General features: G+C 37.5%; 55 protein-coding genes, 10 tRNA genes, 1 pseudogene and 1 other annotated feature. Of the genes and pseudogenes, 22 read left to right on the top strand and 44 right to left on the bottom strand.

Annotated features, from left to right (window positions below; all coding sequences use genetic code 11):
- Positions 1 to 112 precede the first annotated feature (112 nt).
- Entirely contained in the window at positions 113 to 298 is a 186-nt protein-coding gene (locus tag ACIQZA_RS21810; protein ID WP_079563325.1) for a YhzD family protein, read from the top strand.
- 95 nt (positions 299 to 393) lie between these two features.
- On the opposite strand, the gene ACIQZA_RS21805 is transcribed toward ACIQZA_RS21810, so the two are convergent.
- Complete coding sequence (locus ACIQZA_RS21805; RefSeq protein WP_402883788.1) at positions 394 to 1,176, bottom strand: enoyl-CoA hydratase; 783 nt, start codon at positions 1,174 to 1,176, stop codon at positions 394 to 396.
- 333 nt (positions 1,177 to 1,509) lie between these two features.
- Between ACIQZA_RS21805 and ACIQZA_RS21800 the strand changes: the two are divergent.
- The 3 genes and pseudogenes from ACIQZA_RS21800 to trhO all read left to right on the top strand — a co-directional run.
- Positions 1,510 to 1,929: pseudogene (locus tag ACIQZA_RS21800) on the top strand (helix-turn-helix domain-containing protein); the annotation flags it as partial.
- A gap of 8 nt (positions 1,930 to 1,937) precedes the next feature.
- Entirely contained in the window at positions 1,938 to 2,057 is a 120-nt protein-coding gene (locus tag ACIQZA_RS21795; RefSeq protein ID WP_402883790.1) for a zinc ribbon domain-containing protein, read from the top strand.
- A 154-nt stretch (positions 2,058 to 2,211) separates the two neighbouring features.
- Positions 2,212 to 3,183, top strand: coding sequence for an oxygen-dependent tRNA uridine(34) hydroxylase TrhO (gene trhO / locus ACIQZA_RS21790; RefSeq protein ID WP_402883792.1), 972 nt, complete (start codon positions 2,212 to 2,214; stop codon positions 3,181 to 3,183).
- Between the two features lie 151 nt (positions 3,184 to 3,334).
- Here the strand turns inward: trhO and ACIQZA_RS21785 are convergent, their stop codons facing one another.
- On the bottom strand, positions 3,335 to 4,993 hold the full coding sequence (locus ACIQZA_RS21785) for an FAD-binding dehydrogenase (protein WP_402883793.1): 1,659 nt from the start codon (positions 4,991 to 4,993) through the stop codon (positions 3,335 to 3,337).
- 407 nt (positions 4,994 to 5,400) lie between these two features.
- Positions 5,401 to 5,640 (top strand) — a binding site (T-box leader).
- A 163-nt stretch (positions 5,641 to 5,803) separates the two neighbouring features.
- Between ACIQZA_RS21785 and serA the strand changes: the two genes are divergently transcribed.
- The 3 genes from serA (at position 5,804) to ACIQZA_RS21770 (ending at position 9,295) form a co-directional block, all read left to right on the top strand.
- Positions 5,804 to 7,411, top strand: a complete 1,608-nt coding sequence (gene serA, locus ACIQZA_RS21780; protein ID WP_402883794.1) for a phosphoglycerate dehydrogenase — start codon at positions 5,804 to 5,806, stop codon at positions 7,409 to 7,411.
- Between the two features lie 467 nt (positions 7,412 to 7,878).
- A complete protein-coding gene (locus tag ACIQZA_RS21775; protein WP_402883796.1) occupies positions 7,879 to 8,376 on the top strand; it encodes an RNA polymerase sigma factor in 498 nt (165 codons plus the stop codon).
- A complete protein-coding gene (locus ACIQZA_RS21770) occupies positions 8,363 to 9,295 on the top strand; it encodes a hypothetical protein (RefSeq protein ID WP_402883797.1) in 933 nt (310 codons plus the stop codon). The genes ACIQZA_RS21775 and ACIQZA_RS21770 overlap by 14 nt, the downstream gene beginning before the upstream one ends.
- A gap of 229 nt (positions 9,296 to 9,524) precedes the next feature.
- Here the strand turns inward: ACIQZA_RS21770 and ACIQZA_RS21765 are convergent, their stop codons facing one another.
- The 10 genes from ACIQZA_RS21765 to ACIQZA_RS21720 all read right to left on the bottom strand — a co-directional run bounded on the left by ACIQZA_RS21765 (position 9,525) and on the right by ACIQZA_RS21720 (position 20,277).
- On the bottom strand, positions 9,525 to 10,313 hold the full coding sequence (locus ACIQZA_RS21765; protein WP_402883799.1) for an HAD family hydrolase: 789 nt from the start codon (positions 10,311 to 10,313) through the stop codon (positions 9,525 to 9,527).
- A gap of 426 nt (positions 10,314 to 10,739) precedes the next feature.
- Positions 10,740 to 10,988, bottom strand: a complete 249-nt coding sequence (locus ACIQZA_RS21760) for a DUF3006 domain-containing protein (protein WP_402883801.1) — start codon at positions 10,986 to 10,988, stop codon at positions 10,740 to 10,742.
- On the bottom strand, positions 10,975 to 12,183 hold the full coding sequence (locus ACIQZA_RS21755; RefSeq protein WP_400937891.1) for an MBL fold metallo-hydrolase: 1,209 nt from the start codon (positions 12,181 to 12,183) through the stop codon (positions 10,975 to 10,977). The genes ACIQZA_RS21760 and ACIQZA_RS21755 overlap by 14 nt, the downstream gene beginning before the upstream one ends.
- Positions 12,184 to 12,250: 67 nt before the next feature.
- Entirely contained in the window at positions 12,251 to 13,390 is a 1,140-nt protein-coding gene (locus ACIQZA_RS21750) for a glycerate kinase (RefSeq protein ID WP_400937893.1), read from the bottom strand.
- 107 nt (positions 13,391 to 13,497) lie between these two features.
- The gene (locus ACIQZA_RS21745; protein WP_400937896.1) at positions 13,498 to 15,003 is read right to left on the bottom strand and encodes a coproporphyrinogen III oxidase; all 1,506 of its coding nucleotides are present in this window, start codon (positions 15,001 to 15,003) and stop codon (positions 13,498 to 13,500) included.
- 150 nt (positions 15,004 to 15,153) lie between these two features.
- A complete protein-coding gene (locus ACIQZA_RS21740) occupies positions 15,154 to 16,194 on the bottom strand; it encodes an LCP family protein (protein ID WP_400937899.1) in 1,041 nt (346 codons plus the stop codon).
- A 479-nt stretch (positions 16,195 to 16,673) separates the two neighbouring features.
- The gene (locus ACIQZA_RS21735) at positions 16,674 to 17,582 is read right to left on the bottom strand and encodes a stalk domain-containing protein (protein WP_400937901.1); all 909 of its coding nucleotides are present in this window, start codon (positions 17,580 to 17,582) and stop codon (positions 16,674 to 16,676) included.
- Between the two features lie 288 nt (positions 17,583 to 17,870).
- Entirely contained in the window at positions 17,871 to 18,533 is a 663-nt protein-coding gene (locus ACIQZA_RS21730) for a ribonuclease H family protein (protein WP_400937903.1), read from the bottom strand.
- 239 nt (positions 18,534 to 18,772) lie between these two features.
- A complete protein-coding gene (locus ACIQZA_RS21725) occupies positions 18,773 to 19,117 on the bottom strand; it encodes a YlbF family regulator (RefSeq protein ID WP_400937908.1) in 345 nt (114 codons plus the stop codon).
- Positions 19,118 to 19,134: 17 nt separating this feature from the next.
- On the bottom strand, positions 19,135 to 20,277 hold the full coding sequence (locus ACIQZA_RS21720) for a DUF445 domain-containing protein (protein ID WP_402883804.1): 1,143 nt from the start codon (positions 20,275 to 20,277) through the stop codon (positions 19,135 to 19,137).
- A gap of 318 nt (positions 20,278 to 20,595) precedes the next feature.
- Between ACIQZA_RS21720 and ACIQZA_RS21715 the strand changes: the two genes are divergently transcribed.
- On the top strand, positions 20,596 to 20,799 hold the full coding sequence (locus tag ACIQZA_RS21715) for a YheE family protein (protein ID WP_142511084.1): 204 nt from the start codon (positions 20,596 to 20,598) through the stop codon (positions 20,797 to 20,799).
- Between the two features lie 233 nt (positions 20,800 to 21,032).
- A complete protein-coding gene (locus ACIQZA_RS21710) occupies positions 21,033 to 21,452 on the top strand; it encodes a hypothetical protein (protein WP_142511085.1) in 420 nt (139 codons plus the stop codon).
- A 67-nt stretch (positions 21,453 to 21,519) separates the two neighbouring features.
- On the opposite strand, the gene ACIQZA_RS21705 is transcribed toward ACIQZA_RS21710, so the two are convergent.
- A complete protein-coding gene (locus ACIQZA_RS21705) occupies positions 21,520 to 21,672 on the bottom strand; it encodes a hypothetical protein (RefSeq protein WP_400937916.1) in 153 nt (50 codons plus the stop codon).
- Between the two features lie 619 nt (positions 21,673 to 22,291).
- Between ACIQZA_RS21705 and ACIQZA_RS21700 the strand changes: the two genes are divergently transcribed.
- Positions 22,292 to 23,620, top strand: coding sequence for a hemolysin family protein (locus ACIQZA_RS21700; RefSeq protein WP_400937918.1), 1,329 nt, complete (start codon positions 22,292 to 22,294; stop codon positions 23,618 to 23,620).
- Between the two features lie 167 nt (positions 23,621 to 23,787).
- Here ACIQZA_RS21700 and ACIQZA_RS21695 read toward each other — a convergent pair whose 3' ends face one another.
- The 3 genes from ACIQZA_RS21695 to ACIQZA_RS21685 all read right to left on the bottom strand — a co-directional run bounded on the left by ACIQZA_RS21695 (position 23,788) and on the right by ACIQZA_RS21685 (position 26,401).
- Positions 23,788 to 24,066, bottom strand: a complete 279-nt coding sequence (locus tag ACIQZA_RS21695; protein ID WP_402883807.1) for a hypothetical protein — start codon at positions 24,064 to 24,066, stop codon at positions 23,788 to 23,790.
- Positions 24,067 to 24,659: 593 nt separating this feature from the next.
- On the bottom strand, positions 24,660 to 25,400 hold the full coding sequence (locus tag ACIQZA_RS21690; protein ID WP_402883808.1) for an effector binding domain-containing protein: 741 nt from the start codon (positions 25,398 to 25,400) through the stop codon (positions 24,660 to 24,662).
- A gap of 80 nt (positions 25,401 to 25,480) precedes the next feature.
- The gene (locus ACIQZA_RS21685) at positions 25,481 to 26,401 is read right to left on the bottom strand and encodes a helix-turn-helix transcriptional regulator (RefSeq protein ID WP_402883809.1); all 921 of its coding nucleotides are present in this window, start codon (positions 26,399 to 26,401) and stop codon (positions 25,481 to 25,483) included.
- Between the two features lie 623 nt (positions 26,402 to 27,024).
- Here ACIQZA_RS21685 and ACIQZA_RS21680 point away from each other — a divergent pair.
- On the top strand, positions 27,025 to 28,143 hold the full coding sequence (locus ACIQZA_RS21680; RefSeq protein WP_400937930.1) for a response regulator: 1,119 nt from the start codon (positions 27,025 to 27,027) through the stop codon (positions 28,141 to 28,143).
- 78 nt (positions 28,144 to 28,221) lie between these two features.
- Here ACIQZA_RS21680 and ACIQZA_RS21675 read toward each other — a convergent pair whose 3' ends face one another.
- Positions 28,222 to 28,869, bottom strand: a complete 648-nt coding sequence (locus ACIQZA_RS21675) for a response regulator (RefSeq protein ID WP_142510876.1) — start codon at positions 28,867 to 28,869, stop codon at positions 28,222 to 28,224.
- Positions 28,870 to 28,880: 11 nt separating this feature from the next.
- Positions 28,881 to 29,996, bottom strand: a complete 1,116-nt coding sequence (locus ACIQZA_RS21670; protein ID WP_402883811.1) for a GAF domain-containing sensor histidine kinase — start codon at positions 29,994 to 29,996, stop codon at positions 28,881 to 28,883.
- Positions 29,997 to 30,545: 549 nt separating this feature from the next.
- Here ACIQZA_RS21670 and ACIQZA_RS21665 point away from each other — a divergent pair.
- The 3 genes from ACIQZA_RS21665 (at position 30,546) to ACIQZA_RS21655 (ending at position 34,563) form a co-directional block, all read left to right on the top strand.
- Positions 30,546 to 30,971: a disulfide oxidoreductase gene (locus ACIQZA_RS21665; protein WP_370080976.1), complete on the top strand. Its 426-nt coding sequence runs from the start codon at positions 30,546 to 30,548 to the stop codon at positions 30,969 to 30,971.
- Between the two features lie 53 nt (positions 30,972 to 31,024).
- Entirely contained in the window at positions 31,025 to 31,864 is an 840-nt protein-coding gene (locus tag ACIQZA_RS21660) for an RluA family pseudouridine synthase (protein ID WP_142510873.1), read from the top strand.
- Positions 31,865 to 32,388: 524 nt separating this feature from the next.
- Positions 32,389 to 34,563 carry a 5'-nucleotidase C-terminal domain-containing protein gene (locus tag ACIQZA_RS21655; RefSeq protein WP_402883836.1) on the top strand — a complete coding sequence of 725 codons (2,175 nt, stop codon included), beginning with the start codon at positions 32,389 to 32,391 and terminating at the stop codon, positions 34,561 to 34,563.
- A gap of 751 nt (positions 34,564 to 35,314) precedes the next feature.
- Here the strand turns inward: ACIQZA_RS21655 and ACIQZA_RS21650 are convergent.
- Both ACIQZA_RS21650 and ACIQZA_RS21645 read right to left on the bottom strand, forming a co-directional pair.
- Positions 35,315 to 36,145, bottom strand: coding sequence for an aldo/keto reductase (locus ACIQZA_RS21650; protein WP_402883813.1), 831 nt, complete (start codon positions 36,143 to 36,145; stop codon positions 35,315 to 35,317).
- A gap of 84 nt (positions 36,146 to 36,229) precedes the next feature.
- A complete protein-coding gene (locus tag ACIQZA_RS21645) occupies positions 36,230 to 36,406 on the bottom strand; it encodes a hypothetical protein (protein WP_185903579.1) in 177 nt (58 codons plus the stop codon).
- A 532-nt stretch (positions 36,407 to 36,938) separates the two neighbouring features.
- On the opposite strand from ACIQZA_RS21645, the gene ACIQZA_RS21640 reads away from it, so the two are divergent.
- Positions 36,939 to 37,784 (top strand): VOC family protein, encoded by an 846-nt coding sequence (locus ACIQZA_RS21640; protein WP_400937940.1) that lies wholly within the window; start codon positions 36,939 to 36,941, stop codon positions 37,782 to 37,784.
- Positions 37,785 to 37,918: 134 nt separating this feature from the next.
- Here the strand turns inward: ACIQZA_RS21640 and trmL are convergent, their stop codons facing one another.
- Positions 37,919 to 38,392: a tRNA (uridine(34)/cytosine(34)/5-carboxymethylaminomethyluridine(34)-2'-O)-methyltransferase TrmL gene (gene trmL / locus ACIQZA_RS21635; protein WP_400937942.1), complete on the bottom strand. Its 474-nt coding sequence runs from the start codon at positions 38,390 to 38,392 to the stop codon at positions 37,919 to 37,921.
- 14 nt (positions 38,393 to 38,406) lie between these two features.
- On the bottom strand, positions 38,407 to 39,537 hold the full coding sequence (queG, locus tag ACIQZA_RS21630) for a tRNA epoxyqueuosine(34) reductase QueG (RefSeq protein ID WP_142510868.1): 1,131 nt from the start codon (positions 39,535 to 39,537) through the stop codon (positions 38,407 to 38,409).
- A gap of 59 nt (positions 39,538 to 39,596) precedes the next feature.
- On the opposite strand from queG, the gene ACIQZA_RS21625 reads away from it, so the two are divergent.
- Entirely contained in the window at positions 39,597 to 40,286 is a 690-nt protein-coding gene (locus ACIQZA_RS21625) for a B3/B4 domain-containing protein (RefSeq protein WP_400937945.1), read from the top strand.
- Between the two features lie 14 nt (positions 40,287 to 40,300).
- Positions 40,301 to 40,810, top strand: a complete 510-nt coding sequence (locus ACIQZA_RS21620; protein ID WP_400937948.1) for a hypothetical protein — start codon at positions 40,301 to 40,303, stop codon at positions 40,808 to 40,810.
- A gap of 108 nt (positions 40,811 to 40,918) precedes the next feature.
- Here ACIQZA_RS21620 and ACIQZA_RS21615 read toward each other — a convergent pair whose 3' ends face one another.
- The 4 genes from ACIQZA_RS21615 to ACIQZA_RS21600 form a co-directional block, all read right to left on the bottom strand.
- Positions 40,919 to 41,584: a hypothetical protein gene (locus ACIQZA_RS21615; protein ID WP_402883815.1), complete on the bottom strand. Its 666-nt coding sequence runs from the start codon at positions 41,582 to 41,584 to the stop codon at positions 40,919 to 40,921.
- A 387-nt stretch (positions 41,585 to 41,971) separates the two neighbouring features.
- Positions 41,972 to 42,574: a hypothetical protein gene (locus tag ACIQZA_RS21610; RefSeq protein ID WP_400937952.1), complete on the bottom strand. Its 603-nt coding sequence runs from the start codon at positions 42,572 to 42,574 to the stop codon at positions 41,972 to 41,974.
- Between the two features lie 457 nt (positions 42,575 to 43,031).
- Positions 43,032 to 43,445, bottom strand: a complete 414-nt coding sequence (locus tag ACIQZA_RS21605; RefSeq protein WP_400937954.1) for a MerR family transcriptional regulator — start codon at positions 43,443 to 43,445, stop codon at positions 43,032 to 43,034.
- Between the two features lie 17 nt (positions 43,446 to 43,462).
- Positions 43,463 to 44,470: a medium chain dehydrogenase/reductase family protein gene (locus ACIQZA_RS21600; RefSeq protein ID WP_402883816.1), complete on the bottom strand. Its 1,008-nt coding sequence runs from the start codon at positions 44,468 to 44,470 to the stop codon at positions 43,463 to 43,465.
- 584 nt (positions 44,471 to 45,054) lie between these two features.
- Here ACIQZA_RS21600 and ACIQZA_RS21595 point away from each other — a divergent pair.
- A complete protein-coding gene (locus ACIQZA_RS21595) occupies positions 45,055 to 46,641 on the top strand; it encodes a catalase (RefSeq protein ID WP_402883818.1) in 1,587 nt (528 codons plus the stop codon).
- Positions 46,642 to 46,702: 61 nt separating this feature from the next.
- Here the strand turns inward: ACIQZA_RS21595 and ACIQZA_RS21590 are convergent, their stop codons facing one another.
- From ACIQZA_RS21590 to nagB, 3 genes are all read right to left on the bottom strand, one after another.
- Entirely contained in the window at positions 46,703 to 47,605 is a 903-nt protein-coding gene (locus ACIQZA_RS21590) for a S66 peptidase family protein (RefSeq protein ID WP_402883819.1), read from the bottom strand.
- Between the two features lie 167 nt (positions 47,606 to 47,772).
- A complete protein-coding gene (locus tag ACIQZA_RS21585; RefSeq protein WP_402883821.1) occupies positions 47,773 to 47,982 on the bottom strand; it encodes a hypothetical protein in 210 nt (69 codons plus the stop codon).
- Positions 47,983 to 48,430: 448 nt separating this feature from the next.
- Positions 48,431 to 49,144 carry a glucosamine-6-phosphate deaminase gene (gene nagB, locus ACIQZA_RS21580; RefSeq protein WP_402883838.1) on the bottom strand — a complete coding sequence of 238 codons (714 nt, stop codon included), beginning with the start codon at positions 49,142 to 49,144 and terminating at the stop codon, positions 48,431 to 48,433.
- Positions 49,145 to 49,339: 195 nt separating this feature from the next.
- Here nagB and ACIQZA_RS21575 point away from each other — a divergent pair, with 195 nt between their 5' ends.
- The gene (locus ACIQZA_RS21575; RefSeq protein WP_402883823.1) at positions 49,340 to 50,083 is read left to right on the top strand and encodes an arylamine N-acetyltransferase family protein; all 744 of its coding nucleotides are present in this window, start codon (positions 49,340 to 49,342) and stop codon (positions 50,081 to 50,083) included.
- 111 nt (positions 50,084 to 50,194) lie between these two features.
- On the opposite strand, the gene ACIQZA_RS21570 is transcribed toward ACIQZA_RS21575, so the two are convergent.
- Positions 50,195 to 50,545 carry a VOC family protein gene (locus ACIQZA_RS21570; protein ID WP_402883824.1) on the bottom strand — a complete coding sequence of 117 codons (351 nt, stop codon included), beginning with the start codon at positions 50,543 to 50,545 and terminating at the stop codon, positions 50,195 to 50,197.
- A 253-nt stretch (positions 50,546 to 50,798) separates the two neighbouring features.
- On the opposite strand from ACIQZA_RS21570, the gene ACIQZA_RS21565 reads away from it, so the two are divergent.
- From ACIQZA_RS21565 to ACIQZA_RS21555, 3 genes are all read left to right on the top strand, one after another.
- A complete protein-coding gene (locus tag ACIQZA_RS21565) occupies positions 50,799 to 51,386 on the top strand; it encodes a TetR/AcrR family transcriptional regulator (protein WP_400937970.1) in 588 nt (195 codons plus the stop codon).
- 68 nt (positions 51,387 to 51,454) lie between these two features.
- Entirely contained in the window at positions 51,455 to 52,150 is a 696-nt protein-coding gene (locus tag ACIQZA_RS21560) for an SGNH/GDSL hydrolase family protein (protein WP_400937972.1), read from the top strand.
- An 18-nt stretch (positions 52,151 to 52,168) separates the two neighbouring features.
- Entirely contained in the window at positions 52,169 to 52,984 is an 816-nt protein-coding gene (locus ACIQZA_RS21555) for an SDR family NAD(P)-dependent oxidoreductase (protein WP_400937991.1), read from the top strand.
- Between the two features lie 240 nt (positions 52,985 to 53,224).
- Here the strand turns inward: ACIQZA_RS21555 and ACIQZA_RS21550 are convergent, their stop codons facing one another.
- The 14 genes from ACIQZA_RS21550 to ACIQZA_RS21485 all read right to left on the bottom strand — a co-directional run bounded on the left by ACIQZA_RS21550 (position 53,225) and on the right by ACIQZA_RS21485 (position 57,657).
- The gene (locus tag ACIQZA_RS21550; protein WP_402883826.1) at positions 53,225 to 53,509 is read right to left on the bottom strand and encodes a hypothetical protein; all 285 of its coding nucleotides are present in this window, start codon (positions 53,507 to 53,509) and stop codon (positions 53,225 to 53,227) included.
- Positions 53,510 to 53,724: 215 nt separating this feature from the next.
- On the bottom strand, positions 53,725 to 54,411 hold the full coding sequence (locus ACIQZA_RS21545; protein WP_402883828.1) for an ABC transporter ATP-binding protein: 687 nt from the start codon (positions 54,409 to 54,411) through the stop codon (positions 53,725 to 53,727).
- Between the two features lies 1 nt (position 54,412).
- Complete coding sequence (locus ACIQZA_RS21540; protein ID WP_402883829.1) at positions 54,413 to 55,447, bottom strand: ABC transporter permease; 1,035 nt, start codon at positions 55,445 to 55,447, stop codon at positions 54,413 to 54,415.
- A 144-nt stretch (positions 55,448 to 55,591) separates the two neighbouring features.
- Entirely contained in the window at positions 55,592 to 56,152 is a 561-nt protein-coding gene (gene thpR / locus ACIQZA_RS21535) for an RNA 2',3'-cyclic phosphodiesterase (protein ID WP_402883831.1), read from the bottom strand.
- A 581-nt stretch (positions 56,153 to 56,733) separates the two neighbouring features.
- Positions 56,734 to 56,814: transfer RNA gene (locus ACIQZA_RS21530), tRNA-Leu, on the bottom strand.
- 47 nt (positions 56,815 to 56,861) lie between these two features.
- A tRNA-Cys gene (locus ACIQZA_RS21525) sits at positions 56,862 to 56,935 on the bottom strand.
- A gap of 8 nt (positions 56,936 to 56,943) precedes the next feature.
- A tRNA-Gly gene (locus ACIQZA_RS21520) sits at positions 56,944 to 57,018 on the bottom strand.
- Between the two features lie 7 nt (positions 57,019 to 57,025).
- A tRNA-Gln gene (locus tag ACIQZA_RS21515) sits at positions 57,026 to 57,100 on the bottom strand.
- 17 nt (positions 57,101 to 57,117) lie between these two features.
- A tRNA-His gene (locus ACIQZA_RS21510) sits at positions 57,118 to 57,193 on the bottom strand.
- Between the two features lie 34 nt (positions 57,194 to 57,227).
- Positions 57,228 to 57,303: transfer RNA gene (locus ACIQZA_RS21505), tRNA-His, on the bottom strand.
- A 16-nt stretch (positions 57,304 to 57,319) separates the two neighbouring features.
- A tRNA-Trp gene (locus ACIQZA_RS21500) sits at positions 57,320 to 57,393 on the bottom strand.
- Positions 57,394 to 57,403: 10 nt separating this feature from the next.
- Positions 57,404 to 57,487, bottom strand: a tRNA-Tyr gene (locus ACIQZA_RS21495).
- 10 nt (positions 57,488 to 57,497) lie between these two features.
- Positions 57,498 to 57,573: transfer RNA gene (locus tag ACIQZA_RS21490), tRNA-Thr, on the bottom strand.
- Between the two features lie 8 nt (positions 57,574 to 57,581).
- Positions 57,582 to 57,657, bottom strand: a tRNA-Phe gene (locus ACIQZA_RS21485).
- Between the last annotated feature and the right edge of the window lie 14 nt (positions 57,658 to 57,671).

Genomic DNA, 57,671 nt, shown 5'->3' with positions numbered 1-57,671 from the left:
TCAAATTTTCCACAACTTTCATAATTTATCGAAATTTTCGCTAGTTTTACCGTGAAGTTTATAAATCTTCTATGTATAATAGAATATATATTAAATAAAGGGTGGGGTTTGTATGGAGAATTATCGTTTTACAGCTTTTGAAAAAACTGGGGAAACATTATTTGATGAAACATGGACATTCGAAAACGATGAGGCTGCAAAAATCAGCGGTCTACAACAAATCGAAGAAAAAGGTGTTGCCAACAAAACTCATCGCCTTGTGAACTCCTCAGGTAAATTAATTTTATTTCATGTCTAAAAATAGCTATTAAAAGGCGCGTAGAAAAGCTTACTACGCGCCTTTTTACTTCTTTTAGCGGGTGTTTGGACGCCCACTGAAAGAAGTAGTTAAATTTATTTTCCTACAAAGGCAGGTGCTCTTTTCTCTACAAACGCATGGATTCCCTCTAAATGATCAGCCGTTTTACGCATCGCTGCTTGCCCCGCTGCTTCCATTGATAAAATACTCTCTAATTGCGGTAAATTTTGAGCATGAAGAATTTTTTTAGTCGTAATCATCGATGCAATTGGAGAAGCAAGCATTTTTCCGACTAGTTGGTCAGTAATCGCAAAAACAGTCCCATCTGGTGCAACATAGTCAATTAACCCTTCATCATGCGCTTCTGATGCAGTTAATACCTTGCCTTCCCAAATCATTTGTTTAGCTTTAACAGTACCCACACGTTCCTTCATAAAGAAATGACCGCCACCATCTGGGATGAGCCCTATACCTATGAAATTCATAGCGAGCTTACTATTTTCACATGCCACAACTATGTCAGCTCCTAACGCTAGACTAAAGCCTAATCCAGCTGACGCCCCATGAACTGCTGCAATGACGATCATCGGTAGTTGATAATATGCCTTGACAATACGCGTTAAATAAACCATTGCATTATTAATATCAAGTGGCTTATTTGAATCTAGCATCGCTTTAATATCGCCACCTGCGGAAAAGACCTTTCCTTCCCCACGAATAACAAGAATTTGTATTTCTTGTTCTTGCTGTAGTGCTTCGAAGCATTCTGCTAGTTCACGCATCATCACATCGTCCATGGCGTTCATGGCATGTGGTCGATTTAATGTTAATGTTGCACGGCGATCTAATTTTTCTAATGTAATTGTTGAAAATTTCATCCTAACACCCCCAAATATGAATAGTCATTCACTATCTATTATTCGTGTTTTTTTAGAAAACTCCTTCTCTCCTACGCAAAATAGCACTTGATAGGCTATCTTTAATTTCCCTCTGAAAGAAGTCTTCCACTTCTAAATGTGGAGGGGTGACAGCACCAGTGAAAGTGGGAGATGAATTTCGGTTAGGTGTAGACTAAAGAAGTCTCTTATTTTTGTCATGACATGATATAATCAGCTTTAGATAGATGAAAGGTTGTTATGTTATATCCCCGAGATATCAAAATCCATGAATACTTTTATTAGAAAATAAGGTATGAAGTGAGGTGATTTGATATGGCCAAAGCCTATAAGTTTCGTCTATATCCAACGCAAGAACAAGAGGAACTTCTTGCGAAAACGTTCGGTTGTGTTCGATTTGTCTACAACAAAATGCTTTCGGAGCGAAAAGAAATGGTTGAGCAGTTCAAGGACGACAAGGAAGCATTAAAGAGGCAAAAACCCCCGACTCCTGCTAAATATAAAGAGGAGTTTGCATGGCTCTCTGGTCGTGCGGAATTTCCGAAGTTCAAAAATCGGAAGTCAAAGCAATCCTATACAACCAATGTGGTCAACGGAAACATTATGCTGTTGGACGGCGCTATCAAATTACCAAAACTGAAACTTGTAAAAATAGAGCAACATCGGGAAATTCCGTCCCATCATTTCATCAAGTCTTGTACGGTCTCTCGCACTAAAACGGGTCCTGTTGTGGTCAAGTAAAGGTGTCCCTTTCTCTTTCTGAGCGTACGTTCTACTGTGATTGTGGGTTTGTAGCAGACAGAGACTGGAATGCCGCCATCAACATCAAACAAGAAGGATTGCGCCTATTAGCGTTAGTATAACAAAAGAACTTTTGGAACAAGAGGGATAGCTCGGTCAGTTTTCGTTGGCTACTAAAAGCAACGATGAGTCGAGAAGCCCCCACTTCAAAAACTGTTAGGTTTTAAGTGGTGGGTAGTTCACGGACGAATATTGATTTAAAGGTGGTTAATAATTGTGACACAGAAAGACTATCGTGTATTACTTTATTATAAATATATAGCTATTGAAGACCCTGTAGCATTCGCAGAGGAACATTTAGCAGTTTGTCAAGAAATCGGGCTTCTTGGCCGTATTTTAGTTGGATATGAGGGCATTAACGGAACGGTTTCAGGTACAGTCGAGCAAACTGATGCATATATGAATCATATGAAGGCAGACCCTCGTTTTAGCGATATTATGTGGAAAATTGATGAAGCTGAAGGGCATACCTTTAAAAAGATGCATGTACGCCCTCGTCGAGAGATTGTACACCTAGGTTTAAAAGATGATATCAATCCTTTAGAAATAACAGGGGATTATTTATCACCAAAGGAATTTATGGAGCATATGCAGGAGGATAATACAGTAGTTATTGATGCGCGTAATGATTATGAATATGACCTCGGACATTTCCGTGGTGCGGTGCGTCCAGATATTGAAAACTTCCGTGATCTACCAGCTTGGATGGAGGCTCATAAAGAAGATTTTGCTGATAAGAAAATTTTAACTTACTGCACGGGTGGTATTCGCTGTGAAAAATTCTCTGGTTGGTTAAAACGTGAAGGCTATGGGGAAAGTGTAGGTCAGTTACATGGTGGAATTGCCACGTATGCTAAAGACCCTGAGGTAAAAGGTCAACTATGGGATGGACAAATGTTTGTCTTTGATCGACGTCGTAGTGTACCGATTAATCAGGTTGAGCATGTTATTGTCGGCAAGGATTTCTTCACTGGTGAACCGACAGAACGTTTTACAAACTGCGCAAATCCCGAATGCCATAAATTAATGCTTTGCGAGGAAAAGCATGAGGCCTTCTATATGCGTAGCTGTTCAGACGAATGTCGCCGCGCAAAACGCAACTTCTTCGTTGAAGAGAATGGTTGGACAAAAGAGCAGATTGAGGACCAAATAGTTAAAATCGCTGAAGTTCAAAATTCCTCTTTATAAGAAAAAAAGAGCATCATCCATTTGTGGTGATGCTCTTTCATATTTTTTGTTCATCTACCTTGTCTGTAAAGGGTAGTAATTGCACATTTACCCTAAGCAGATATTTTTAGTACCCGAGCGATTTCACACGGTACCTGATCACTTTCTCGTCTTACCCGAGCACCCCTTTAGCTAAGTAACGCCCTACCTGTCGGCCACTAAATAAACAACCACCAACAAATGTCCCTTCTAAAGCACGGTAACCATGTACACCGCCACCGCCAAAACCACTAACTTCCCCAGCTGCAAATAAACCAGGTACAGGCTGATTATTTATTCCTAACACTGCACCATTCAAATTTGTCTGTAAGCCTCCTAATGTTTTACGCGTTAAAATATTTAAACGTACCGCAATAAGGGGCCAATTTTGGGGATCTAATATTTTATGAGGCTTCGCAACGCGCACAAATTTATCACCAACATAGTTTCTTGCGCCATGAATAGCATTAACCTGTAAGTCTTTTGTAAATTTATTGTCCATTTCGCGATCCCTTGCTAAAATTTGCTCTTTAATTTTGATAAAGTCAAGAAGATCATTGCCAGCCAGCTTGTTCATCCCTGCAACTAAATCCTTTAAATCATTAGCAATCACAAAATCCTCACCATGATTTTTAAATGCCTGAATTGGACCTGGCGCTCCTGGCAAAACACGTTTCAGAACATCACGAATACTTTTATTTGTTAAATCAGGATTTTGTTCAGAGCCTGATAATGCAAATTCTTTTTCAATAATTTTTTCAGTTAAAATAAACCAGGAGTAATCATAACCTGTTTTTTGAATTGCCTCTAATGTGCTTAACGTATCAAAACCCGGAAAATTTGGTGCTCCAAATCGATTGCCTTCTGCATCAAACCATAATGAAGAAGGGCCAGGCAAAATTCGAATGCCGTGATTTGGCCAAATAGGGTCCCAATTTTTCAAGCCTTCTGTATAATGCCACATGCGGTCTCGATTAACGATACGTCCTCCCGCATGCTCAGTAATTTCTAACATTCTGCCATCTACATAAGCAGGTACACCACTGACCATATTTTTGGGTGGTGTACCTAGTCGAGCAGGCCAATTTTTTCTGATTAAATCAAAATTTGCCCCTATCCCACCGCTCGCCACAATAACCGCTCCCGCTTCATAAGAAAATTCGCCAATACCTAGCCTAGAGCTTTTTTCACCGCGAATTGCATAGCTTTCAGCCAACACTGTTCCACTAATCCCTGTAATCCTTCCATCTTGTTGAATAAACTCATCTACACGATGTCTTGGTTTAAAATCTATATATCCATCCTTTATGGCCTTTTTCACTTTTTCAGCAAAAGGCTTTACAATGCCTGGCCCAGTTCCCCAAACAACATGAAATCTAGGAACCGAATTTCCGTGGCCGCCTGCTAATGATCCACCACGTTCTGCCCAACCGATGACAGGGAAAAACTTAATACCTATAGACTTTAACCAACTATATTTTTCACCAGCTGCAAATTCAACATAAGCTTTGGCCCATTTATACGCCCACGAATCTTCATCCTCCAAGCGATCAAAGCCAGCGGTTCCTTGCCAATCTTGCCACGCAAGCTCTTTACTATCCTTAATACCAAGCCTTCTTTGCTCGGGTGAATTTACTAAAAATATACCGCCAAAGGACCAGAACGCCTGTCCTCCCATTGAATTTTCAGGTTCTTGATCTACTAAAACAATTTTTTTCTTTGCATCTGCTAACTCACAGGCAGCTACTAATCCTGCCAGTCCTGCACCGACAATTGCTACATCATACATCATTCAATACCCCCTAAAAATCAATCTTTCATTACTTACATTCTTCTCTAAAGGACCGTTTACCTTCTACACATTATAAATTTGACGAAAATGTGACAAGAAAAAACGTTCGCTTTCTTCCACTAAACAAAGAAAGTTTCTATTCACATAATCCATTTAACACCAATATATTTCCGTATAATTTTCGACCTCAAATATTTGTTAAACGCCCATGTAATCAGACTTAGCATCTATCGGCAGCGCTTTCATTGTCCTTTCCGAAAAGACGAATATTAATTAAATGAAAACAATATAACATTCGTCTTTAGTTCCTTTCTAGACTTTCAAAGTCAAGATTTTTAATCTTTTTTAGAAATATTGTTGACAAAGGTGAACAATAAGGATTATGATGTTAACAAATTTAATCACACGAAAATATAACGACGGAGACATGCTAGTCGCAAGAAAATCCAAAGAGAGCTGATGGTTGGTGTAAATCAGCGATTTCTACGATAATAGTTCCACTCCTGAATAGATAAGCCGAACATCTCCAAAGTAAGCTTATCCGTCACATGCACGTTACGCATATTGCTAAGACTGCTAGAAATCTTTCAAGCAGTGATTAAGGGTGGTACCGCGAACCAATGTTTATTCAGCCTTTCGCCCCTTACAACACAATCTTTGTGTTTGTAAGGCGCGGAAGGCTTTTTTATTGTTTTTTATTTTAGAAAGGAGATTGTTTGCATGCTGTAAAATATTTAGTTTTACAAAATTCAGACTGTTTCGTATATAAAGAACACTAAAAAATTTTTAATTAAAAGGAGCTAATTACAAATGACTACTGCAACAAAAACAATTAACGTATTTATCGCTGACCCACTAAGTGAAGATGGTATTTTCCCACTACGACAAGAACAAGATTTAGACTTAAATATCATTGTTGATACTGGTCTTGCACCAGAAGAATTAATCGCAAAAATTGCGGATGTAGATGTTTTGCTAGTACGTTCTCAAACAACGGTAACACGTGAAGTAATTGAAGCGGCTAAAAGCTTAAAACTTATCGGACGTGCTGGAGTGGGTGTAGACAACATCGATCTAACTGCTGCAACTGAACATGGCATTATCGTCGTGAATGCACCAGATGGTAACACTAACTCTGCTGCTGAGCACACTATTGCAATGATGACTTCACTTGCTCGTCACATCCCACAAGCATTCAATACACTTAAAAATGGTAAATGGGATCGTAAATCTTATGTTGGAGTTGAGCTTAAAAATAAAACGCTAGGTGTTGTAGGCTTCGGTCGTATCGGTGTTGAAGTTGCTTATCGTGCAAAAGGTCAACGCATGAACGTTATGGCATACGATCCATTCCTAACAGATGAACGCGCTAAAGAGTTAGGGGTAACAAAATCAACAGTTGAAGAAATTTGTGCAACTGCAGATTTCATTACAGTACACACACCACTTCTTCCTGAAACACGCAACCTTATTAACAAAGAAAAATTCGCTATGATGAAAGATGGTGTGCGTATCATTAACTGTGCACGTGGCGGTATTATCAATGAGGATGATTTATATGATGCAATCGTAGAAGGTAAAGTAGCGGGTGCTGCTCTAGACGTATTCATATCTGAGCCAGCAACAGATCACAAACTACTTACTTTACCACAAGTAATCGCAACACCTCACTTAGGTGCATCTACAATTGAAGCACAAGAGTCTGTAGCTGTAGACGTTTCAAACGACATCATTAAATTTTATAAAACAGGTACTGTAACTAACCCTGTAAACATGCCATCTATTCCAAAAGAATTACTAGCACAAGTCGAGCCTTTCTTTGAATTAGCTGAAAAACTAGGTTCATTCTTATCTCAACTTACAACTGAGCCTGTAAAAGAAATCAACTTATCTTATGCTGGTGAAGTAGCAAATTATGATGTTCGTCCATTAACGTCAAACGCGTTAAAAGGCTTATTAGCTAAAAACCACGGTAATCATGTGAATGACGTAAATGCTCGCTACTTATCTGAACGTATCGGCATGAAAATTAATGAGCATAAAACTACAACTGCTAAAGGCTTCACTAGCTTAATTACGATTGAAATCAAAACAGTAAACGAAACACACACAGTTGCTGGTACATTATTAAATGGTTTAGGTGCACGTATCGTTAAAGTAGAAGACTATGTTGTTGACGTTATTCCACAAGGTCACCTTCTTTACATTAAAAATACGGACAAACCAGGTGCAATAGGACGCGTAGCAACAAAGCTAGCAGAAAAAGATATCAACATCGCAACAATGCAAGTTGGTCGTGCACAAGTTGGTGGTACAGCTGTCATGATGCTAACAATCGACAATGCTGTAACAGAAGAAGATTTAACATTCGTTGCAAAGCTTGAAAATATTGATGAAGTAAAAGCGATTAACTTATAATATATTGATTTATAAGCAGGGAGTACAAATACTCTCTGCTTTTTATTTTTGAAGATTATCATCTTAACGTAGGGTTGATTTCCGTTCCGACTGGGCGCTTTGTAGCTGACGCTTCGCTTTCGCCACAGAAAACATTTGTTGCTGCCGCTACGTTATCACTACGCTTTCGCACAGAGCAAAGCTTCCTAGGGGCGTCCGATGAGCCGCTTCACTCGCGTTGCTCGCTCCAGGGTCTCGGGCCAACACGATGTTGGTCACGAAGGCGTTATCACAGGATGTGATGCTTTTAGCCTTCGTTCCTCTATTGCTGATCCCCAAGGAGTCGCCCAGCCTCCACTCCAATCAACTTATATACATAGTATACGTTTCAACAATGTCATACCTAATTTTTAATGAGAAGCTTTTTTTTTGGTAAAATGATACTTTTCTGAAAGTCACTCGTCTTTAAGAGAAAGGAGGTGCACATTTTGACAATTGAAGAGCTATTTTACTTACATAATCAAACTATTTTTAAATATTTATATTACTTAATCAATGATGAGAAATTAGCGGAGGATTTTACACAGGAGACATTTGCCCGCTATTTAAAATATCAGCAGACAATCAAAGAAGGTGCAGAGCTCGCTTGGCTTAGGAGTACTGCACGTAATCTTGCCTACGATCATTACCGCCGGAAAAAACTTATTCAATTTGTACCGTTTTTAAACGATCATGAAGAGCTTGAGCCAACTTCACCACACCAATGGCTCATCCAGCAAGAAGATGCAAAGACGTTGTATTTTGCAATTAGTAGACTTAAGCTCACCTATCGAGATGTCATTATTTTACGTAAAATCGAGGGTTTATCCATTCAGGAAACTTGTGATGTACTTGGCTGGAATGAAGGAAAGGTAAAAAACACATTAAAACGTGCACTTGTTGCATTAAAAAAGCAGCTTGGAGGTGAATTTGATGAAGAACAATGAGGAATCCTGGCAACATTTACGCGACCTAAAATTAACTAAGCAGCAGCAGGAAAAAATACTGCACAATATTACTACACCTACTACAATAGAAAAACGACCTATTAAAAAGCCTTGGAAAATACCGGCAGTATCTTTGTTGTTTATCACAGTTCTTGGTATTTTAATGTTGTCCTTTACCCAAGGGCCAGCCATCTCTCCACTGACAACAGATACAAACAAAACAATTGCTGAAGTCTATGTACACAGCAATGAAAACAAAGAAACATTTATCGCGAAAGCTTCATGCCTTTATGTACCTCAGCAATGCTATACAAATAAGCAATTTTTAACGCAGCTACAAGAAAAAATGGAACATGCATCTTCAGTTTCAGTAACAGAACCGCAGTGGGTAGCTAATGGTTACTTTACACCTCATGACGTGTTGATTATCTATTCTGATGGAACTCAAGAGAAATGGAAGGTGCTTAATAACGATACTTTCTTTAATGTCGTAACAGAACAAGCAATTCAATTCGACAATGCATCTGATTCACTGGAGTACTACTATGATGATAAACGTTCCATCAAGTTTCTTATTGGCAATATTTTTATATTGCTTACGCATTTCTCACTATGGCTTGCAAAAAAAAGAATGCCTCATATTAAACGACGTTTTGTTGCAGCTACAGTCGAACATGCCATCGCCAATGCCATCATGCTAGTTTTGTTTGCAGGTATTTTATTTGCTATCTATTTACTGATGCATTCCATACACGCTACGATTATATATGGCTTATTTACGCTCTACTCTATTATGCAAATTTATTATCGTAAAAAAGCAGGTGAGCCCCGAGGTTACCTAGTAGCAAGTGTTGTTGTTCAACTATGCATTGCATTAGCTTTTTCATTTCTATATCTTGCATATTATATATACTACTAGCTGTTCAATAAGTTATTGGACAGCTCTTTTTACACAAAAAAAGTATCCCAGAAACATTTCTGAGATGCCATCTCCGAATTAGACCAATACAAGCACTCATGTCCTACGCTGGAGATTGGCGACTTCTACGAGATGAGCTTGCACTAAAAAGCCCCGCAGGAACGTAGTAACTTTTGTCCGACAAGCAAAAAATGTACTGATCATTTGATGAATCAGTACATTTTTTACCTTATAGCTTATTGACAAGTTCTAATAATGCAGTTAAAGAATCAACCTCATATGTTGGAGTAACAACGCCATTTGGTGCATTGTTTTCACGATTGATCCAAACATTGCGCATACCAACACGAGATGAGCCTAAAATATCAGTATTTAAGTTATCTCCAACCATTACCGCATCGTCTGCTATAATACCTGCTTGCTCCATTACATACTCGAAAATAGAGGCATCTGGTTTCCCTTTACCAAAATCTCCAGAAATAATAATATGGTCAAAATATGGCGCGATTTCTGGTGTAATTTCCAGTTTTAAATTTTGTAAACTTGGTGCTCCATTTGTCAGTAATACAAGTTGATATTTTCCTTTTAGTTTATCTAACACATCAAAAGTATCTTCATATAAGAATGGAGACACTTTACGCTCTGCCACAAAGCGCTCTCCTAGTTCCGCTCCTAGCTGTGCATCATCAATGCCAAGAACTGCTAAGCCTTTTGTCCATGCTTCTGTACGATAGCCTGGTACGATATTTTTCATTTTTTGGAAAGAATCTGTTGGATCATCGAATGTGCCCCAAAGTCCTTCGAATGGGTTAATGCCAATTAACACCGTATAATCATATGTTTCATAACCCTCGTAAAGTGCACGTGCTTCTTTACGTACAGCTTCCTCTAGCTCAGCCGGATTTACATTATGTATAGTTGCTGCATATTCACACGTTTTCTCAAATGCTGTTTTGACGGACTTTTTATCCCATAATAGCGTATCATCTAAATCAAAAATAATTGTGTTAATTGACATTGTGTCAGCTCCTAGCTTCCTATTAGTATAATTATTTTAGCATATATTCAAAATATTTAGCATAGCGTTTTAGGCATTTTCGTGCTCGAGTTGGCCAGTAAAATATAGGCTCATCACCATAACGTATTGTTGATTTCCGTTGCGGCTGGGTGCTTTGTTGCTGCCGCTTCGCTTTCGCACAGAGCAGAGCTTCCTGGGGGCGTCCGATGAGCCGCTTCACTCGCGTTGCTCGCTCCAGGGTCTCGGGCCAACACGATGTTGGTCACGAAGGCGTTATCACAGGATGGGATGCTTTTAGCCTTCGTTCCTCTATTGCTGATCCCCGAGGAGTCACCTAGCCTCCACTCTAATCAACCTATATATGGCATACACTGTAACAAATTCAATCTCCATCTTCTAGTGATGAGCATCTTCTTCATTCTAAAACTATTGATTTTTCTTACGCAATCTATCCATTAAGCTTTGTATTTCTGCCTTTTTCTGCTCAGTTTCTTCTTTTAAAATTTCAATTTGATAGATGCCATCAATTTCTTCAATAAGCACGCGATCGCCAGCCTGTACTGTTTTATTCATGGCAGACTGTAAAATGATTAGCTGTTCCTCTTCCTCTGGGTACTTCAAAAAAACTGCATATCCATCTTCAATACGGTCTAAGGTGTATTTAGTCGAGCTCACTAACAAGTTCCCCTTTCGCATTACGTAATTGTGCAGCATCCCCATCATTCAGCCAAATCTGTTTCTTTGTCCATTTCAAATAATTTTGACCGTCCCGTGCATTCGAGCCACTTGTGACATAAATCGTCTTCCCTGGCTGCAATGTCACATTTGGGAAGTTAAAAACTTGATTCCCTTCAATCGATATAAGCTGCCAATCTTTTAAAGAAACTGCTTCATTACCATTATTTTTAATGCCTACAACTTCTTCTATTAAGTCCTTACTAGCAATCTCAACACTTGCACTAGTCGTTTTTGGTGCTGAGACACTTGAACTAGTTTTTTGTGGTGCTAAGGCAATTGTTCCAGACCATTCTTTTGAATTCACGTCATAGTTTACCCCATCTGTTGATACGATAACAGTCCCTGCTTCTGCAGTTGCATAAATTTTACTGCCAAGTGCTTGTAAACGCTCAACTACTTCAGCATGCGGATGACCATACTTATTGCCCTCGCCATAGCTTAAAATTGTCACCTCAGGATGTACTTTCTGAATGAACTCCGCAGAGCTACTCGTGTTAGAACCATGATGACCTGCCTTTAAGATCGTTGCTTTCACATCATTCTGCATCATCTCTTTTTCTAACGCAATTCCCGCGTCGGCTGTTAATAAAAATGATACATTGCCATAAGTAACTTTTAAGACAATGGAAGCATCATTATTATCTGTTGCATGCTCATTGGCATTTAACACCTTCACATTAATATCAGCATCAAACGCTATACTGTCGCCTGTTTTTGGAACATTATAAGGAATATTCTTTGTATCAATTAGTGTCAGCATCTCTTCAAAAGTTTGAGATGTATGTACCTTCCCTGAATCATAAAATTGTCCAATATCTATCGAGTTCAACACAGGAATTAAACCACCAATATGGTCTGCATCAGGATGGGTTGCGACCACTATATCAAGCTTGTTCACACCAAGCTCCTTCAAATACGAGACAACCTTTTGACCAGCGCCTTTAACACCCCCATCAACAAGCATAGTCTTGCCGTTTGGGGATTCAATAAAAATCGAATCTCCTTGTCCTACATCAATAAAATGTACGCGCATTTCATGTCCTGCAGTGACGGATACTTTTTCCGTATTTAATGTTTCCGTACAGCCTGCTATTAAAAAAATACAAAAGAGCACTACTATTAATCTTTTCATCTACTTACTTCCTTTCTATTTTTCTATTATACTAAAAAGAGAGCTAACCATGGGCTGCTCTCTATCGTTACCTGTCATTGTACCAGCCATAAGACTCAAAGATCCTTTGTGCTTTTATGCGAATAAAATAATAAGGTTCTTGCATTGCCTGTTGGACACTAATATTTTCATCTACTAGTGATTCAACAACAGTAAAGTATTTAAGTAATGCAGGTTTATCATTTTCTTCTATTGCCCCTGACAATAAGATAGCTTGTACATTCGCTGATGCTGCAGCCTTCGCCACCCCTAATGGTGCTTTCCCGTGTAATGTTTGACGATCCGATTGTCCTTCACCTGTCATAACAAACTCGGCACCTTCTAAATGCCTTTTTAACTGTACTGCATTCATCACAATGTCAATACCTGCATTAAAACTGCCGTTTAAAAATGCTATAAATGCGCCTCCCATTCCACCTGCAGCGCCGGCCCCTTTGTAGTCGTGCAGTCGAATGCCAATTTGCTTTTCAACAATGTCTGCAAACTGTTTTAAGCAGCTATCAAAATACGCAATTTGATGCTCTTTCACACCTTTTTGAGGTCCAAAAATAGCTGTTGCCCCACGCTCTCCAATCAATGGATTATCAACATCACATGCAATAATAAATGTTGCTTCAGCCAATCGGGGATCTAACTGACTAACATCAATTGAAGCTAAATCTAATAGTGCCGAAACCCCATCAGCAATTAAAGTGCCGTCTTCTTTTTTCAATTGCAGTCCAAGTGCCTTTAGCATGCCAATACCAGCATCATTTGTAGCACTACCGCCAATTCCGATAATAAATTTCCTAAATCCTTTATCAAGAGCAGCCTTTATTAGCTGCCCCGTTCCGTACGTTGATGCAAGCTCAGGATTTTTTTCTTTCTCCTGTAACAGCATAATACCGGATGCTTGAGCCATTTCAATTACACATGTTTCATTATCACCAAGAACGCCATACTTCGCTTCAATTACTCTCCCTAATGGGTCAAGCACATGATGTGAAATATATCGACCATTTGTTGAGGTAACAAGTGATTCTAATGTTCCTTCTCCACCGTCTGCTACTGGTAAAATGATTGTGTCAATTGCTGGATCAACAGCTAAAATCCCCGCCTGCATTGCTTTAGCCACCTTAAAGGCTGACAATGTCCCCTTATAGGAATCTGGACTAATAACGACTTTCATGTTATACCTCCTTTTACAATAATTATAAAATTCAGATCAGAAATTTCCCTGAGATTTATCGGAATAAAAGAGGCAATCTGAACACTACGTCAGATTGCCATCATTTTTTATGCCTTATATAACTCATCTAAAAACTCAATTTTTTTACCGATTGCCTCTTCAAATGTCATGATGTAAGCAGCAGGATCTTTCGGATTATGGAACTGCGTAATCTTCCCTGTTTCAGGATGTACAAATTTAGAGGATGCTCCACAGCCAATCCCTAAAATTGTCTGTACTTCTTCCATTATGACAATATTATAGATACTTTCTTCACCAGCTTTACTGTAGCCGACATTTTCTAAATTACCTAAAATGTTTTTTTGACGATATAAATAGTATGGTACATAATCATTTTCCTTCGTCCATACTTGTGCCATATGCATCATTTTTGCAACAGTATCACGGTCTGCTACCTTGTACTTATCCTTATTACGCGTCATTTCCGATGCACGTTTAAATGATAATGTGTGTACCGTTAGCGATTCTGGCTGCATTTTTGCAGATTCATCTAATGAATGCTGGAACTCTTCAATTCCTTCATTCGGTAAACCAATAATTAAATCCATATTAATGTTATTCATGCCTGATTCACGTGCTAACCAAAACTTATCAATTGTTTCCTGTACCGTATGATGACGCCCAATTGCTTTAAGTGTTTCATCTGTATATGATTGTGGATTAACACTTATTCGGTCAATGCCCCATTTTTTTAACACATCTAGTTTTTCAGGCGTAATCGTATCAGGTCTACCCGCTTCGACAGTTACTTCACGGATTGTCTCAGGGTGTGGGAAGGATTCATGCATTGTCTGATAGAGTGCATCCATTTCATGCGCCTCGATAGATGTCGGTGTACCACCACCCCAATAAATGGACGTGATTTTCATATTATTTTCCTTCAGCCATTTCCCCATTTCACGTAATTCAATATGCAGCCCATCTAAAAATGTAGCAACACGCCCTTGTTTTCGATTGCTGCCAATCGCATACGCTGGGAACGTGCAATAGGCACATTTAGTCGGGCAGAAAGGAATACCGATATAAATACTTATTTCTTTACCGATTTCATCTATATCAGGAATCGTCACTAACTGACGAGCCACTATTTCTTTTAGTAGTGCTACCTTTTCTTCTGACAGACGGAAATCACGAATAAGAATATCAGTAATTTCTTCCTCGCTCTTACCCTCCTTACGGAATTTATGATAAAGCTTAGTTGGACGCACACCCGTTAAAATTCCCCATTGCTGATGCATTCCCGTATGTTGCTCTAACACATCTAAAAATACGTGAGACAAAGCACGCTTCATACGAATATTTAGCTCACGTCCTTCAGCCTCAGTTTCATATTGAATACGGTAATCATTCATATAACGCTTACCGTCTACTTCTAGAACAGCTTTTGTAGAAATTGAGAAATCATCCCCAACATTATGTTCGAATGATACTGCCATATCTGTTCCTTCAGTCTCTACTGTCAACTTGGAATCCTCAAAAAATAAATTCGCAATATGATTTAATACGCGAATCCAATCCTCAGGATATTTTTGATCTATGTGAATAAATTTCATTTTCTTCGCTCTTTTCTCTCAAAAATTACAGCACCAATAGTTTAACAAATTTTCATCACGATAAGCAAAGCCACAATTAATAACAGAACATTCCGTCTAATGATTAAAAAATCCATTTTGACAAAATTTATCAAAATGGATTTTTATCTTTTAATTATCTATAGCCGCATTTGTTTTGAATTTTTTTTCTTTTAGTTTAAGAATTTTTCTTAATTCCACGCTTACTTTCTCCAAGCGTTCCATATCCGGTATAAAATAAGAAGTTTTACCTATATACTGATCTTCTCCTTTTATTTCTAACGTTTTCGTAGATATGTTTTTGGAATTCAAATATTGCTTTTGGAGTGCATAGATTTCATTAAGGTTTAAATCTGTTTCTACGTTTTTCCCTAAAATATCGGCAATTTTACCAATTTTAAATATGGTATTCGTCGATTTTGCTTGATTAATTGTTGCCGTCAAAAATTGTCTTTGTCTCTCTTCACGTGAGTATGAAGCATTAACAGGTCTGTATCTCATTCTTACAAATGCAAGTGCCTCTTCCCCATTTAAATGTGCCTCTCCTTTATGAAATTCTATCCTTTGTTTTCTATCGTAAATATTATCTTCCCAGAAATCCTCTTTTACATCTATTGTTACTCCACCTAAAGCATCGACAATATCTCTAAAGCCATCAAAGTTTACTGCTATAAAGTTCTCGATCGGTATATTCAGGAATTTTTCAACTGTCTCTAATTGTAACTTAATTGCCCCATAGCCTGTAATTGATCCATAATTATAAGCGGCATTGATTTTATGTATCCCTGTATATTCCCCGGCATTTTCTATTTTAACTCTTGCATCCCGAGGTACTGTAATTAAGTTTATTTCTGATGTATCCGGATCCAAAGTAATGACCATTTGAGTATCTGCTCGACCATCCTTCTCCTTACTAGAATAATTTTCAACACCTAATAATAAAATTGCGATTGGATCTTTTTCAAATGATACATCCTCTTCCCTAAGCTCTGATTTATTTCCTGCTCTATTTAAATCGACCTTTGAACTATCATAAGCATTTTTAAATTTAACAAAGGCATAAGCTCCATAACTAGTGACAGTTAATAGTAAAATTACAATTACTAGTAGGGTAATTTTTATAACTTTATTTTTAGGTTTCGCTTTTTTAGAGCTTCTTGTTTTTCTTTCCAAATTAAATCCTCTCTTCTATTCGAATTCCTGAAGTAAAGTCATTCTCTCCGTTAATAAAGACGCTGTTTGTTCTTTAGAGTTTCCTTATATGAATATATTTAGGAAAAATTGGTTCATTACCAAAAGTTATGGATGACTTTTGGTAAAACGTCTACTATGTAAATAGTTGATTGGAGTGGAGACTGGGCGACTCCTCGGGGATCAGCAATAGAGGAACGAAGGCTAAAAGCATCACATCCTGTGATAACGCCTTCGTGACCAACATCGTGTTGGCCCGAGACCCCGCAGCGCAGCGGATGTTTTCTGTGCGAAAGCGTAGTGTTAATGTAGCGGCAGCAAATGTTTTGACTGTGCGAAAGCGAAGCGTCAGCAACAAAGCGCCCAGTCGGAACGGAAATCAACCATACGTTTTGGTGATGATCCAAAAAATTCAAAAAAAATCCCTATAAAGGTATTCTACCTTTACAGAGATTTTAAAATTATTTTAAGTATTCCTCTACAAATTCAACTGGTACATATGTTTTATTACTTCCTAACAAAGCAGGGGCTACATTAAGTGAGCGTAATGCTTTGTTATAACCAAACATTTTTTCACCACGAGTAATTGTGTAAGATAAATTACCTTTAGATACAATTGCACCTTTACCTGTTGACTCCACTGTATAACCAAGCTTTTCGGCAATCAAACGCAACGGAACCATCTTTGTTCCATCAACTTCATAATAATCTGTCGCGATTATTTCTGCTATTTCTGCATCTACAGTATTTTCTGATTCGTCATCAAGAACAATTACTTTCGAAGGGGTAGTTTGAGCGGGGATACTTTTTGTTGAAGCTGTATAAAAAACAACTAAGTTCTTCTCTACTAAATCTTTAGCTGTAACTTTCTCTCCCTTCGTATTTAAAAGCTCCGTGTTTTCACCAATGTTTAATTTTAACATATTATAAGTATTTGTTAGGTTTTCAAAGAAGTAATCAACTTCAACAAATCCAGCTTCCTTAGTTTCAACAATGACAACATCGGGATCGAATTGTGGTGGATAAATTAATTTTTGTGGCTTGTTCGCAAATGTATAAGCTACTATTTTATCCCCTTCTTTAAGCTCCACTTTTTTACCTGTATTATCGAAAACAAGTGTATCTTTTGTTATCTCTAAAATGTTTGTTTGATCGGCATCATTTACTGTGAAATATGTAATTTTTCCACTAGCATTAACTTTTTCAACTGTTCCGTAAGTAGTAGTGAAAATGTGAACAGGATCAATTTGAATTTGTGGTAGTTGTTGTTCTGTCTCTGTCGGATTTTCTTTTGCTGAAGCGACCGGTATTACTACACTTCCAAATAATAATGCTGTCATTGCTGCAGGTGCAAATTTTTTCATGTTCATAAAATCTCTCCTTATTATTAGTTTCATAGTAGTAGTAGTTTTAGAATGGTAAAAGTTTCATTAAAAGCAGGAAAATTTGCGACAAAAACCATTTACAGGTAAAAATTAATTATGGTTGGCCAATAACGAATGGAACGTAGCGGCAGCAACACAGATGTTTTTGTGCGAAGTGAAGCGGTAAGATCCTTGGTCATGAAATTTCACATAGAAAAGTGCGAGAAAATTGATTTCTCGCACTTTTAAAGTTTTGACTAGTTTTGTCCTAACCTCTTTCTTAGTATCTAATACCTACTCCTTTACCATTTCCCTTAATCCTGTAATATCGATACCGTTTAATGCTTGAGTTGCAAGGCGATCGGCTTCAGAATTTTCTTTACGTGCTATAAGCTTGTACTCTGGCTGGATACTTAGCTCCTCTAGCTTTGCATCAATTTTATCTGCCCAGCTAGATAAATTCTTTTCAAGTGCCGGCCATTCTCCGCTCAATTGATTGATAACAACTTGGGAATCACCAGTGAAACAAACGGGCAAATGGTGAACATTCAATAGCTCAAGCTCGACTACCCCCAAATAAAGCGCTGCATATTCTGCCTCATTATTGGATTTAAGCTCTGACGAAAAAGAATTTTGTCGTAATCGATATGGCTTGCCATTTTGCTCATAATAAATCACACAGCCTAGCCCCGATTGATTCGTTGCACGATCAAAGCCCCCATCAAAATAGACTGTAATATTGTGTGGCTCAGTGTCAATTTCCTTTAAATATGCCTTGAGTTCCTTTAAAGACCAATTTGTATCCTGTCGATCGACACAATGCAGTGATTTTACTCTCCCAGTTCGCTCCATGTCCTCTGCAAGTAGTAATGCTTGAGCTGCTGGCATTTCTTCTGAACGTAAAACAGTTTCAGCACCCTTTTTCGCTTTATAGGTCCATTCAATGATTACATGCATAATATAACCTCCAATAGATATTGAGCCATAAATTGAAAACGTGCTCCGGCTTGCGGAAACACGTTTTTCTTCTTACTTGTTATATGTGCAACTATTAGTATTTTTATGCCTAAGAAAGCTATTTGATCAGCTTGATGATAGCATCTGTTTTGTCAGGACTCTCGTTTGTGACGCTAAAACCTGTTGCTCTGCTGCTTGGATGTTGAACATCGCCGCCGCTTAGTTGTTTTTCTTCGCTGTTATAATTCTTCATACAATGCTTGAATAGGTTTTATTAAAATGCGGTTTACTTCTTCAATGATCTTACTTAGCTTCATTTCCGCCTCAAGCATTGTAGAAATTTTTGCATTTTGCTGTGCAAGTTGTGCTGCTTTTTGCGCGTATACAAGTTCATCTTCCAAAATATCTTGGCCAGTTAACTGCTTTTGCTGTAGGTCAATTTGAACCTTACGGAAATTTTTGAATAAATTTAATGCCTCTTCATCTTCCTTAACAGCTGCCACTGCTTCTTTTAACGCTTCAAATTCAGGTGTTTTACGTAAAGTTGCCTCTAACGCATTAATTTCATTGTAAATATTAAACATAAACATAATTCTCCTTTTCAAATAAAGTAAACAATTAACCCTTGCACAATCCCAATCAATCCACCCAGAACTGCACCAAGTACTGTAATCATTTTAAACTCACGCTTTGAAATACCTAGTACAAGTTCCTCTAATTTTGATACAGGGAAAGAATCAACCTGCTCACGTACTACTTCTTGTAAATTTAAGCGTTTCAACACATCTTCTAATTTATCTTCAGCTTTGACAAAAGCTTTTTCAATTGCTTGTGGGATTACTGTTTCCTTCATCCATGAATTACCTTCTGGCCAGTAATGCGCAATAGGATAATTCAAGCGCTCTTCAACTGCTAATTGCTCTTTTACGTAAGTTTGTAATTTCGTTAATATTTGTTCAAAACGAATATCCTTTAAGAAATCCATTGCTGGGCGATCTTTTAATTTTTCCAATTCCTGCGTGAAAATTTTCGTTAGTAATGTTGATGTTCCTGGTGCCTGTAAAAGTTTCACAAGTTCACGTTGAACCTTTGCTACGAGCGACGAAGAATCACCTAAAAACATATTAATCATTCCACCAAGTGATCCTTTTGACGATAAGAAGTCATCAATCATCGCCTTAATTGTCAGTTCGCCCTCAGGTGATAAAAAATAATCCTCACCCTTTTCTAAAATATGATCAACCGCTACTGGTATCTTTGCATCAATAGTTTTTTGAATATCTGCTGATAATAGTGTACGAATTGATTTCGTTGATAGTGTATTCTTAACCGATTCAAATTGTCCCTCAACAATTGCTTCTACCTTTTGTTCAATTGTTGCTGACATATTGGAAAACCCAGCTAATGATAGCCAATCCTGAATTGTTTTATCATTAGTAAAAATCGTTTCTTCTACCTTTGCTTGTACAAACTGTTCTACCTTATTTTGAATATCCTTTGAGAAAAATTTCTTTCTAAAAGTTTCAGGTGTTAACAAATAATTCACAACCGTTAACCCAAGTTGCTTTGCTAATTCGTCACGTCGCTTTGGAATAAGACCTGGTGTAAAGGGCACTCGCCAATTTTTAATATATATAGCTTTATGCGGTCGGAAAAGCATTTTAATAGCTAGGTGATTCGTTACACCACCGATTGCAGCACCTATAATTGCCATAAATAGTAATGTCACTATAAAATTATCCATTCGTATCCTCTCATTTCAATTGTATTCACTATTGGCGTATTTTGTCGCCTGCTGCACTAATTATAGCAGAGCAATGATTTTCTACGAAAGAAATACCCTCTATTAGATTAACTATTTTTATCCATCTTTATTTCTGATTCCCGCAACGAGCACTTGCTTTCCCGCGGGAGTCGAGTAGCCCGTAGCGGGAATCAGTGAAAAACGTGCGTACGTAAGCAAAATATCAACAAAAAATCTTTTTTCGGGCTCATTACAGTTGCAAAATAACCACTATCCTTGAATAATATTAACTACATAAATAAGAAATGGGGTTTGGTTATGATTCAGCATTTTAGCTTTAAGCCTTTATTTGAAAATTCTCAGCTTCCAGGGTGGTCTATTTCGTTCTTCTATCAACGTGAACGTTACACAGCGGAGTACTTAAAAGATGGCGCTATACAATGGAATGGAACTATCCCTCCAAACGAAGAAGATGTAAAAAAAATGATTCATGAACTTATGTTGTACCATGTTTACGACTGATCAATTTCGCCTTGGCGTAATTGTAGCTGTCGCTTTGCTTTGGCTATAGAAAATTGCTGTATGAAGATACAAGTAGTATTTCCCTGTCCTAAATTGCATAAAAACACCTATTTTTTACTAATTTATACACTGCTATTATCTTAAAAATGGTTAAGTATATTGAAATTCCCTTATTTTTCTTATACATTTATGGTATTAAGAATTAAAGGTTTTTTATGCAGGGGGCTATTTCAATGAGTAAAGTCACTCTTTCTGATGACTTAAACAGTTATAATTCAAAAGCATTAATTCGTGCAAAAGTAAAAGAAGTTTTTTCCGAATTTTCCGCTAAAATTTTCGAATTAGCGAATGAGGCTAAAGCTATTGATAGTAAAAAATTTGAGGCTCTTTCTGGCTTTAAAAGTGATTTTTACAATGAATACTGCAGTCAACTAAAAGGATTTTTCAATTCATCTACTAATACTTTCGGAAAAAGGCCTGTAAAAAATATATATTTAACGTATAAGGACAAAAATTATATTTTTACACAGCAAGGTATAACAGAAAAAGCACCTGTTACAATTGCACTTTACTCAGGTGAAATACCATTTAAAGAAACGCTTCACGATGTGGAAAAAGCGTGCTTAAAATTACGTTTCAACAACAATAAATAATTAAAGCAGAAGGAGCCGTCTCATTGAATGAGATTGGTTCCTTTTTTGTTGAAAAAATATATTGAAATTAGCTTTCATTACCAAAATCAAATATGCTGTCGCTTCGCTTTCGCACAAAAAACATCTGTTGCCCCGATGTAAGCGCCCAGCCGGAACGGAAATCCCCCCTTATTTTGCTGAAGAGCGATACTATGACACCATTCATTTTATTTTTCAACATAACAAAAGAGCCACCCCATATGAATGAGATGGCTCCTTTTTGTTGCTATTAAAAATAATTCATTTAAAAAAATCCGCAAGTATTCTTGAGATTTTTGACGTGTCGTTTTATATGAGATTAAATGCTTCATTCTCTAAACAAACTATCTTCTTTGCTATATTTAAAGTTAGCATAACAAATTTTTATTTTCAATCTTTTGGTGTTTGAAATTATTTAATTTTTACGATTTACGGGTGTAAAAATCAAATCAATTATGTCTCGGCATAATTGCCGCTGTCGCTTTGCTTTCGCGCAGAAATCATTTGCCGCTGTCGCATTACTTTCGCTACAAAAAACATTTGACACTATCGTGCAGATAATCAATGCAGCCGAAATCGTCTTTGAGCTTTTGCCTACAAATAGTTTTTATGCGAAAGCGCAGTGCTAACGTAGCGGCAGCAATCAGATGTTTAAACACCCGCTGAAAGAAGTTAAAAAAATTGTTGTCAATATTTGTGTTTTGCCTATAAATATTTTATGATTAAATCATTCAACAATTTTTTAATATCATAGGAGGTGTACACTTTGTTTACCTCCCTCATTCGGGCGGGGACAAAGGAATTATTTGGACGGAGACATAATGGAAATAACCATAAGGTTGGCGGCATTTGCCCTACTAATAATAATGACAGGATTTTTCGTTGCAACCGAATTTGCAATCGTTAAAGTAAGATCTACACGTATTGATCAATTGCTTGCCGAAGGGAATAAAAAAGCAAAAAATGCAAAACGTGTAATTTCAGATTTAGATGAATACTTATCTGCATGTCAATTAGGTATTACGATCACTGCTTTAGGTCTAGGTTGGCTCGGTGAACCTACATTTAAGATTATCTTGAATCCAGTGTTTGAATTTCTAAATTTGAGTGAAAACTTTACTACTGTCCTTTCATTTATACTTGCATTCTCAATTGTAACGTTTATGCATGTAGTTATGGGGGAATTGGCGCCAAAAACACTTGCCATCCAAAAAGCAGAATTTGTAACATTAAACCTTTCTGGCCCATTAATTTTTTTCCACAACATTACGTATCCAATCATTAAGCTGTTAAACGGATCTGCACGTGGCTTAACAGGCCTTTTCGGCTTGAAAATGATGTCAGAATCAGAAGTAGCCCATACTGAAGAAGAGTTACGAATGATTTTGTCAGAGAGTTTAAAAGGTGGAGAAATTAATACTTCAGAATATGAATATGTGAACAGTATTTTTGAGTTCTCTGATCGTCTTGCAAAAGAAATCATGGTCCCACGTACTGAAATCGTCGGTATTGAAAAAGAACTAACAATTAAAGAGGTTTTCGATTTAATGGGCGTTGAGCAATATACCCGTTACCCAATTATCGATGGTGACAAAGACCATATTATCGGCTTAGTCAATATGAAGCACTTATTAACCGCTTACATTAAAGATCCTGCAAATGGTGATAAGCCAGTGATTGACTATATGCAGCCAATTATTCGCGTAATGGAAACAACGCAAATTAACGATCTGTTGCTAAAAATACAGCGAGAACGCATTCATATGGCCATTTTAATGGATGAATATGGCGGAACATCTGGTCTAGTTACGATTGAAGATATTATTGAGGAAATTGTCGGTGACATTCAAGATGAATTCGATGAAGATGAGATTCCAGAGGTACAAGAAATTGCAGAAGATCACTTTATTTTAGATGCGAAGATGCTAGTAGAAAACGTTAATGATATGCTAGGTACTGACATAGAAGATGATGATATTGATACAATCGGTGGTTGGTTCATGACAATGCGCTTTGACGCAGTCGAAGGAGACAGTATTGAAGAACAAGGCTATGAATTTATCGCAAAAGAATTAGATGGTCACCATATTTTATACTTAGAGGTTCTGAAATTACCTGAACGTGATTTATCAAATGACAACGATGAGTAACTGAAAAAAAAATCTATTATGCCTCGGCATAATTGAATTTGGACAAGCGCTGAAAGAAGATAGAAATATCAGTAATTGCTCCAGCAAATGTCTACAAGTCTCTTACCAATTATTGGTAAGAGACTTGTTTTTTAATGTTTAAATTTGAGCTTCAACACTAAAAAGGTTTATGGTTCACCAATTCCCATTGCTAACTGTAATAGATAAGCATAAACCAAAACTAATACATTTGTGATTAGACCGATCCAACCGAAAATATGTTTTTTAGACAATACCAAAGAGACTACAGCAAATATAATACCGATGATTGATAAAATGCTAAACAGGGCGATACCAAAATAAATATCAAAATCGGGCCCTCTTTTCATATAGAAAAAAATAACGCTTATTATCACGGGTACTAACGATGAAACACTTAAAATGTCTCCTACTTTTTTCTTAGCCATACAACTCTCCCCTCCTTACAGTAATAAACGACTCATCACCATCATTCGGCTTAATTTCCTTTACGACAACAAACTTAACGGGTATCAGAATATTCTTCCTTTATTATACAAAACATATTTCCAGAATCCACCAATTTAAACAAATAAGGGATTATCACCATAACGTGTAGTGTTGACCCAAACAAGCCCCCTATCTATCATAGATAAGGGGCTTAATTTGTATCAATTATGACTCGGCATAATTGCGTCCGGAATCGGCTTTGTGCTTAGGCCAGCAGATGTTTTTTGTGCGAAAGCGCAGTGTCAGCAACAGATGTTTTTTGTGCGAAAGCGCAGCGTCAGCAACAGATGTTCCTTTCCGATTCGGTGACATCCGCTGAGGCTTTAAGTTCCTTCAGCGGATGTCTTTTGTACCGAAAGCGTAGCGACAGGTACGGATGTTTGACACCCGCTGAAAAGTGGCTTAAAACTGCAATCATCTCACCACCTATAGAGGCGGGAGACTTCTACTGACGTTTCACTTACGTTACATAAAACACTTGTAACTGCCGTTTCACTTACGTTACATAAAACACTTGCTGAAAGAAGTTAAATTATTTAATTGCAATATAAATATCGACCTGAGCTTCTTGTGGGTTGGCACATCGTTCATCGTACATTTCAAAGTCACCTGTGTATGTTCGCTCTACACCTGAACTTGCAAGCCAAGCCCAGACATCCTGCCAAGCTTTTACAACAACTTCTTCAAATGGACCTTTGTCAGAAGTAAAAACTAAGTATTTAGCAGCTGGCACTGTTTTTACAACCATACCTTCAGGAATTTCGTCGGTAGCTAATACTTCCACTCCAAGTGTAATGGCATACTCTCCGTTAACATCCGTTTCATAATCAGAATACAAGCCATACGTTACTTGATTTACTGCATTAGCTATTTGTCCTACAACATTTTGCTGATAAAAATCCGACCATAATTGCGGGATCTTTGCTTGAGCGGTAATTTCATTCGCATTGCTTGTTCGCTCTGAAATTCCTACAATTTTAAATGATTCTTTATTCATCATAATTGGTTCTTGTATATCATGTTTTCTCCATCTCTTTAGGCTTGGTAAAAAAGACGTCAACATTTGGCGTGCTTCCTCTTCCGCCATACCGTCTTCCCTTAAATGCGGTACACAAATTTCGATCATTTCTTCAACTGTTAGATTTGGCTGTTTGAAATCTCCTACTTCATAACAATATGTGCAATAATACTCACTTTTGTGTCCTTCTTTTTCTGTACCAAGTAATGCCTCATCCACTAATGGCATTCCACAGCTTTGACAATAACTTTGCATGATTAAATCCACCCTTCGTCCTATTTGTTACGACTATAACAAAGGAAACCTGACAACTGTATGTCATCAATTGAAAGAAGTTAAATTTCTTTATACAACTCCACAATTTCCTGGGCTCGATTTAATACAATCTCACGAATATGAGGTGGTTCTAAAACTTTTAAGCGATTGCCAAAGCTAAGAAGAAAGCCGTATAGCCATTCATCCTCAGGTAATGAAATGTTAATAGTTGAATTCTCATTATCTACATGCACAGCGCCAAATGATTCTTCTACTAATGTCGTTATTGCACAATCGAAAGATAACATAAGGTTTACTACATTTTGAGGGTTATGCCACTCTTTATCCCATGGGAGTTCAGATAAGTTGACTTCCCTGCGCTGAAAAGTTGTCATCTCTTCTTGTATATCCTTCATTCTTGAAATTTTAAATAAGCGAAAATCTCCTCTCAACTTGCAATAGCCATAAACATACCAAACCTTTCCCTTTTGTACTAAAGTATGTGGCTCTAATAATCGTCTTGTTATATGACCATGTGTAGTAGAATACGTAAAGCTAACACAATGCTCGCGTTCAATTGCCTTCTTTAATAAAGTAATTTGTTCCTTGAAAATAGCATTTGGCCCCCAAGGACTAAGGTCAATAAACAGCTGATCAATCGATTGTTTTACTTCCTCATCCGCAACACCTGTTAATTTTTCAAGCACTGCTTCAGCATGTGAATCCTCATATGTTGTTAATGCACTTTTAATGGCAATAGAAAGTGACGTAAGCTCCTCCTTCGTCAACACCTGCTTATCAACACGATAGCCATCAATCAAACTAATCCCACCATGAACCCCCTGCTGGCTAATAACAGGAACCCCAACACAGCTCAACGTTTCAATATCTCGATAAATAGTACGAACGGACACATTAAATAAATCGGCAAGCTCCTGGGCTGTCACCTTTTTACGATTTATTAAAATCATCGTCATCGTTAATAAACGCTCTAATTTCATATTTGTACTCCTTTAAGATAAATCTTAGTTTTCCTAATGCTAATTACATCGTTTTACTTACTAATCACCTATCCCTTTTAAGTATTTTTTAAGTAGTTTTTGAGTTTTATTTAAGTCAAATGTACTATAATAACGCCTGATAAATTATTACATTCATTATACTATTTTTACAATATAAGAAAAAAACAACTTAGGTACTTATAATCGGCGCTATTACGTTTTTTCTACTATAGCTACGTTGCTTTTCGTTGTTTTTAACAAACGCTTATAAAATTATTTCACTTCTCTTAACACAACATATAAAACTTCTATCCTCTCTATATAAGGGCCTGAAAGAAAAACTTTATAGTAATAATTTGTGGAAGTTTAATTTTCTTTGCAAAAAGGTACGAGACAACATTGAGAAAAAGCTAAACGATAAATCCTGTACAAAGATATAGCATTGGGGAGACCCTACGCTAACTTATGAGAAACAGAATACGAAGCTAAATCTTGGTATCCAATTATTAATTTTATGTAGAATTATACCTTTTAGTGCCACCCTATTTTTGAGAAGCCTTTTCAAAGACAACGAACTAGAGATTAATGGTTTTAAATTTAATTGTAAAAAAGGAGATTTTGATGTGATTCGAGCCGTTTTAATAGACAATGAACCCTTAGCATTACACTATTTTCAAAATAAACTACAAGCATTTCAGCAAATACAGGTAATTCAAACATTTACAAGTGTAGAAGTATTTTTAAATGAGCTTCCAATAATAGAATTTGACGTCATTTTTTTAGAGGCAAGGCTGAATGAACTAACTGGGCTTGAATTGGCTGATATTATCAAAACTGATCGTCCATATGTTAGTGTTATTTTTATAACTTCCTATAAAGAATTTGCTTTACAAGCATATGAAATCGGAGGTCTTGACTATGTACTTAAACCAATTAGTCATGCTCGCTTAGAAAAAACTATTTCTCGTATTGAGCATGAATATTCCATTCAGCAAATGCTTAAAAAAGCTTCGAAAACTATGTTAAACGTACAATGCTTTAATCAATTTGCCGCATATAGCAACAACAGCTTAGTTGCCTTCAAAACCGAGAAAACAAAGGAGTTATTTGTATATTTCATATTACATCCAAACATTCCTATTCATCGGGATTATTTAATTGAAATTCTATGGCCGGATTTAGACTATGTACGAGCAAAATCGAATCTTCATACCGCTCTTTCTTATTTAAGAAAAACCTTAAATAATATAGGTTATACAAACTGTATTATCTTTTCAAACAAATACTATATCTTCGAGAAACCGAACATCCTTTGTGATTTATATGACTTTCATAGATATTATGAGGATTTCACGAAGTTAGATTTCCCACCGATTTCATTGATCAATCAATGTCTCTCAATTTATAGAAATGGACTACTCATTTATGATGATTATGAGTGGGCTACTGCCTATAAAGATAAGCTGACGAAATCATACATAGATTTATTAGAAAAAGGTTTTCAAGCAACATTACTAACGAATATTGATAAAGCATTAAATTTTTTAAATAGACTATTAGAGTTTGATCCATATAATGAACAAAAACTTGAGCACTATTTACACATTTTAATAAATGCAGGGTTTCATGAGCAGGCATACAAATTATTCCTAGCTTATGAACAGAAGCTAAAAGATGACCTATCGATTTCGCCAAGCCCTACATTAATTGATATTTCTAACAATTTTTTTGTTCAAAAATAAATACAGGATTCATACATTAAAAACGGCGAGCTACTACAATTTGTAGGAGCTCGTCGTTTTACTTATTTCCCTATTTTTTTATACATCACTACCCTCTGTCAGTCCGTGCTTCACAGCATAAAGAGCCGCCTGCGTACGATCCTGCACCTGTAGCTTCGTGAAAATATTAGAAATATGAGTTTTCACTGTTTTTTCTGTAACGAATAAAGAGGACGCAATCTCTCGATTACTTTTCCCTTTTGTAAGCTCTGCAAGTACATCCTGTTCACGAGGTGTTAGAGGGTTTAAAACATGAGGTGCATTTTTTGATTCTTGACGGTCCATTTCAAGAGTTGTTGTTGCTTCTGGGTGTAATGTATTTTCGCCTCGCATAATACGACGAATGGACAATACCAACTCATCAGGTTCAATATCTTTCAACTGATAGCCTGCAGCTCCTGCCTCCATTGCTGGCACTACATGATCACGGTCTGAAAAGCTTGTCAGCATTAGAATTTCTATTTGTGGAAACTTAGCTTTAATGCGCTTCGTCGCTTGAATCCCATCCATCTCAGGCATGACCAAGTCCATAAGTATAATATCTGGCTGTATACTTTCCGCTAAAGCTACTGCCTCAAGACCATTTTTCGCTTCTCCTACAACTTCAATATCTTTCTGAGTTTTTAAGAAAAATAATAATCCACGACGCACTACATGATGGTCATCTGCGATTAAAACACGTATCATACTCTTCCCTCCTAATATGGCAAGCGGATTAACAGCTCTGTTCCTTTGCCAATTTCACTAACCCAATCAGCTTTGCCACCTACTGATTTTGCACGATCCTTTATGGATTGCAAGCCTATCGAAAGTAGCTTCGTGTTATGATCGATGACGAAGCCTCGTCCCTCATCACGAATAACAAGTAAAATATCTGTAGAAGTAACCGTAATATAAAGTGCAGCCTCCAGAACACCGGCATGACGACGAACATTATTTAGTGCTTCTTGAGCTACCCGAAATAATGTTTCTTCGATACGTGATGGGAATTGCAGTACACCTGAAACCGTTACATGAAGCTTCAAGCCAAGCATTTCAGCATACACTTTTATCGCTTCAAGCAAACCATTTTCTAATCCTTTTGGACGAAGCTGCCAAATAAGAGCACGCATTTCTGTTAAGGCATCCTGTGTTAAATGCTGGATCTCCTTAAACGTTTCCTTCACATCACTATCATTTGTCATTTCAATACCAGCTCTCGCAGTTAATGTAACCGAAAAAAGTAGCTGATTCACGGAATCATGTAAGTCTCGAGCTAGACGATTGCGCTCCTTCACAAGTGCCATTTCCTGCTCCTGCTTTGTCAGTAAAATACGCTTGATGGCCGACCCCATCTGAAATGCAACCGATTCAAGTAATGCTAGCTCTTCCTCTGAGAAACGCACGGTATCCTTCGATGCAACATTTAAGACACCAAAACGCTCTTGTCCAGATTGAAGCGGCACAGTTGCATGATGTGTAATGCCTTCGTGATCGCCAACATTTGCAGCAATTGCACTTTCAATACGTTGACATTCAATAATATTAGAAGCTTTCTTTAATTCCTCATTACGATAGCGAGAAACACACCAACAGCCTCCTTTTTCTAAATAATGGCAACTTTTATACTCCAGTGCCTCTGGTAAATTGACATGGACAATAAGCTCTGAGCGCCCTTTTTCATCGATAAAAAAAATCCAGCCCGTTTCAAAATTTGTGCCATTTAAAAATTTCACAAGTGCTTCCTTTAACATCGACACAATTTCAGTTTCTTCGTTTAATAACTCTGCAATCTCTTTTAAAATACCAATATTGGAATGATCATTGTCCCTCACAAAAAACACCTCTTCTTTGGCATTACTAATTTTAATGATAACATTTCAAAGTCTGGAACGTCTGCCTTAGCCGTTCATACTTTAGACTGAAATTTTTCATAAAATATACCTTATTTTGGTTCATCACCAAAAGTTGTGGATGACTTTTGTTAAAACGTATACTATGTAAATAAGTTGATTGTAGTGGAAACTGGGTGACTTCTTAGGAATTAGAGTCACAGATGAGACCATGGAGCGAGCATATAGGGGAACGAAGCTAAAACCATCACGTCCTGTGATAACGCCTTTGTGACCACATCCTGTTGCTGCCGCTACGTTACACTACGCTTTCGCACAAAAAACATCTGTTGCCCCAAGCGGCTCATCGGACGCCCCTAGGAAGCTTTGCTCTGCACGAAAGCGAAGCGTCAGCTACAAAGCACCCAGTCGGAACGGAAATTAACCACATATTTTGGTGATTATACCTTATTTTGGGTAAGTTGATTTACATATAAAACTAGAACAACTATAATCGAACAAGTACATGGTTATACTAAGGAGAGAATTGATATGTCAAAAAAAGTGGAAAATGGCTTATTATTTATTTGGATTGTCTCTGTCGTTGCAACACTAGGTTCCTTATACTTTTCTGAAATTCGTCATTATGAACCTTGTAAAATGTGTTGGTACCAACGAATTTTCATGTATCCAATTGTCATTATGACAACCATTGCCTTTATTCAAAAAAATGCACGTATTGCAGTAACAACTGCTGTTTTTGCCATTATGGGTGGCAGTATATCACTTTACCATTATGGTATTCAAAAGCTTAGTTTTTTAGCTGATACTGCACCATCTTGTGGTCTTGTTTCATGTACTGGTCAATATATTAACTGGTTAGGTTTTATCACAATTCCATTTTTAGCGCTAACTGCATTTATTTTAATTGCAGGGGCAAGCTTTTATGTAATGAAGGCTGCGAAAACAGCAAAATAATTATGAGACCGTGTTCTACATTTGGAATACGGTCTTTCTACGGAGGAAGATTTATGTTTCACTATGAAATAAATACGAATAATTTGACAGTCGAGGATCTATTACGCACTCATTGGCGACTCGGTAAAAAGCTAGTCCATGAATTACGAATGGCGAAGGCTATCACAACAATGGACGGAGAGCCTATTCAGTGGAATGACCCACTACAGGTAGGTACAATCATAAAATTCACATTCCCTATTCCGACATCCAGCTATCAACCAACACCAGTTTGTGCAATTGATGTCGTCTATGAGGATGACCATTGTTTGATCGTTTCTAAACCAAAAGGCATGTCGACACATCCAAATGATGCACGCGATACCCACACTTGTATGAATCATGTTATGGCTCATATTAAAGAGCAAGGTGGCATTTATGCGGAGCATGTCCATCGTTTAGATAAAGGGACACAAGGTTTGTTACTTGTAGCCAAGCATCCTTTAGCAAAATCAATTTTTGACCGTATGATTGAGGAAAAAACCATTATTCGAACATACGCTGCAGAAGTGCAAGGGAATTTACGCTCTACATCTGGCACGATTTCTGAAGGAATCGGAAAAGACCGACATCACGCAACAAGACGTGTCGTTTCAAAAACAGGACAGCATGCAGTTACACATTATGAAGTTGTAGCACGTTATAAAAGCTCTTGTGTTGTCCATCTAATTCTTGAAACCGGAAGAACACATCAAATTCGCGTACATTTAGCACATATCGGTCATCCGATTATTGGAGATACAATGTATGGAGCAAGAGAAACGGCAAGTGGCGACTATGAGCTCCATGCAATTCAATTAGAATTCGAGCATCCATTTTTAAATAAGGCGATCGTTGTAAAGGATCAGCAGTAATTATCGTACTGCACTTCGAATTGTTGCACATAAGCTAACAATTCGAGGTGCAGTTTTTGTATGCTCAAATTTACAAGACATTGTATCTTTGAGAAAAGTAATATTCCTTTACTTAAAATTAGCGCATCGCCATAACGTGGTGTTAATTTTCGTCCCGGCTGCCCGCTTTCCTGGGGGCGTCCGATGAGCCGTATCGTTGTTGCTATCACTTCGCTTTCGCACAGAAAACATCCGCTTCACTGTACGGTCTCATTTGTGACGCTAATCCCCAAGAAGTCGCCCAGCCTCCACTTCAATCACTTATATACATAGTATACGTTTCAATAAATCCCATACCCAATTTTTTGTGATACTTCTTATAATTCTAAAAAAGTATAAATATAATATTTAACATTTCTTTCATCTATTTTTTACAGTAAATTTATTATACATTTCCATTATTGGTAATGACGGTGGATTTCTTTCATGATAGAATTAGATTAAATTGTCCAGTCACCTGACTTACTATGAGGAGGAATTTATTGATGAAATGGGTTAAAAGTATTGCAGCAACAACTCTAGCTGCTAGTTTACTAGCTACACCTGGTTTTGCCGCACATGCAGCGGAAGCAACACCAACAGCTAAGAAAGATGATTTCAAATTAACAATTCTACACTCAAATGACACGCATGCACACGTTGAGGATGCTCCAAAGCGTGCAACAAAAGTAAAAGAACTTCGTGCTGCAAATGCAAACTCACTTCTTTTAGATGCTGGTGATGTTTTCTCTGGTACTTTATACTTTAACGAATTTGCTGGGGAAACTGATATGAAGTTAATGAACTTAATGGGTTATGATGCCATGACTTTTGGTAACCATGAGTTCGATTTAGGATCAAGCCCAGAAGGTCATGCTGCACTTGCTAAATTCGTTAAGGGCGCAGAGTTCCCATTACTAGGATCCAACCTAGATTTTTCGAAAGATTCTTTATTCAATGGCTTACAATTTAAAACAGTCACAAAAGACTTTAAAAATGGTAAAATTTATGATGGCATCATTAAAGAAATCGATGGACAACAAGTAGGTATTTTCAGCTTAACAACAGAAGAAACACCTACGATTTCAAGCGTTGCTAACGTTCAATTTGCAAACTATATCGATTCCGCGAAAAAAGCAGTAGCAGAACTTGAAAAGCAAGGTGTTAACAAAATTATCGCATTAACACACATAGGCTACGATGACTCCTCTGATTGGGATAATGACCAATTACTAGCGAAAGCTGTAGAAGGCATTGATGTAATCGTAGGTGGTCATACACATACAAAATTAGACAAGCCTGTGAAAGCTGAAACACCATTTAAGAACCCTACAATTATCGTTCAAACAGGCCAATATAGCGAAAATTTAGGTGAATTAGATTTAACATTCGACGATAACGGTGCTGTTGTTGACTACTTCGGTCAGTTACATGCTTTAAATGATAAAGAAAAGCCTGTAGCAGCAGATCCTGAAGCTACAGCACTTTTAGCTCCATATAAAGAAAAAATTTCTAAAATATTAAATCAATCAACAGGTAATACAGCTGTGTCACCTCTAAATGGTGGTCGTAATCTTTGGGGTGTACGTGCTGGAGAAACAAACCTTGGTAACTTAATTACTGATGGTATGCTTGCTGGCGCAAAGAAAATTGACCCAGAAGTACAATTTGCATTCCAAAATGGTGGGGGTATCCGCGCAAGCATTGATGCAGGAGATATCACTGTAGGCGAAGTTATGACAGTTATGCCATTCGGTAATGCTCTTGGCATCGTAAAATTAAAAGGTGCTGAAATCTATGAAATTGCTGAACATAGTGTGAAAGAATTCCCGCAAGAATTCGGTGGCTTCTTACACTTCTCTGGTTTACAAGTAGAATTTGACGGTAAAGCACCAGCTGGTAAACGTGTAAAATCTATTAAATTAAATGGTAAAGAGCTAGATAAAGCAGCCTATTATAAAGCGGCAACAAATACATTTACTGCTAAAGGTGGCGACGGCTACGATACACTGAAGAAAGTTTATGAGGACGGCCGTGTAAGTGAACCTGGTACGATTGACTATGAAATGTTTATCGAACACTTAGATACACTGAAAAAAGTTGATTCAAAAGTAGAAGGACGTATTATCGCAACAATCCCATTTAAAGATATCGCAAAAGGCTCCGAAACAGAAGGCTTTGTTCGTGATCTTTATTACCGTGATTTAACAAAAGGTACTTCTGCAACAACATACTCACCAAACGCAAACTTAACTCGTGCACAAGCTGCATCATTTATCGCACGTGCCTTAAAGCTTGAAGCAAAAGGTCAAGCAACATTCTCTGATCTTGCGAATGTAAATCCTGCAACACAAAAAGAAATTACAGCACTTGCTGAAGCAGGAATTGTACAAGGTGTGAATGGCAAATTCAATCCTAATACAAATGTAACTCGTGCTCAACTTGCCTTAATGTTTGCTCGTGCATACAACCTACAACACGATGCAAAAACTGGTTTAAAAGCTGATTTCAGTGATATTTCTCAATATAACGCTGAAACTCAAAATGCTATTGCACTTATGAAAGACTTAAAGATTGTTAGCGGCGTAAACGGCAAATTTATGCCTGGTAACAACGCGACACGTGCGCATATGGCAAAAATGCTTTCTAACTATATTCCATTTGTAAAAGAATCTAAATAATTTTAAAATCCCGCTTCTCTAGGTAGAGAGCGGGATTTCCTGTTATCGAAAAACTATCGTGTCAAAGAAATTAAGACCAAATTAAATAAAGTATGGTCCGCGGCAAAACGAGAGGTTGATTTCCGTTCCAGCTGGGCGCTTTCCTGGGGGCGTCCGATGAGCCGCTTCACTCGCTTTGCTCGCTCCAGGGTCTCATCTGTGACGCTGATCCCCGAGGAGTCGCCCAACCTCTACTCCAATCAACCATTTCACTTTGTGTGTATCTTCTGCATATAGCTCTAATCTATAGTGAAAAACTGAAGTTTTAGCAACAATTATTTTCTGTGCAAAAGCAACGCGGCAGCACCAGATATTATAGTGTGAAAGCGCAGTGTTAACGTAGCGCCAGCGATAAATTGCTAAAACATCGCAATAGTAACAACATCTATACAATCGCGTCACTGTTTAGGACTATTTTCCTCAATTATGGTGAGTAATCATAGTGTTCACTTTTGACATGCATTTAATTTATAAAAGTCTACGCTACCATTGATTGAAGTGGAAGGCTACTCGACTCCCGCGGGAAAGCGAGACAGACGAGACCCTGCACGAAGCGGAGCGAAGGAAGCGGCTCGACGCTCGCCCGCAGGAAAGCGAGTAGCCTGGAACGGAAATCACTCGCCAGAATGTCCACAAAGATTTCCCTGATTATTTTGTTTTTCAACACTACAAAATCCCGCTTCTCAAATTAGAGAGCGGGATTTCTATTGCACTAAAAATTAAATTTAAAGTTATCCGGGTCTTGCCCAAATCGTTCATTACGATTTAACGCCGCTATTTTATCCATTTGAGCTAGTGTTAATTCAAAATCAAAAATCTGGGCGTTTTCCTCAATACGACTAGGTGTCACAGACTTAGGAATAATGAGTGTATCATTTTGTAAATGCCAACGCAGCACTACTTGAGCGGCCGTCTTCCCTATTTCACGACCAATTTCCATAATCATTGGATTATCAAGTACTCCGCCACGGCCTAATGGAGACCATGCGGTAACAGCAATTCCATGCTCACTACAAAATGCTCGTAATGCGTCTTGCTGTAAATATGGATGCACCTCTACTTGATTGACCATTGGTGCTATATTTGCTTTAGCTAATAGCTTTTGTAGATGATGCTCATGGTGATTTGAGACACCTGTTGCACGAACTAATTTTTCATCATATAAACGTTCAATTGCTCGATACGTTTCTTCAAATGTTTCTGGTACTGCCCAATGCGTTAAATATAAATCTAAATAATCCATATTTAACTTTTTCAATGAAACTTCAAAAGCTCGTAATGTTTCATCATAGCCTTGGTCATTATTCCAAACCTTTGTCGTCACAAAAATATTCTCACGTTTAACGCCTGAATGACGAATAGCTTCGCCCACCTCGACCTCGTTACCATAAAGAGAAGCCGTATCAATAGCTCGGTAGCCAAATTTAAGAGCTTTATCAATAGCCTGCAAAGTCTCATCACGCTCTGTCATTTTATAAACACCTAAGCCAAAACGAGGCATCTCCACACCGTTTGCTAATGTTTTTGTTGATTGTAAATTCAAGAATAACAACCCCTTTCTTTTCCTAGTTCCATTATACAAAAAATTGGTTTTAAGAAATATAAGGAAAATTTCAGGGGTAATATCTTATTGATCCTTCGCTTCCTCTTCATAATCATCTACTTGAATAGGATCTGGAATTCGATTGTCTTCTACAAGCTCTAGGCCATCACGCAAATGCTCCATTTGCTTTCCTAAATCCTTTAAATCTTTAAAATTTCTAGCCATTGTACCGTTTTCAATATTTGGAACCTTTTTTTCCATTATTATCACCTCTCTTATAGTTTTCCCGAAATAGTTATTTCTGAACCATTTCTGACATATTTTATTCCGCTATGTCGTTTCATTTTTATAGTAGATAGTCTATACTAAAAAGAGATGTCTTTATAAACTGAGGAGGGTTCTTCCATGAGTTTACTATTAATTATTGGTGTAACTGTTGCGTTCTTAACTGCAATTTTCACTGCTGGTTATGAAGGCGACTACAGAGCAGACAAATAATACCTCAAGAAAATCACTAAGCATGAATATATGCTTAGTGATTTTTTTGTTGTTGCTAAACTATTGTGATGAAATAAGGTGCCCTCTTAAATAAAGTTGGCTCTTCGGCAAAGTGAGGAATTGATTTCTGTTACGACCGAGTGCTTTCCTGAGGGCGTCCGATGAGCCACTTCGGTTACTTCTCTTATTTTTTGGAACAATATAATTACTTGACAATATGTACTTTATAAAATACACTTACTTACATAAAGTAAGTTGATGATTAATTATAACTTAAATTTGGAGGTAATTTACTATGCATTTTCATGAAAAACCTAACACATATGTCACAAATGTTGAAATTAAAGTGAGCGATTTACAACGTTCATTAACTTATTATCAGGAGGTCATTGGCTTTAAAGTTTTACAGCAGGAATCTCATAGAGCAACTCTAACTGCTGATGGCAAAACAGCCTTACTAACAATCGTCCAACCTGAAACAGTAGAAGAAAAAACGAGCTTAACAACTGGCCTTTATCACTTTGCAATTTTATTGCCTACTCGTCGTGATTTAGCGAATATTATTACTCATTTCCATAACAATGGCGTGTACTTCGGAGCATCTGACCATGATGTAAGTGAGGCACTTTATTTAAATGATCCTGATAATAATGGTATTGAGGTTTACGCAGATCGCCCTGAAAATGAATGGACTTGGCATTTCGACCAAGTGCATATGGTGACTGAACCTCTTAAAATCCATTCTATATTAGAGGAAGGCGATGGTAGATGGGATGGCCTACCAGCTGATACGGTTATGGGGCATATTCATTTATCAGTATCTAATTTAGCTGCCGCAGAAGAATTTTATACAAAAGGATTAGGATTTGAGATTGTCACTCGCTATGGAGCACAAGCTTTATTCATCTCAACTGGCCGCTATCACCATCATATCGGTTTAAATACTTGGCACTCTGAAAACGCACCAAAGCTTGGTAAAAATCAGGTTGGCTTACAAACATTTTCACTGCGTCTAGATAATGAAGAGCAAGCAGCTACAATGAAAGAAAATCTCCGTTCCATTGGTGCTCCTGTTATTGATATAGATGGTGGTTTCCAAACAGAGGATCCATCAGGTATCGTTGTTTTATTGAAATTTTAAGAGTGATGTGACGTACTATCCGTCGGGGTGAGGATTGTATCCGTCGCTTAACGGGTGCTTCCCTTCTTTTGCAGAATCCCTTCACCTCTATCGAAAAAACAAAAGAAGTTCTCCGCTATGAGAGAACTTCTTTTTTAATGTAAACCTGGATATCCTTGTTGCCGTAATGCCTCATAAATAACAATTGCTGCTGTATTCGATAGATTGAGTGAACGAACATGTTCACTCTGTGGAATTCGTAAGCACATATCTCGACGCTCATAAGCAAAATCCTTTGGCAGACCTGTCGTTTCTTTGCCAAACATAAAGTAAATATCTCGATCTTTATCACTAAAATCATGTGTCGTAAATGGTTCTTCGCTATAGGTTTCAATTAAATAAACGTCGCCATTTTTGGATACCTCTAAAAAATCCTCTAGCGAATCGTGATACACGACATTGACACTATGCCAATAATCTAAGCCGGCACGTTTTAGCATTTTATCGTCTGTGGAAAAGCCAAGAGGACGAATTAAATGTAGTGAAGTATTTGTGCCAGCACATGTGCGTGCAATATTTCCTGTATTTGCTGGAATTTCTGGTTGATATAAAACGATATGCAATGGCATAACGGTACACTCCCTTAACTAAAAAATTGTAAACCTTTATTAATTTCAACGAGTACTTCCTCGTCTTGTTCTTTTATTTCTGCCTTAAGTAATGCGGATTGAGCCTGCTCCCCGCCTATCTTACCTAAAGCCCATGCGGCTGTTCCTCTAATTACAGGTCGTTCATCCTTTTCAAGAAGCGCTACTAAATCTGGGACGGCAGCTTCTTCTTTGAAGTGCGCGAGTGCCAAAATAGCATTGCGTTGAATTGGCTTTTTCCCCCGCCATGAACCAGAAACATGTCCAAACTTTTCTTTAAAGTCACGATTTGAAATTGTTAAAAGTGGTACAAGTAATGGCTTTGCAAGCTCTGGATCAGGTTTAAATTCCTCATGCATCCAGTTAATCTTCCCTTTATTTTTTGGGCATACGGTCTGACATGTATCGCAGCCATACAAACGATTACCAATATGGGTACGAAACTCATCAGGTAGCATTCCCTTAGTTTGTGTTAAAAAGGCTATACAACGTTGAGAGTCTAGCTGTCCTCCCTCGATTAACGCGCCTGTTGGACAAACATCTAAACATAAGCGGCAATCCCCGCATTCATCCTCCATTGGCTTATCAGGAGCAAAAGGGATATTCGTAATAATTTCTCCTAAATATACATAGGAACCGAACTCTGGCGTAATAATCGAGCAGTTTTTCCCGCTCCAGCCTATCCCTGCACGTTCTGCAACTGCCCTATCCACAAGTGCACCCGTATCAACCATTGATTCAAAACGCACACCTTCTACTCGCTCTTCAAGCCAAGCTGATAATAATTTCAAGCGTCCGCGTATTGCTGTATGATAATCGACACCCCAGGAAGCACGACAGAAAATCCCGCGTCTTGCTCCCTTTTTGCCTACAGGGGCATCTTGCATACGCGACGGATATGCGACAGCTATCGCCACAATACTTTCTGCTCCTTCTAACAATTGTAGGGGTTCGGTACGTTTTTCTATATCGCTTTCTTCAAAGCCAGACTGATAACCAAGCTCTTGCTGACGGCGCAGTCTATTTTTCATTTCAGTAAAAGGAGCTGCTGTTGTAAAGCCTATTTTATCGACGCCAATGGACATTGCATACGCCACAAATTCTCGTTGTAGGTCATGTATGTTCATTTTATTCCCAACTCCTTACATGGTACAATAATAAAAATAGATAAAGTAGGTGATGTTTTATGGAAATTTCAATTAATCAATCTCTATTGACACAACATCCCGAGCTTAAAATCGGCATTATTCATTATACCAAAATTGTCGTTGCAGAATCGCCTCAAATGATTAAAGGTCGCATGCAATTGTATCAGGAAAATCTCTTTTTAGAAATGCAAGATAATCCTGTAACGCAACGAGAGGGTATTGCAGAATGGCGACAACTATGGAAAAAGCTTGGTGCAGATCCGAACCGCTATCGTCACTCAGCAGAAAGCTTAATGCGCCGAGTTAGTAAGCAAAATTATTTAACACCCTTTCACTCAGGTGTTGATTTAAATAATTTCTTCTCCCTCCAATATGAGATTCCGGTAGGCTTATATGATGTAGCTAAACTACAAGGACATATAAAAATCGCACTTGGCGACGAGGATACTGGCTATGAGGGCTTAAATGGTCGTTTTAATGCATTAAAAAATATCCTTTATAGCTGTGATGCTGAAGGAGCATTTGGGTCACCATTTGTCGATTCTAAACGTACGTCTGTTTCGGAGGAAACGACTGAGGCTCTACATATCTTCTACCTACGCCCATCATTATCAGAAGAAAGTGCGCAAGAGCTTCTTGCATCTGCCGGTAAGATGTTTAATCAAATTCATGGCGGCGATTTTAAAATGGACCTATTAACAAACGTAGCACCATCTACTACACTGTAAAAGGACGTGTTTTCATGATTAATCTAGCTGAAGCCGTTAAGCTAAAAAGTATTTTAGCAAAAAAAGTTCAAGAGTTCGTTGGCGAATTACATCGTAGCGCTTTTGTAACTGTTGAAAAAGGACAAGCACCCAAAACAAGTAATCGTGCAATGAAAGTAATTGAAGCTGAATTAGCTCAAGTACGTCTCGATGTTCGTACATTGGATCGTTTAGTATATGAAGCAAATATAAAAAACATAGTAGACTTTAAAGGTGACAAACTAGCATTAGTTGAAGCGATTGAGCTCGCAACACAGCTCCGTGCAGATGCTGAGCTGTGTAAACAGTTTAGTATGCACGAAAAAGAGAGTGTACGCATGGGATATGGTGAAAATACAATGCTTTATGAAATTGCTATGTATGAGCCAGATGAGTACCGCGAACGTGCTATTATATTAGAAAAAGATGCCCATAAATTATCGAATCTGATCAATGCAAAGAATTATAGTGTTGAAATTAACTTCGATGATTCTCGTTATTTCTAATATTGAGCGCCAATGCTATTATTTCTACAATAAAAAAAGCATCCTTTTAGAGCTGTACCTCCAATTGTGTTTAACAATTCGGGGTACAGCTTTGGGATGCTTTTTGTTCTACTTACTTAAATCATATTTAATTTCAAATTTCCCTATATCCCAATCAGCAAACAGAAAAGTTACATTAGTCTTAGTGTTAGGATCAGTATATGTATAAGCTACTTCCTCGTCAAAAGCAATATCACTTTCTTCGTCAAATTTATCGATATTCAATCCTAGTGCATAAGCAATTGACATAGCAGATATAATTCCTTCTGCCCATTCCCCTCCCTTTCCATCTTCATTTAATTCAGTTGCGGGAATTCCTTCTATAAAAATATTATATCCAATTATTTTTTTATCTTCATTATAATGAACGTCTATTTTATAATGACCCTTATGTTTTTTAAAATCAGTATCCAATAAAATTTGTGAAAAAATAGTTTCCTCTTTATTCAATTCACTAGTTATTGGTTCTGGAATTTCTGCTATTTCAATTCCTTCAACTGGATTCTTTTTATATATATTAGCTCTGACATTGTATTTTTTAACAAACTTTTCTACCGCAGCCTTTGATTCAGGATCAACCTCTTCAAATTTTACTGGAACGACTTTCTCTTCCTTTCCGACCTCTTCTTTTGTTTCCTGATCTTTTTTTACATCTGCCTCTTTTTTCTTCTCTGTTCCCTCTCCAGAACATCCAACTAGCATAACTGCTAGTAGTAATAATAAAGCTTTCTTCATTACCTTTATTCCCTCCGAATGTATATCAATAAAAATATACGTTACTAGATTCAATGAAATAGAATTCAGTGCAAAAAATACTTAAATTACTATATCGCATCATCCTATTACAATTATAACCAACATTTTTCGACATTTTGTGTAATAATAAGTTTTTATGGAAAGATAATATATAGAATACCAATTTTTTAAATCCCAATTACACAAAAGCAAATACAAAAGACAAGCCGAGGTTTCATCGCTTCTCAAGCCTATTAATAAGCAATAAAGACTTGTATAGCTCTAAATCAATTAAAATAAATACAGCAAAGCAAAAAAGCATCTCTTGATCTGCATTGCAATTGTTAGACACAATTGAGATGTAGTTCATTAGAGATGCTTTTTATTCTACTTAGTTAATTCAAATTTAAATTCAAATTTTCCTGCATCGACCTCAGTACAAAGATTAGTTACCTTATATGTAGAATCAGTATAAGAATGAGTGTCTCTATTTTCTTCAGCTTTAGCTAATGATTCGGTGAATTTACCCAAATCTAATCCTAGTGTTTGAGCAACTATTACAGCTGAAGTCATCCCTTCTGCCCATTCTTCTCCCTCATCATTTACTTCTTTTTCAGGGAGTCCTTGAACAGAAAGATTATATCCAATTATTTTTTTATCCTTATTGTATTTAGCAACTAATTTGTAATGGCCCTTATATTCTTTAAAATCAGCTTCCAATAGAACTTGTGAGAAATCATTAAGTTCATTCGTTACTGGTTCTGGAATCATGTCTAATCCTATAGGTTGAACCTGTTTAAATAAAGTAAGCTTTTCATTGTATTCTTTGGCAAACTTTTCAACTGTAGCTTTTGATTCAGAATCAACTTCTTCAAATTTTACTGTAACGACCTCTTCTTTTTTTACATCTGCCTCTTTTTTCTTCTCTGTTCCTTCTCCAGAACATCCAACTAGCATAACTGCTAGAAGTAATAATAAAACTTTCTTCATTACCTTTATTCCCTCCGAATGCATATCGTTAAAAATATACGTTTTTAGATTTAATGAAATAGAATTATAGTGCAAAAAGTTCCTAAAATACTATATCATCTCCTCCTATTACAATTCTGACAAAATAAGGTGTACATTTCCACCTTTATTATTCGTCATTTTTCGACATTTTCAGTAAAATAAAGGATCTTGTTACATATTGAACTAACTCTAATGAATATAAAAAAGCGTGTAACCAATAGTGGCTAAACGCTTTTGATAGTCTATTTTTTGCGAAAGCGCAGTGCTAACGTAGCGGCAGCAAAAGATGTCTTTTGTGTGAAAACGTAGCGTCAGCGCCGATGCAGGTCAGTTAGCCGTTTTCGCATGGATGCGATGATTTTAGGCTAACAACTCCTTCCCGATCCCGTGATATCCGCCGGAGGCATAACTTCTCCTAGAAGAATTTAAAATGTCTTTACGGGTTTGGAAGTCTATCATTTAGCATAGCTAAGTAAAAACTTCTTTTCTCATTGGCAAGAGTCATCACGTTTTCCAATTGCTCCAATTGTTGCTCTAGTAGATTAACATGTTTATTTAATAGTTCAATCCGTTTATGTAAAATTTCCTGGATATCCTCTATTTCTTGATCATTTTGTGTTAACAGACAGCCATCTTCAGCAAATAAAGTAATATCCTTTAGCTTCATTCCTGTTTGCTTTAATCCATAAACGAATTGGATAAAGCGAAGATCCTGATCATTATATTGCCGAATCCCGTTTTGCTTCCCATCCAAGCGATAAGGATTAGGTAAAAGACCCATTTTTTCATAATAACGAAGTGTATATGCAGAAATACCTGTTAATTTCGATATCTCACCAATTGAGTACATTAGGTTTTTGTCCCCTTTCATTCACATATAAGAATAACCTTTCCTACAGATAATGATTTTTCAAGCAATTCTTGTGCATGTGCAGCTTCCCGTAAAGGAAGTCTGTAAGAGATCAAGGGATTGATCTTCCCTTCCTCTAACAATGAAAGAAGGAACCGAACATCTTCCTTAAACCAATCTAATCTTTCTTTTTTTAATGATGTTATAGAGTAAAGATAGACCGGATTACCTTTCTCTGTAGTTCGATTTTCAGCCAGACTTTCCCATTCTTTGGCCCATTCTTCTGAATCTCCTTGCTGAAGAATCGAGGTATAGCCGTAACCTATGAAGCGGCCATTGTTGCTTAAGGTGTTCATCGAACGCTCGAAATTCTGGCCTCCTATTGGATCAAATACAACGTCCATACCTTCAGGAGCCTGGATACGAAGAGTATCTACAAAATCTTCGTTTCGATAGTCAATCGGCACGGCGCCGAATTTGGATACAATTGAATGTTTAGCCAATGAAGCAGTGCCATACATGTCTAATTTTGCTAACTCCCCAAGCTCAAGCAAAGCAGTACCAACCCCGCCGCTCGCCCCGTGAATAAGGATACGTTCTCCCTCAGCTACCTTTGCAATCCGGTGAAGCATTTGATAGGCTGTTACATAATTTAAGATCACAGCAACGGCCGTTACGGAATCAATGTGAGCAGGAATCCCGACAACCTCATCATCCATCGCGTACACATAAGATGCATAGCCACCCGTTCCGTTAAAAAAGACAGCTACCTTATCCCCTATCAAATATTTTTGCACGCCTTCTCCCAACTCGTCAACAATCCCAATAGCGTCGTATCCGGGAGTAAAGGGAGGTATAGGAGATAGCGGATATTTACCCTCTCTTCTCATAATATCCGCAAGTGCAACTCCTGCAGCTTGGACCTTAACGCGAATTTCCCCTCTTTCGGGTTTTCGTAAGGGCTCCTCTATCACATCAATAACCTGAGGTCCCCCGTATCTAGTTACAATTACTCGTGTATTCAAATCAAACATCTCCCCTCAATAAAGATGTTTGTATTATATTTGTTAGAGTAAACTCTAAGTCAAGGAATCTATTTAGCATCCGCCAAAGTTTAAAGTTTTATTGCATAGACGATTTCCCTGAAACTGTATACAATAGATTTATGGAGTCGATGAGACTTCATAGCGAATTGGATGTGCTGTTTTCAAAACTAGCTTTTTGGAGCTAACTTAAACAAAACCAATGACAAGTTACCTGTTACTGTATGACCAATGACTAATAACCAACTATCAGCAATGGCCATACTCAAACAACTTGACAATTAATTTGAAAACGCCATCCAATAGCTCTCTTACATCTTGTGTAGGAGAGCTTTTTCTGTTCATATAATTACCTCATCTTGCTTTAACGAATAAAGAAGCAACGTAGAAGATTCCCCCAAAATTAACATAATTAAAAACCCAACATATTTTAATCCATTACGTCGCAATTCCCATCCCCTTCCATTAACTTTCTCTTTTTCCACCTCATGTGCAGAAGTTTTTTCATGTCTAATTCTCCCCTAACATGTAAAGAATAACTATATTCAAAAGAAAGGGGTTATACAATGACGAAACAACACGATTCCACAAACGAGCATGACATGACCTTGACAAATCGACAGGGGCATCCTATTACGAACAATCAAAATATACGAACTGTCAGTAATCGAGGACCTGCAACTCTTGAAAACTATGATTTTATAGAAAAAATAAGTCACTTTGACCGCGAAAGAATTCCTGAGCGTGTTGTTCATGCACGAGGTGCAGGGGCACATGGCTATTTTGAGACATACGGTGTTGTTGGGGATGATCCTATTGCTAAGTATACAAGGGCTAAAGTATTTCAGGATAAAGGGAAGCAGACGCCTGTTTTTGTGCGCTTCTCAACCGTTATTCATGGCGGTCATTCACCAGAAACATTACGTGATCCACGAGGCTTTGCTGTTAAATTCTATACTGAGGATGGTAACTGGGATTTAGTCGGCAATAATTTAAAAATCTTCTTTATCCGCGATGCTATGAAATTCCCTGATATGATTCACGCCTTTAAGCCTGATCCGATTACAAATATTCAGGACGTTGAACGCTTTTTTGATTTCTGTGCAAGTTCTCCAGAAACCTTCCATATGGTGACATTTGTTTATTCACCTTGGGGTATTCCCGCTAATTATCGAATGATGCAAGGCTCTGGCGTCAATACGTATAAATGGGTCAATAGTGAAGGCAAAGCGGTCCTTGTAAAATATCATTGGGAACCTTTACAAGGCATTAAAAACTTAACACAAAAAGAAGCAGAAGAAATCCAAAAGAAAAATTTCAATCATGCCACACAAGATTTATATGATGCAATTAAAAATGGTAATTATCCTGAATGGGAGCTTAACGTCCAAATTATGGAGGATGGTCCACATCCAGAGCTTGATTTTGATCCATTAGATGATACGAAGCTTTGGCCTAATGATCAATTCCCATGGTATCCAATTGGTAAGATGGTGTTAAATAAAAATCCAGAAGATTATTTTGCTGAGGTTGAACAGGCTACTTTCGGTACAGGAGTGCTTGTGGACGGATTGGATTTCTCGGACGATAAAATGCTACAAGGTCGTACCTTCTCTTATTCTGATACACAGCGTCACCGTGTAGGTGCAAACTATTTACAACTCCCTATCAATGCACCTAAAAAACGAGTAGCAACCAATCAAAACGGTGGTCAAATGATGTATCAGCGAGATTTAGCTCCGGGGCAAAACTCTCATATTAACTATGAGCCTTCGATGTTAAATGGTTTAAAAGAAGCTTCTCAAGCGGCTAAAGAATATACACCTCTTGTGGAAGGTAATCTCGTTCGAGAATCCATTGATCGGCAAAGCAATACGAAGCAAGCCGGCGAAACATATCGCAATTTTGAACAATGGGAGCGAGATGAGCTGCTTGAAAACTTAATTCGTGATTTAGCAGTCTGTCATATAGCCATTCAAGAAGCGATGATTGCATTAGCACAAGAAGCAGATGAAGAATACGGTCGCTTGTTAAAAGAAGGTTTACAAAAAGCTCGAAATGATTCATCTTCATCAAAGCCACTTGGCAATATTGCTGGTGATGAAGCACCTCAAAAGGCTATAGATAAAGGTCATGGCGCAGAACCTTATTAATAACCTAAACGTTCCTACAAAATAAAGCGCTCAGCACAATATAAAGTACTGAGCGCTTCTTTTAATGCACACCAGGCAAAATCTTTAGTATCTTTTCCTGTCCATCTAAAATAGCATCTACGCCTAATGGAATTGCAATATTCGTTGAATCATGGCCAATTTTAAAGCCCGCAACAACTGGAACGCCTAAATCCGCAAAATAATCCTTCATTAAAGCAAATAATGCCGCTTCATCCGCTTCTGTTTGCGTAAAGGAACCGATAACAACTCCGGCTAGCTGCTCAAGCTTTCTCGCCTGCTTTAATTGCTGCAACATCGCATCGATTTTTGGGATAGATTCCCCAAGCTCCTCAATCAATAAAATGCGACCTTCTGTGCAAACTTCAAATTTTGTACCTAATGTGTTAACAAGGCGACGTAAATTTCCTCCAATAATCTCACCACGAGCTACACCAGGTGCAATCGTCGTTAATGGGGAAATATCCTCCGTATATTGTACTTCCATCGGTGAAAATAGCTGTAAAAACATCTTCTTTGATAAATCATCTATTCTTCTAACAGACATAAGTAGCGGCCCATGAAACGTCACTAAATTAGCATATTCGTTAATCGCGCAATGTAAATATGTAAGATCAGAAAAGCCCCAGAAGATTTTTGGATTTTCCTCAAGTAGTCCGTAGTCAATCTTCTCCGCAATTCGTGCAGAGCCATAGCCCCCTTTAACGCAAAAAATTGCCTTCACCTCAGGATTTCTCACCATTTCATGAAAATCAGCCAGACGCTCTTCATCACTACCTGCTAGGTAATCGTGCTTTGCCTGAATGGTATCCCCAATTATATAGTTTAGCCCTAATTCTTCAAGAAAGGCTATAGCATCTCCTAGCTTTTCGGGCTGTGCTTGACTGGATAAAGCCACAAGACCAACTGTATCTCCCTTTTGTAAATGTGCTACGGTGCTTTTCACCCTAATCCCTCCTATTTTCTAATTCAAGCATATAGATAATATTGTAGCATTGATTAATGGCGAAGCTAGTGTTGATAAAATTTAAATTTCCGGATGAATGTATGTCGTTCTAGTCCTACATTCCGTCACTCTGACTCTATTTTCCGTCGCTCAGATTCTTCTTTCCGTCACTTCGACTCTTCCTTCCGTTGCTCTGGCTCTACTTTCCGTCGCTTCGACCCTTCCTTCCGTCGCTCTGGCTCTTCTTTCCGTCGCTTCGACCCTTCCTTCCGTCGCTCTGGCTCTACTTTCCGTCGCTTGGATTTCTTTCCGTCACTTCGACTCTTCCTTCCGTAGCTCGGATTACTTTCCGTCACTTCGACTCTTCTTTCCGTCACTTCGACTCTTCTTTCCGTCGCTTTGGCTCTACTTTCCGTCGCTTGGATTTCTTTCCGTCACTTCGCCTCTACTTTCCGTCGCTCGGATTCTTCTTTCCGTCGCTCTGATTTCTTTCCGTCACTTCGACTCTTCTTTCCGTCGCTTTGACTCTTCCTTCCGTCGCTTTGACTCTTCCTTCCGTCGCTCGGATTACTTTCCGTCACTTCGACTCTTCTTTCCGTCGCTCTGGCTCTTCTTTCCGTCGCTCTGGCTCTTCTTTCCGTCGCTCGGATTTCTTTCCGTCACTTCGACTCTTCCTTCCGTCGCTCTGGCTCTTCTTTCCGTCACTCCGACTCTTCTTTCCGTCGCTCGGATTACTTTCCGTCACTTCGACCCTTCTGTCCGTCGCTCTGATCGCCAAAATAAAAAAGCGTAGACTTCAAATAATATAAAGTCTACGCTTATTTCTTATTTTGTTCCGCCGTAAATAATTGTTACATTTGGATGATTTAATAATTGGCTTGCTGGGAAATCTTCAGTGATGATACCACTTTTTAATTTTTCCATAGCCTCTAGTTTTTTTTCACCAAATGCAATTAACACGATTTCCTTGGCTTTCATAATAGATTGAATGCCCATTGTAATTGCATGAGTCGGTACATCTTTAGAGTTATCAAAATAAATTGCATTTTCTTTACGTGTAGATTCAGTTAGCTCCACAATATTAGTCATTGAAGCAAAAGATGTGCCCGGTTCGTTAAAAGCAATATGTCCGTTAATGCCAATGCCTAGAAGCTGCAGATCAATTCCTCCCGCTTCCTTAATGCGAGCTTCATAAGCCGCACACTCAGCATCTAAGTTTTCTGCCTTACCATTTGGTAAATGTATATTTTCTTCCTTAATATCTACATGATTGAATAAGTTCTCATGCATAAATGTCCAATAACTTGCCGGACTTGTTTGATCGAGACCTATATATTCATCTAGGTTAAAGGTAATCACATCGCTAAAAGATATATTGCCAGCTTGTTGGCGTTTCACTAATTCCTTATACATTCCTAAGGGAGAACCACCAGTCGCTAATCCTAAAATACTTGTTGGTTTTATTTGTAATTGTTTAGTGAAAATATCCGCTGCTACTTTGCTCATTTCATCGTATGAATTTACTTCTAACCATTTCATTTCGCTTGTCATTCGTATACCTACCTTACAATCATTATTATTAACTAAAATAATAGGAAATATCTTTCTTTATTATAGTTAATACTTTCATTTTACAAGTTATTTACCTTCTTTTCTATTATTTTCTTTATATTATTCACGTGTATTCTCAAACCATTTCGGTTATGTTATTTAGTAAGGAAATGAGGCGATTTTATGAATTCACAAATAAAGCAATATTTAAGGCTTATTCAATTTCAAGGATCTTTAGAGCCATCTATTAAGTTACTTGGTCAGCTTCAAACCAAACATCTACATACCATTCCTTATGAGAACCTAGATGTTGCCTTAAAACATGACATCTCCTTCGCTATTCCTGACCTTTTTCAAAAAATGATTATTCAACTTCGCGGAGGCAATTGTTTTGAACTAAATATTTTATTTAGTTGGCTACTTCGCGAACTTGGCTTTTCTGTAACCAACCGCTATGCACAATTTTGGCGCAACAATGAAGCAGATACTCCTGTTGAGGATGTACCTATGCATCAGCTATTGCTGGTCAATTTCAATGGCCAATCATATATTTCAGATGTTGGTGTAGGTGCACTAGCTCCTTGTAAACCAGTTCCACTAATAGCTGGACATCAACACCGTGAAGGTAATGAACTTTATAAAATTGAACGAGATGAAGCGAACGGCTGGATGCTGTACGAACTAACAAAAAATAATTGGCGTTTACTTTATAGTTTTTTTGATGACGCTAACGATGCAAAGTTTGCACCAAGACTTTCTAAACAAAAAAATAAAATCGCGATGATTCGTACTCCTCGTGGCCGACATACAATGCTTAATAACGAATTTCGAATTTACGAGAGATACTCCCTAACAACTTATACAACTCATAACGAAAAGGAATGGCGACAAGCACTTCATCGCTTTTTTCATATTTCATTAGATTAGATACTACAAAAAGCAAGCCTCCCCATTTAAAAGGAGGCTTGCTTTTCCTGTGCTATCGACTTAATCACAAAAAAGCCTCCGCAATCGTTTGGCAGAGACTTATTAAATAGCTTATTTGTTTTGAATTAAGCCGAAGCCAAGCCCAGTTGGATCTACCATATAGGCAAGATAAAACTCAGCAAATTCCATTTTGTCACGAACAATGATGGCACCATTATGTTTAGCTTTAGCCATAGCCTCATCGATAGAATCCACTTCGATTTGAATACGTGTTCCAAAAGGATAATCATGTGGCCCCTTAGCAATACCGCCGTTAATCCCTAATTTTTTATCATCCCCGGTTGTTACAGCCCAATATTCCCAATTAGGTGCGGCTACATCCCAACCAAAAACCTTGGCATAAAACTCAGCTGCTTTTTCAGGCTCCTGGCTATTTAATTCAAACCCTATAACTCTCCCCATCTAATTCCCCTCCTAATTTTTAAATCATAATTTATAATTCCATAACCAAATGGATATTCTCTCCATTTATTCAACACCATAATGTAGAGTTGAATTCCTTTCCAACTAGGTGCTTTCCTGGAGATGTCTAATTAGCCTTGGTATTAGCAATTGTGACAACATAATGACGTAGGTATTTAACTATTCATTAATCAGGAAAATATTGTATAATTAAATTAGAACGAACGTTCAAATGTTATGAAGGAGTAAATCATTGAATAAAAGACGTTATGATAGCGAGAAAGCAAAAGTTGAAATTATGGAACATGCGGTTAGTTTGTTTTCTCAAAAAGGCTATAATCAAACATCAGTTGGCGATATTTCCACCGCTTCAGGCTACAGCAAAGGACACATTTATTACCATTTTGAAAACAAAGAAAAGCTCTTTGTTCTTTTAGCGCACCAAACAATGCAAGATTGGAACAACAAATGGCTGCAAAAAGAATGTAACTACTCTACGGCAACAGAAAAATTATATGGCATGGCCATGCATGTTCTCTATCATTACCAAACACCTTTATTAAGATCAGGGCAAGAGCTAGCTTCCAATCCAAAATCGAGCCCTGAATCAGTACAACAATTATACAATTTAGCGGTTGTACCGATGGGTGCTTATCGTGCGATTTTGCAAGAAGGAATTGATAAGGGGGAATTTGTTCATGGAAATATTGATGAGTGGACAGTTCTGCTAGGTACATGGCTAGGGGGATTATGTCAGCTTACAAATACTCAGGAGCTGAAAACACTTGAGCCACTCTTTAACAAGGCAATAACCATTTTTATCAATTATGCCTCGGCATAATGGCTTCTAGAGGAATTAAATTATTACAACGGGTGAAGTTAAAGAAGATAAAAAAAGGTGGGATATAAATGAAAATTGCATGTATAGGCGACAGCTTAACAGAAGGTAGACCGGGGGTTTCATTTTTTAAACTACTAATAACAAAACATCAACATATCGAATTTGATAATCTCGGTAAACCAGGTGAAACAGTAAAAAGCTTACACAGTCGTTTAGAGAAATCGAAGCTAGCTACTTATTATGACCTTAGCTTTCTTTGGATTGGTGTCAACGATGTCTATGGAAAACTTTTGAAAGTGCAGGCACAACCAGTGACAAAAGACCATCAAGAATTTAAAGATTACTATGTAAATTGTTTAGAAATCATTTTAGCATCCTCTAAACATGTCGTTTTAGTAACACCAGCTTTAATAGGAGAGACAATTAAAAACGCTCCTAATAAAGAATTAAAAGAGCTCTCCTCTATTATTCAATCCATTTCTTCAAAATATGCAAATGTAAGCTTTCTAAATATTCAAGAGGTGTTTGAGCATCACTTAGAACAAGTTACTAGTTCTGATTATATGAACACCAATGTTATGCGAGTAATGAAAGATGTACTGTTTTATAAAAATCCTTTGCGAATTGACCGATTATCTAAAAAGAGAGGGCTACATTTAACGTTAGATGGCGTTCATTTAAATAGTAACGGAGCAGAACTTGTCTTGAAAGAATACACAGCTGTCATTGAACAGTTTCACTTACAAGAAGCTATTGAACAATAGGAAGTCATGTGAGAGGTGATGAATATGAGAAAGGTTGCGATTGTTACTGGCGGTGTATCAGGTATAGGGAAGGCTATCTGCAAAGAGTTAGTAGGTCGTCATGTATTTGTCATTATTGCAGATATTAACGAACATGATGGACATTTTCTAGAGGCAGAACTAAATAAAGATGCTTCAAATGCTAGATTTGTTGAATTAAATGTAACCGATTATAAAAGTGTTGAACATGCCATTACAAATGTCTATGAGGAATTTCAAAGATTAGATTATTTATTCAATAATGCTGGTATAGCTATGTATGGTGAAATGTATGATATGTCGATGGACGAATGGAAAAACATTGTGGATCTTAACTTATGGGGCGTTATATATGGTACTCAAGTTGGCTATCAAATCATGAAGAAACAAGGTTTTGGACATATCATCAATACCTCATCAGCAGCAGGGTTGGGGCCAGCGCCTATATCTGCCGCATATTCAACTACGAAGCATGCTGTTGTGGGCTTAACGACATCACTTCACTATGAGGCTGAGGAATTTGGCATCAAGGTAAGTACGCTATGTCCGACTTTTGTTGATACACCTATTTTCGATAAAGCAACGGCTATTAATATTGATAAGTCAGTGATGTCCAAACAATTGAAAAAGCAAAAAATGATGTCTCCACAGCAACTAGCAAAAATCACTATTGCAGGCGTACACAAAAATAAGCCTATTATCTGTCCTATGCCTATGCGTAAAACAATGGATGTACTCTTTACGATCTTCCCTTCGTTGCACAGAGCTTTAATGAGAATGGTCTGTAAAGTAAGTCGAAAAGCTCGATTAACATAAACTTTTAACGTAAAAGCTTTCTTCCAGAGGTAAAAAACCGCTATGCTTTTCCGCCGCCCAGGCACGAACCGCATCATGGCCCAAAATAGGATGTTGGACACGAAGGCATATATCTCCTTCGCTACATTTTCATTTACACTCTTTAAAAACAATTTGTAGGCGTCTCGCGGCTTTTTACCTTTATATTTAAGATAACTTAAACACTGAACGGAATAACCCTTTTCAGAGATAAATAGCTAGTTATTTATACTTTTCTTTATCATTTTTATAAATACCTAAAAGTAATATAATTAACCCTATAACAAAAATTATAGGAGCTAAAAACATCATAATCGAGGTTGCCCAACTATTTTTAACTATTATTCCATACATTACGCCAATTACAAAAGATAAGAACGGTGCAAACGCTATCATTGTAATGATACCCCAAACGATGTAATTCCCTTTCTCTGACCTTCCTTCGGTTAATTGGAATCCCGCTATTAGACCAACTAATACTATCAATAAAGCAATGACAAACGCCATTTGAAATCACCTCCCCCTTTCCTTCTATAATATGCTTCATTAGTTTAGTGGTTTGGTAACATAACACTAGGCTTATTAAAAATATCTATAAATAACGCCCAGATGGAACGGAAAATCAGCTTAACATTATGGTGATAAGCCTGTTTAACTTCTTTTAGCGGATGTCAAAAAACCACAACCATCAATAAATGCGGTTGTGGTTTTTATGATTCGATCTAAATGGCATCTTGCAAAATGACACCGTCGCTCATTTTAATAATACGATCCGTATAAGCAAGCATTTCTTCATCATGTGTCACCATTAAAGTAGTAATGTTTAACGTTTTAGTCAAATCTCTAATTAGTAACATAACCTCCTTTGATCTTTGTGAATCTAAGCTTGCTGTTGGTTCATCTGCGAAAAGAACTTTCGGTTTATGAATGATTGCTCGGGCAATGGCAACACGTTGCTTCTCGCCACCTGACAAGGACGAAGGATAAGCCATTTTTCGATGGTCCATCCCTACTAATTTTAGTATTCGATTAACTTCATTTTTTTGTTCCTGCTTCTTTAATTTTGATTCAGAAACATCTAGCATTAGCAGTAGCTGCTCCTCAACTGTAAGAAAAGGTACAAGGTGTGCAAACTGAAAGACAAACCCAAATTCACTTGCTCGTACTTTTCGAACCTCTTCAGATTTCATGGTGGACATATTTTTCGCTTCAAATATAACGTACCCATCTGTTGCAGGCTGAAGTCCAGCAGCTATTGTCAGAAGTGTACTCTTACCTGATCCAGATGCACCGACCAATGCTGTTATTTCCCCTTCATTTAGAGAAAGATCTATCCCTTTAAGTATTTCTTCCTCTACCTCGCCATTCCTAAACGTTTTTCTAACTTCATCGATTTTAAATAAAGTCATATTAAGCATCTCCTTGCTGTATCGCTTGTAATGGTTGAATTTTTTTAATTTGGATGCCTGAAATTGTAGCACCAATAAATCCAATAATTAGGAATACGATCGATAATTGCGTTGTCGTCGCAATTGTTAACGTGAAAGGCATTCCTTTTGGCGCTATCAGATTAAATGCTTGGCTAAAGGCTACCGACAAAATAAGTGAAATAACTGTAATGATAGCCATCTGTGTCCATATCATTTTGAATAGTTTGCTCGTTTTCACACCAATGGCCTTCAAAATTCCGTATAAACCAATTTTTTGAACGTTCATCATATAGAAGAAGATAGCAAACAGCATCCCACTAATGACTACTAAAAACCAGACAATCATATTTAAAGACATTTGTTCTGCGCTATAGCTTGGGATTGTATTAAGAAACTCTTTATTCGAAAATGATTGTAATCCAGCAAATTGTTTTGAAGAATCACCATTTGGTACAAAAATCAATTGCATTTCATCAGCACGATAAATTTCTTTATAATCCTCTTTATTAATATAGGCAACCGGTGCATGACTATATTTCTTTTGCTCTACAAATCCTTTTACTACAAACTTGTCACTAAACTGATTATTCGTTAATGTATCGCCTACTTTTATTCCTTTATCTTTCAATGAGCTGTCTAATATCACTTCTTCGTGTTGCACATTTTCAAATAACTCTGAATCAGTGGATGCAACAAAGGCAACGCTTTGCTGCTTATTGTCCTGATCATTTAAAAAGCCCATTTGTAGTGAAAAAGCTACTGCATCCTTTTCATTGCTCAATATTTCATTTTGTGTACCGCTATCTATTTTTGACAGATTATAAGTTTGATCTGCATCCGTATTCATATAAAATTGTCCTTGTGGTAAATCTTTAATTAAAGCGGCATTATCCTGTGATAATCCATTCGCCAAACCAGAAATAATAAAAGTTAAAAAACTAACTAGAAAAACAATTGAACCTAATATTAAAAATCTTACTTTATTCTTCTTAATTTCTTTCCACGCAAGATTCATAGTGAACTCCTCCATTCCTTTTTACATCCTTAGCATAAAAACCTTAAATGAACGGAAGATGAACTAATCATTAAAATTACAATATTTTCAGTAAAAAAAGCTCATAAACCTTTTCTTTTTTAGGTTTACGAGCTGATTGTAAAATTATTGGCCATCTAAACGAATGACAGCTTTTTTATAATATTTTGGCGTTTCCTCTATTTTTGATTCGTACAAAATCACTTCTTCAACTAGAAATTTTGGAAGCTGAAAATTTTCTTCTAGCAATGCGCCGAACGGAATCTCCCCGCACGCTTCATCCCATTTTCTTGCAACAGTTATATGGGGTGTAAAGGGCTTCTTATCTAATTCAAAACCAGCCTTCATACAATCACGGTATACTATTTCTTTCACCAAATTTAATTGCTGCGATTCGAGCAGATTAACCCATAAAATTCTTGGATATTCTTTTCTCCCAAAAGTATTGAACCCTTGAATTTTTAATTCGAATGGTAGAACATTCCGAAGATTTTTCCTCGTTTCATCCATTACAGCCTGTAATTGCTCTTCATCCGCATGACCTAAAAAAGCCAATGTGATGTGATAATCTTCCTGGTGTACCCATCGTTTAAAATGAAAATCTGTTTTCATTTCTTCACATCTCACTTTAAGAGCTGCTTTAATATCTGAAGGAAGTGGGACGGCAATAAAAAAATGTCTGTTCATAATTATAACCTCTCTATTCATCATAAATACTACTTATCAGGCATTATGTCATTTCCTACTTTAATTTAACCATTACTACTCACGCTAAAGCAGAAATAACCCCCTTTTCTTTTTAGCGAGTGGGCCATAATGTAAAGTGAGGTGGTCTAAGTGGAACAACAAGATTATTACACTTTGTAAAGCACACAATATTTCTCCTCGAAAACCTAGATTTATTAAAGTTGAAGATGTGGTTACTATTAATGTTAAAAATCATATGAAAGAAGGAGTAGATTTGCAATGTTTTAAAATTCTTAATCTTATTGCTACCTTTTATTAATAATCCTAACTGGAGCGGCAACAAATAAAGTTGAACACAACACACTCGCCATCACTTTTTGCTTTTCATGTCATCACCCCTTGTATTATTGATTTTTACTTCTATTAATTTTAAAATTCTGCAAATTCATTTCTGTACTGTGTATAGCAATCTATGGTTCGTATAAAAAAATCCTCTCAAAAATACCCTTTGAGAGGATCTTAATTGCTTTCTACAAATAAAAAAAGAACCCTTGTAATCAAGGATTCTCTACTAAATATGATACCGGTGGTCGGGGTCGAACCGACACTCCAAAGGAACACGATTTTGAGTCGTGCGCGTCTGCCAATTCCGCCACACCGGCATAATGGAGATAAAAAAAATCGGATAAACCGATTGATTAATAAAATATGGAGGCGGCAACCGGATTTGAACCGGTGATAAAGGTGTTGCAGACCTGTGCCTTACCACTTGGCTATGCCGCCATAATAATTGGAGCGGAAGACGAGGTTCGAACTCGCGACCCCCACCTTGGCAAGGTGGTGTTCTACCACTGAACTACTTCCGCAAAAAAATGGCTGGGGTACCTGGATTCGAACCAGGGCGTGACGGAATCAAAATCCGTTGCCTTACCGCTTGGCTATACCCCAAAAGTTAAATATATAAATGGGGCGACTGATGGGAATCGAACCCACGAATGCCTGAACCACAATCAGGTGCGTTAACCACTTCGCCACAACCGCCATATTACTATATATTTTATTGTTTTAAATTAAATGGGGCGACTGATGGGAATCGAACCCACGAATGCCTGAACCACAATCAGGTGCGTTAACCACTTCGCCACAACCGCCATAAAATTAATTAATTGGCAGGGGCAGTAGGAATCGAACCCACATCAAAGGTTTTGGAGACCTCTATTCTACCGTTAAACTATGCCCCTATGAAAAAACTGGTGGAGGGGGACGGATTCGAACCGCCGAACCCTAAGGAGCGGATTTACAGTCCGCCGCGTTTAGCCACTTCGCTACCCCTCCGGTAATGCCATGGTGCCGGCGATAGGAGTCGAACCCACGACCTACTGATTACAAGTCAGTTGCTCTACCAACTGAGCTACACCGGCAAAAAATATGGTGGGTCAGGACGGAATCGAACCGCCGACACTTAGAGCTTCAATCTAATGCTCTACCAACTGAGCTACTGACCCATATTTTTTAAAAA

This window comes from Lysinibacillus sp. NPDC096382 (genome assembly GCF_044762845.1).
GTDB lineage: Bacteria > Bacillota > Bacilli > Bacillales_A > Planococcaceae > Lysinibacillus.
The sequence above is the reverse complement of the archived record's forward strand: the minus strand, read 5'-3'. Positions and strand labels throughout refer to the sequence as shown.

Excerpts from the sequence above, each read along its gene's own strand:
- queG (WP_142510868.1), bottom strand. The coding sequence starts at position 39,537 with ATGAACATACATGACCTACAACGAGAATTTGTGGCGTATGCAATGTCC.
- ACIQZA_RS21720 (WP_402883804.1), bottom strand. The coding sequence starts at position 20,277 with ATGGATAATTTTATAGTGACATTACTATTTATGGCAATTATAGGTGCT.
- ACIQZA_RS21595 (WP_402883818.1), top strand. The coding sequence starts at position 45,055 with ATGACGAAACAACACGATTCCACAAACGAGCATGACATGACCTTGACA.
- ACIQZA_RS21615 (WP_402883815.1), bottom strand. The coding sequence starts at position 41,584 with ATGAAGAAAGCTTTATTATTACTACTAGCAGTTATGCTAGTTGGATGT.
- ACIQZA_RS21710 (WP_142511085.1), top strand. The coding sequence starts at position 21,033 with ATGAGTAAAGTCACTCTTTCTGATGACTTAAACAGTTATAATTCAAAA.
- ACIQZA_RS21545 (WP_402883828.1), bottom strand. The coding sequence starts at position 54,411 with ATGACTTTATTTAAAATCGATGAAGTTAGAAAAACGTTTAGGAATGGC.
- ACIQZA_RS21705 (WP_400937916.1), bottom strand. The coding sequence starts at position 21,672 with ATGTTGAAAAATAAAATGAATGGTGTCATAGTATCGCTCTTCAGCAAA.
- ACIQZA_RS21570 (WP_402883824.1), bottom strand. The coding sequence starts at position 50,545 with ATGGGGAGAGTTATAGGGTTTGAATTAAATAGCCAGGAGCCTGAAAAA.
- ACIQZA_RS21765 (WP_402883799.1), bottom strand. The coding sequence starts at position 10,313 with ATGTCAATTAACACAATTATTTTTGATTTAGATGATACGCTATTATGG.
- ACIQZA_RS21810 (WP_079563325.1), top strand. The coding sequence starts at position 113 with ATGGAGAATTATCGTTTTACAGCTTTTGAAAAAACTGGGGAAACATTA.
- ACIQZA_RS21605 (WP_400937954.1), bottom strand. The coding sequence starts at position 43,445 with ATGTACTCAATTGGTGAGATATCGAAATTAACAGGTATTTCTGCATAT.
- ACIQZA_RS21540 (WP_402883829.1), bottom strand. The coding sequence starts at position 55,447 with ATGAATCTTGCGTGGAAAGAAATTAAGAAGAATAAAGTAAGATTTTTA.
- trmL (WP_400937942.1), bottom strand. The coding sequence starts at position 38,392 with ATGCCATTGCATATCGTTTTATATCAACCAGAAATTCCAGCAAATACA.
- ACIQZA_RS21675 (WP_142510876.1), bottom strand. The coding sequence starts at position 28,869 with ATGATACGTGTTTTAATCGCAGATGACCATCATGTAGTGCGTCGTGGA.
- ACIQZA_RS21715 (WP_142511084.1), top strand. The coding sequence starts at position 20,596 with ATGATTCAGCATTTTAGCTTTAAGCCTTTATTTGAAAATTCTCAGCTT.
- ACIQZA_RS21730 (WP_400937903.1), bottom strand. The coding sequence starts at position 18,533 with ATGCATGTAATCATTGAATGGACCTATAAAGCGAAAAAGGGTGCTGAA.
- ACIQZA_RS21665 (WP_370080976.1), top strand. The coding sequence starts at position 30,546 with ATGTCAAAAAAAGTGGAAAATGGCTTATTATTTATTTGGATTGTCTCT.
- ACIQZA_RS21620 (WP_400937948.1), top strand. The coding sequence starts at position 40,301 with ATGATTAATCTAGCTGAAGCCGTTAAGCTAAAAAGTATTTTAGCAAAA.
- serA (WP_402883794.1), top strand. The coding sequence starts at position 5,804 with ATGACTACTGCAACAAAAACAATTAACGTATTTATCGCTGACCCACTA.
- ACIQZA_RS21640 (WP_400937940.1), top strand. The coding sequence starts at position 36,939 with ATGCATTTTCATGAAAAACCTAACACATATGTCACAAATGTTGAAATT.
- ACIQZA_RS21560 (WP_400937972.1), top strand. The coding sequence starts at position 51,455 with ATGAAAATTGCATGTATAGGCGACAGCTTAACAGAAGGTAGACCGGGG.
- ACIQZA_RS21550 (WP_402883826.1), bottom strand. The coding sequence starts at position 53,509 with ATGGCGTTTGTCATTGCTTTATTGATAGTATTAGTTGGTCTAATAGCG.
- ACIQZA_RS21725 (WP_400937908.1), bottom strand. The coding sequence starts at position 19,117 with ATGTTTAATATTTACAATGAAATTAATGCGTTAGAGGCAACTTTACGT.
- ACIQZA_RS21645 (WP_185903579.1), bottom strand. The coding sequence starts at position 36,406 with ATGGAAAAAAAGGTTCCAAATATTGAAAACGGTACAATGGCTAGAAAT.
- ACIQZA_RS21655 (WP_402883836.1), top strand. The coding sequence starts at position 32,389 with ATGAAATGGGTTAAAAGTATTGCAGCAACAACTCTAGCTGCTAGTTTA.
- nagB (WP_402883838.1), bottom strand. The coding sequence starts at position 49,144 with ATGAAATGGTTAGAAGTAAATTCATACGATGAAATGAGCAAAGTAGCA.
- ACIQZA_RS21685 (WP_402883809.1), bottom strand. The coding sequence starts at position 26,401 with ATGAAATTAGAGCGTTTATTAACGATGACGATGATTTTAATAAATCGT.
- ACIQZA_RS21750 (WP_400937893.1), bottom strand. The coding sequence starts at position 13,390 with ATGAAAGTCGTTATTAGTCCAGATTCCTATAAGGGGACATTGTCAGCC.
- ACIQZA_RS21700 (WP_400937918.1), top strand. The coding sequence starts at position 22,292 with ATGGAAATAACCATAAGGTTGGCGGCATTTGCCCTACTAATAATAATG.
- ACIQZA_RS21660 (WP_142510873.1), top strand. The coding sequence starts at position 31,025 with ATGTTTCACTATGAAATAAATACGAATAATTTGACAGTCGAGGATCTA.
- ACIQZA_RS21690 (WP_402883808.1), bottom strand. The coding sequence starts at position 25,400 with ATGCAAAGTTATTGTCAAAGCTGTGGAATGCCATTAGTGGATGAGGCA.
- thpR (WP_402883831.1), bottom strand. The coding sequence starts at position 56,152 with ATGAACAGACATTTTTTTATTGCCGTCCCACTTCCTTCAGATATTAAA.
- ACIQZA_RS21745 (WP_400937896.1), bottom strand. The coding sequence starts at position 15,003 with ATGAAATTTATTCACATAGATCAAAAATATCCTGAGGATTGGATTCGC.
- ACIQZA_RS21695 (WP_402883807.1), bottom strand. The coding sequence starts at position 24,066 with ATGGCTAAGAAAAAAGTAGGAGACATTTTAAGTGTTTCATCGTTAGTA.
- ACIQZA_RS21805 (WP_402883788.1), bottom strand. The coding sequence starts at position 1,176 with ATGAAATTTTCAACAATTACATTAGAAAAATTAGATCGCCGTGCAACA.
- ACIQZA_RS21735 (WP_400937901.1), bottom strand. The coding sequence starts at position 17,582 with ATGAACATGAAAAAATTTGCACCTGCAGCAATGACAGCATTATTATTT.
- ACIQZA_RS21770 (WP_402883797.1), top strand. The coding sequence starts at position 8,363 with ATGAAGAACAATGAGGAATCCTGGCAACATTTACGCGACCTAAAATTA.
- ACIQZA_RS21610 (WP_400937952.1), bottom strand. The coding sequence starts at position 42,574 with ATGAAGAAAGTTTTATTATTACTTCTAGCAGTTATGCTAGTTGGATGT.
- ACIQZA_RS21755 (WP_400937891.1), bottom strand. The coding sequence starts at position 12,183 with ATGAAAAGATTAATAGTAGTGCTCTTTTGTATTTTTTTAATAGCAGGC.
- ACIQZA_RS21625 (WP_400937945.1), top strand. The coding sequence starts at position 39,597 with ATGGAAATTTCAATTAATCAATCTCTATTGACACAACATCCCGAGCTT.
- ACIQZA_RS21785 (WP_402883793.1), bottom strand. The coding sequence starts at position 4,993 with ATGATGTATGATGTAGCAATTGTCGGTGCAGGACTGGCAGGATTAGTA.
- ACIQZA_RS21555 (WP_400937991.1), top strand. The coding sequence starts at position 52,169 with ATGAATATGAGAAAGGTTGCGATTGTTACTGGCGGTGTATCAGGTATA.
- ACIQZA_RS21575 (WP_402883823.1), top strand. The coding sequence starts at position 49,340 with ATGAATTCACAAATAAAGCAATATTTAAGGCTTATTCAATTTCAAGGA.